Origin of the sequence: Arthrobacter sp. M4, from assembly GCF_020251205.1 — a bacterium.
Taxonomy (GTDB): domain Bacteria; phylum Actinomycetota; class Actinomycetes; order Actinomycetales; family Micrococcaceae; genus Arthrobacter.
This window is the reverse complement of sequence record NZ_JAIWYX010000024.1, coordinates 1-45512: the sequence shown is the minus strand read 5'-3', so window position 1 is coordinate 45512 and position 45512 is coordinate 1. Positions and strand designations below refer to the sequence as shown.

The window sequence follows — 45512 nt, the reverse complement described above, 5'->3', positions numbered from 1 at the left end:
TTCCCCGGCTGCACCCGACGCGCCAGCACCTGCGAACCAGACCACACCATCGAATGGCAGGACGGCGGGACAACAGATCCAGCCAACCTCGCCCTGCTCTGCCGCAAACACCACGCGCTCAAATCCATCGGCGCGTGGAGCTACAGGCATGCGCCCCCAACCGGCCACCTCAGCTGGACCTCACCCCTCGGCCGCAAACACACCACAGAACCAGCCAGCTTCAGCATGCCCGCCGATCCGCCCGCGCTACTCCTCCAAAACTACGAGCCACAACCCAAACCACCCCCGTTCTAAGATCGGAAGCATGGCCGAGACACCAGACCTAAAATCCGTTGCCGGAACCTGGCAGCACATGGTGGACAGCAACCAGGAACTGTTGCTCCGAAAGTCAGGGCATGACTTGGCGTGGTGGGTGGAACGTGCCCGCGCTGCCGGTGTCCGGAATGATGCGGAGCTGCGCCGATGGATGAGCGAGGAGCACGGCATCAGCGGCTATGCGCGGTTCGCGGTTGCCTGGGAATTGTTCGGCTACCCGGACTTTATGCTGCACGATGCGGACGAACTGATGGATGGCCAGTACCAACAGCACCCTCAACTGCGGCCCATTGCCGACGCGGTGCTGGCCTGGGCCTCGGAAACCGAGGGTGTGCATATCCAGCTTCGCAAGGGCTACGTCTCCCTGCATGCTCCACGTCGTAAGTTCGCCCAGGTGACGCGGACCAACAACACAACTGTCGACGTCGCCCTCCGTTTGGATGCGCCCGCTGCCGGGCGGCTGGAGGCCGTCAAGGTTCGTGAGGGCGATTTCTTCGACCGGCGAGTCCGACTGCAGTCGCTGGACGGCGTCGACGACGAGTTGCTGGGATATCTCGCCCAGGCGCTGGAGCAGAACTCGTAAAGAAGTGGTGACGCCCCCTCGCCGGAACGAGGGGGCGCCACCACTTCAATCGGATTTGAGGCTAGGCTTCCTCAAACTCGACGGCAGCAACAATCTCCTTGGTCTCCGGGCGGAGCATGTAGGCCTCGTCGTCGTCTTCCACCATGATGTAGTCGCCGTGGTCCGTGGCGAAGTGCCAGGCCAGGACGGTTTCCCCGTTGTGCTCGTAGTTCGGGTCACCCATGGTGATCTTCTGGAGCTCGAAGCCGGCAACTTTACACAGCTCCCGGATGATCACTTCGAACTCCGGCGCGTTCTCGAGTTCCTCCGCCTCGGCCTCGGCGCGGCGCTCTTCAAGGTTGGGGATCTTGGCCACACGCTCGGCGATGTGTGCCTGGAGGTCCTCTTCCTCAAGGGTCAGCAGTTCGGGCTGGCTGCGGAGCCACGCGCCGTTGAGGGCGATGATGTCCTCCGTCTCCAGGAGTGACTCGAATTCACCATCCAGTTCGTCCAGCTTCAAAACGCCCTCGCTGGCTTCCTCAGATTCGTCCAGTTCTCCGTCCAGGTAGGCCTCGGCGTCGTCCTCGGAGAGTTCATCGAAGGCTGCGCATGTGCGGTTGAACAGCTCAAGGTGTGCCTTGGCGCCCATCTCCGCCAGTCCTGCCCGGACGTAGGCATCCACTTCCTCGCGTTCAGGCGCGGTGAACACGTACTGGGCGAAACCGCCGGACAGGGCCTGCGTCAGGTAGAAATCGACGTAGTAGCTGGCCAGGGCGTTGGGAGCGATCTCCTCATCATTGAGGAGTTCCTGGTACATCCTGTTCACGACATCCACGTTGGCATCCACAACGTCTTCGTTGCCACCCTGCAGGCTGCGGGCCGTCAGAACCACGGGGTACTCGGTGCTGGTCATGCGATTTCCTCACTGCTGGAAGCGGTACTGCTCCGGACACCTTCAACGTACGCGTGGGAGCGTCCCCACGAGCTGAGGACAAGGTGAACGTCAGGCGAAGTTTGGAGGCCATTTGAGGCTGACTACTATGGATCAGATAGCCTCCTGCCGAAAGTAGCCAAACCATGCCTTCCCACCCAGACGACTGGGAACTGGCAATACTCACCCCTGCCATCAACGACCGCTCACTCGCCGCCGGGCTGGCGTACGCCATGGGCGGGCGCGTCAGCGGGATCTCCTTCGACGGCGGAACCGGCCTCATGATCGGGAAGGTCCGAGGCAGCGCCCAAACTCCGTATTCGACGTCGGCCAAGCTGGTGCGCAAGGCCGGTCGCTGGAGCTGCACGCTGGGGATCTGCAGCTGCCCCGTGCGCAAGGACTGCAAGCACGTCGCCGCACTCCTCTTCGCGGCCGAAGACCACCCATCCGTGAGGGCAAAGTTGTTGTCGGCTGACCCAACTGCAACTGCTACGCAGGGCACTGCCGCCAAAGCCATGGAGGCGCCGGAGTGGGAACTTGCCTTGAACCGGCTCATCGGCACACCAAAGCGGCAAGCACTGGCAGAGGGACGCGGAGTCCCGCTGGCCCTCCAGTTCGAGGTTGTGGAACCTACGCCAAACTTCTCCTATAGCGCGCGCCGGGACCCCCACTCCAACGTCCGGCAGCTCAGGGTCCGGCCGGTGATGATGGGCGCCAAGGGGAAATGGATCAAGGGCGACGTTTCCTGGACCACCTTGAACTACCTCGCCTATCGACGCGAATGCAACGAGGCCCACATCGAGTGGATGCGCGAGTTCCTGGCAGCCCACTCCTCGCCTGACCTCCGCAGCTACACAGGCGGCGGAATGTGGCTGGTCCTCAACGATTTCGCGGGCAAGAACCTGTGGTCCATGCTGCGCCAAGCGTCCGACGTCGGTGTCGCCCTGGTCCACACGAGCGGTACTGAAGCCGTGCGGCTCTCGGTCCAGCCCGCCGTCGTCGGCCTCACCATTGCGCGCCCGGGCGGCACGTCCGACGACGCCACGCAAGGCAGGGCGCTCGACGGCGGCCTGGAGGTGGCGCCGTCGGTGACGGTCGGCGGGGAGCCGGTGGATCCCTCGTCGATGGGGCTGATCGGCAAGCCTGCCAGCGGAGTCTTTTATGTTGGCGCGGCACCGGAACAGCTTCCGGGAGTGTCGGGCCCTGAGACAGTCATCACGCTGGCGCCGTTGGAAGGCGAACAGGGTGAGGAGCTTCTCGCGTTTGTCAGCAACGGGCGAATCCTAAGCATTCCCGCCCAGGATGAGTCGCGTTTCCTGACCTCCTTCTACCCCAAGCTGCGCCAACAGACCGAGGTGAAGGCCGCCGACAAGACGGTCCAGCTGCCGGAATTGGCGGTGCCCAAGCTGTCGCTCCTCGCCAACTACGGCACTGACCATCGGGTTCGGCTGCATTGGGAGTGGCACTATGCGGCCGGAACATTGGTCACTGCGCAACCGCTGTGGCGCCACCCGGAGGACCGAGGGTACCGCGACGATGCCGAGGAAGCCCGGATCCTGGAGCAGGTGGGCCGGCCGTGGGACGTGGTGCCAGCCTTGGGCGAGTCTTCTTCCGGCGGCTGGGGCACGCCCCGGCTGGCTGCGGCCGCTGAACTGGGCGGCCTGGATACCCTCGCATTCACTGAGGAGGTGCTGCCCCGGCTTCGCGAGCTTGAGGACGTCCTGGTGGAAACCACCGGTGACATTGCTGACTATCGCGAGGCGGAGGAGGCTCCCGTTGTGTCGATTTCGACGACGCCGACGGACAGCCGCGACTGGTTCGACCTGGGGATTGTCATCACCTTGGAGGGGGAGCCTGTTTCCTTTGCGGCCATGTTCTCAGCGCTCGCGGCTGGCCAGACGCGCATGCTGCTTCCCAGCGGGGCGCACTTCTCGCTGGACCTTCCTGAGCTGCATCAACTCCGCTCTCTGATTGACGAGGCCCGGGCTTTGCAGGACCACCCGAGCAAGGACGGCACGCTGCAGATCAGTCGCTTCCAAGCTGGGCTGTGGGACGAACTTGCCCAGCTTGGCGTTGTGGACCAGCAGGCCGCGGCGTGGCGGGATTCCGTGGGCGGCCTCCTCGCAGACGACCTGACCGGGCTCCCCTTGCCTTCGACTCTGAATGCCCAGCTGCGGCCCTACCAGATGGAAGGGTTCAACTGGCTGGGCTTCCTGTACCGCCACGGCTTGGGTGGCGTCTTGGCAGACGACATGGGCCTTGGCAAAACCGTCCAGACCCTGGCGTTGGCGTGCGCGGCGAAGGAACTGGCTGCGAAGGAACCGGCACCTTTCCTGGTGGTCGCCCCAACCAGCGTCGTGGGGAACTGGGCAGCCGAAGCGGCCCGTTTCGCGCCCGGGCTGGACGTCCGGACTGTTTCTGAGACTTTTGCGAAAAGCGGTACTGATCCTGTTGAGGTTTTGGCGGCGGCCGACGTCGTTATTACCTCGTACGCCTTGTTCCGCATCGATTATGAGTCCTACGCGGCGCTGAACTGGTCCGCACTGGTGTTGGACGAGGCGCAGTTCGTGAAGAACCACCAGTCCAAGGCTTACCAGTGCGCGCGAAAGCTGCAGGCCCCGTTCAAGCTGGCCATCACGGGCACGCCGCTGGAGAACAACCTCATGGAGTTCTGGGCTTTGACGTCCATCGTGGCGCCAGGCCTGTTCTCCAGCCCAAACAGATTCGCCGAGTTCTACCAAAAGCCCGTGGAGAAGAACGGCGACGCTGGACGGCTGGCCAGGCTCCGCCGTCGAGTCCGTCCGCTCATGATGCGGCGCACCAAGGAGCAGGTCATCAAGGACCTGCCACCCAAGCAGGAGCAGGTGCTGGAGGTGGTACTCAACCCACGCCATCAAAAGGTGTACCAGACGCATCTCCAGCGCGAGCGGCAAAAGATCCTTGGCTTGATCGACGACGTCAACAAGAACCGCTTCACGATCTTCCGGTCCCTGACGCACCTGCGGCAGCTGAGCCTGGATCCATCGCTGGTGGACGAGTCGCTGTCCGGAATCCGATCCAGCAAGCTTGACGTCCTGTTCGAGCAATTGGAGGACATCATCAGCGAGGGGCATCGGGCACTGATCTTCAGCCAGTTCACCGGGTTTTTGGGCAAGGTGCGGGAGCGGCTGGACGAAGAGGGAACCGAGTACTGCTACCTCGACGGCGCCACCCGCAACCGTGCCGAGGTGGTGGACGAGTTCAAGAACGGCTCCGCGCCGCTGTTCCTTATCAGCCTGAAGGCCGGTGGCTTCGGGCTGAACCTGACCGAAGCCGACTACGTGTTCCTGCTGGACCCATGGTGGAACCCCGCTACCGAAGCCCAGGCGGTAGACCGGACGCACCGGATAGGGCAGGCACGCAACGTGATGGTCTATCGGTTGGTGGCCAAGGACACCATCGAGGAGAAGGTCATGGCGCTCAAGGCGAAGAAGTCGCGGCTGTTCGCCGACGTCATGGAAGGCGACGCCATGGCCGGCGGGGCGCTGACGGCAGAGGATCTGGCGGGGTTGTTCGCGGAGTAGCTGAGATTGAATAGGACTCGCTGGCTCACGTACCTAGTAGCGAAAGCCTCAGTTGGGCGCCGTTCCGCGTTTGTGGCCCGTGTACCTTAGGCGTTCCACATTGCGGGCACGCTTTCGCGTTGTGGCGATCAGCGCGCAGACCAACATGACCCCGAGACCCGCAGCTGAAGCCGGAGAAACTGCACCGTGCAGCAACCAAACAAATACCGGAAACTCACCGGTAGATGGCCTAGGCACCGTTGCATGGCCATTCGTCGCCGAGAAGACCATGAGGACGGGCATCGTGATAACTGCGCTCCACAGTGGTACTGCAGAGCCTTTGGGGTCGCGTGCCGAGAATTTGTCCAGACCTCACGGCCTAATCTCAGGCCGCCACACCACGACAGCTTGGGAGCGGGGGCGGGGGCGCTGGCCCGGTGCAAGGCTTACGACATCGCCGGCGGCACCGGCGGCGAAGATTCGGGCATCGAGCGGTGATCGCCGTCGGGACAATTCATCAGTCAGCTCGCTGACACGCTGCTGCAGGGCCGCCACTTGGTTCTCAAGCTCCAGGATCCTTTTGATGCCCTCGAGCGACACACCAGATTGCGACAGCCGCTGCACTTCACGGAGCATATCGACGTCGTGCTGCGAATAGCGACGCGATTTGCCGGGTGCACGGCTGGGTTTGACGATGCCCAGCCGGTCATACTGCCGCAGCGTCTGCGGATGCATGTCCGCCAGCTCGGCGGCAACCGAGATCACGAAGATCGGCTGGTATGCATCGAAGACCATTGATTGTTCCTTTAGAGCCGGGCTTTGGATGCCAGATCGTGGCGCGGATCCGCATCCTTTGTGGCGGCGGCGAACGCCTTGACGGCCTCTTCGGCCTCTTTGTTGAGATTCTGCGGGACCGCGACATCCACCGTCACCAGTAGGTCACCGGTTGCCTTCGCCGTCTTGACGCCACGGCCTTTGACCCGCAGGGTCCTTCCCGACGGGGTGCCGGCGGGCACGCGGAGGCGAACATTGTCGCCGTCGAGCGTTGGCACCTGGATTTCGGCACCCAGCGCGGCCTCCGCGAAGGAGATCGGCACGTGTATGCGGATGTTGTCACCATCGCGGTGGAAAAAATCATGGGGTTTGACGTTCACGGTGATGATCAGGTCGCCGTTACCCGCTGGCCCGGCATTGCCCTTGCCACGTTGGCGGACCTTCTGTCCGTCCTTGATGCCTGCAGGGATTTTCACGTCGATGACGTGGCCGTTGCTTTCACGCAGGCTGACTGTGGTGCCCCGAATGGAACCGGCGAAGGAAATAGTGGTGGTTGCCGTCCGGTCGCTGCCCTTTTCCGGGGCGCGCTGGTAAGTCGGGCCAGCGCCAAAGCCGCCGCCGAACAGGTCGGCAAACTCCGGCGGGATTCCGCCGGCGCGGCCACCGCCGAAGCCCGGCTGCCTGGCTCCGCCGAAGAGACCGCCAAAGAGGTCCTCGAAGCCGCCATTGCCCGGACCGCCTGCGCCGCCAGGGGCAAATCGGGCACCGCCCATGGCCCGGATGGCGTCGTACTGTTGACGCTCCTCAGGGTCGGACAGCACGGAGTAGGCCTCAGAGATGTCCTTGAACTTCTTCTCGGCCGCTGCGTCTCCCGGGTTCTGGTCCGGGTGATACTGCCGGGCGAGCTTGCGATAAGCCTTTTTGACGTCGGCATCGGACGCGTCCTTGGCGATACCAAGGATCGCGTAAAAGTCCTTTTCAACCCAGTCTTGGCTGGCCAAGGGCGTTCCTTTCAAAATCGAAGCGCCGAGATGGCAGTTCGCGGCAATGTTCCAAAGCAATACTGCCGTTAACTGCCATCTCGGCGTGGGAGGTTGTTACGCAGGTACCGCGACGATGACCTGGGCTGCGCGAAGGACACGGTCCTTGGCGCGGTAGCCGGAGCGGAGGACCTGGCTGACCGTATCAACCTCGATGTCCTCGCCGGGCTGCTGGATGAGCGCTTCGTGGACGGTGGGGTCGAATTCGACACCCGTCTCGTCGATGCGTTCCAGCCCGTAGGTCTTCAGCGCGTTCTCCAGCTTGGCTGCGATCGCGGCAAACGGGCCGTCCTCGAGGTCACCATGCTGGCGTGCAGCGTCGATGTCGTCCAGGACCGTGAGCAGGGAGTTCAGCACGCCGACGACGGCCATCTCCCCTGCCACTGCCCGGTCGCGCTCCACGCGCTTGCGGTAGTTGACGTACTCGGCCTGCAGGCGGAGCAGATCGTTGCGGAGCTCCGCAGCCTCCGATGTCGCGGCTCCCTGGGCCACGGATTCCGCGGCGGGAACCTCAACACCGTTGAGGATCTCCTCTGCCTGGGACAGGGCATCGCCTTCAGCCTCTGCTCCAGCAGCAGGCTGCTCAGGGGCCGTGTGCCGGGCCGCACCCGTCTCCGGGTCTAACTTGCGCTTGTCCCGGATGACCGGCTTCTGCCCGTTGTCATCGTCCCGCCGGGCATCCGAGTGATCAGATTCGTTGCCGTGGTGGGGCATGATTACTTCTTCTTCTCGTCGTTGTCTTCGTCGATGATCTCGGCGTCGACGATGTCCTCGTCAGCCGCGCCCGTGCCGGTACCCGGGTTGCTCGAAGCACCTGCGGGGGCACCCTGAGCTTCGGAAGCCTGGGCGTAGATGGCCTCGCCGAGCTTGGTCTGGGACTGCTGCAGCTTCTCGAAGGCGGACTTCACAGCGGCGTCGTCAGTACCTTCCAGGGCCTTCTTGAGGGCGTCGACGTCGGCCTTGACCTCGGTCTTGACCTCTTCCGGCAGCTTCTCGTCGTTCTCGGCGATCAGCTTGGCCACGGAGTAGGCCAGCTGCTCGGCAGAGTTACGGGTGTCCGTAGCTTCGCGGCGGGCCTTGTCCTCGGCAGCGTGCTCTTCGGCCTCGCGAACCATGCGGTCAATGTCCTCCTTGGACAGCGCGGTGCCGCCCGTGATGGTCATGGACTGCTCCTTGCCGGTGCCCTTGTCCTTGGCGGACACGTGGACGATGCCGTTGGCGTCAATGTCGAAGGTGACCTCGATCTGCGGCACACCACGCGGAGCCGGGGCGATGCCGGTCAGCTCGAAGGTACCCAGCGGCTTGTTGTCGCGGGTGAACTCGCGCTCACCCTGGAAGACCTGGATAGCCACGGACGGCTGGTTGTCGTCCGCCGTGGTGAAGGTCTCCGACCGCTTGGTGGGGATTGCCGTATTGCGCTCGATCAGGTGGGTCATCACGCCACCCTTGGTCTCGATACCCAGGGACAGCGGCGTAACGTCGATCAGCAGGACGTCCTTGCGCTCACCCTTGAGGACACCGGCCTGAAGGGCGGCACCAACGGCCACAACCTCGTCCGGGTTCACGCCCTTGTTGGGCTCCTTGCCGCCAGTGAGTTGCTTGACCAGGTCAGAGACAGCCGGCATGCGGGTGGAACCACCAACTAGGACAACGTGGTTGATGTCTGCAACCTTGATGCCGGCCTCGGCGATGACGTCGTGGAACGGCTTCTTGGTGCGGTCCAGCAGGTCGCTGGTGAGGTCCTGGAACTTGGCACGGGTCAGCTGCTCATCCAGGTGGACCGGACCGTCGGGGGTGACGGAGAGGTACTGCAGGGAGATGTTGGTGCTGGTGGAGGAGGAAAGTTCCTTCTTGGCCTGCTCTGCAGCCTCGCGGAGGCGCTGGAGGGCGATCTTGTCCTTGGACAGGTCGATGCCCTTGATCTTCAGCTGGCTCAGCAGGTGCTCAACAACGCGCTGGTCCCAGTCGTCACCGCCGAGGCGGTTGTCACCGGCGGTGGCGCGGACCTGGATGGTGGAGAATCCGTCCTCGTCCTTGCCGACTTCCAGCAGGGATACGTCGAAGGTACCGCCACCGAGGTCGAAGACCAGGATGAGTTCGTCTTCCTTGCCCTTGTCCAGGCCGTAGGCCAGGGCCGCGGCGGTGGGCTCGTTGATGATGCGGAGCACGTTCAGGCCGGCGATCTCGCCGGCTTCCTTGGTGGCCTGGCGCTCAGCGTCGTTGAAGTACGCCGGAACGGTGATCACAGCGTCGGTGACCTTCTCGCCCAAGTAGCTCTCGGCGTCGTTCTTCAACTTCATCAGGATGCGCGCGGAGATTTCCTGCGGCGTGTACTTCTTGTCGTCAATTGCCTTGGTCCAGTCGGTGCCCATGTGGCGCTTGACCGAAGCAATGGTGCGGTCAATGTTGTTGACGGCCTGGCGCTTGGCGATTTCGCCGACCAGGACCTCGCCCGTCTTGGAGAACGCGACGACGGACGGAGTGGTCCGGCCACCCTCAGCGTTGGCGATAACGGTGGGCTCGCCACCTTCCAGCACGGAGACCACCGAGTTGGTGGTTCCGAGGTCAATACCTACTGCACGGGTCATGAGTGTCTACTTCCTTTCAATGGCTGCCTGCCTACAGGCTGAGCTTCACCCGACTCAATCTGTGGTCAGTTGAGTCGAGGGCACTCAACCATCGACTAGTTGAGCGATCTGCACTCAACTTTACCCATGGCGCTCTGAAAGTCAATCCAAAGTTGAGTCAAGTACGCTCAACTTCGCTGAGAGCCTAACTTCAGCCTCATCCAGAGGGAGCGGCTTATAGACCCAGGCCACCAGCACAACGGAAATGATCATCAGCAGGAACCAGGCCACCAACTTGTCCGGGGACACCATGTGCCAGCCATCCAGTTGGCTGGGGTAAAGCCACGCTCGCGACCACGTGCCAATGTTCTCCGCGAACCAAATGAACAGGGCAACCAACAGGAACGCCACAAGCAAGGGCATACGGAAACGGCTACGGAAGACCCTGAAATGCATTACGCAACGCCCAAACAAAACTGCGACTGTGGCAAGCAGGACCCAGCGGAAATCCCAGACGAAATGGTGCCCGAAAAAATTCGCATAAATGGCCGCGGCCACCAAAGCAGTCAGCCAGCGCCGTGGATATCTTGTGAAGCGCAGGTCGAACAGGCGGTACACGCGCACCATGTAGGAGCCCACCGCCGCATACATAAAGCCGCTGAATAGCGGCACTCCCCCGATTCGCAGGAACCCGTCGGCCTCATAAGCCCAGCTGCCGACGTCGGTTTTGAACAGTTCCATAACTGTCCCGACAATGTGAAACAACACGATGACCCGCAATTCGCGGAACGTCTCCAAACGACAAGCCACCATCAGGACCTGGATGACCACGGCGGCGACCGTCAGGAAATCGTTCCTGGCCAGTCCGACGTCGGACGTGTACCAAAGGCGCGCCGCGAAAATGACGGCCAGAAGAACCGCCCCAAATACGCAGGCCCAGGCCTGTTTAAGGCCAAAGACCACAACTCGGTGACACGCGCCCGCAGTCCGCCAGCGGGCGCATTGTCCAAGAACCGGTGCGCCCGCTCTTCGATGAAACGTTCGACGGCGGTGGCGTTACGCATGTGCCTGCCGCACCTGCGCAGGCTTCACCCGGTCAAGGCAGTAGTTCTTGGGCCAGTGGCGGATCCCTTGGGGAAGTCGGGGATAGACGACTGAAAGGAAACGCAAGGTGCGGTCGAAGCGACGCTGATGGCGGGCGCTCCACCGCAGGCCGAATTGTTCCCTGAGCGCGGCGGGCAGGAATCCGGCCGTGAGGAACCGCGCCAGCGGCATAACAAGGCGCAGCCAGGCACCCGCTGAGCGCGGGTGGAGCAACTGGTGCGCCACCCTCACGGCGTCCGCCCCAGGCCGGAGTTGTTGCACGGCGGAGTCCCAGTAGTCATGGAAAGCTGCGCGATCCTGGGGCCACAGGTCCGGCGGGAGCTGAAGGGTTGTGCCGATCCGCGCATAGTCACGGTAGACGCGGTCCGCCGCGGCCTCACTCAACGGGCCATGGACCGCCTCATGAATGGTTACCGCTGTGTCGTACAGCGTGGCGACCACCCACAGCTGGGACTGCGGGTCAAAGGCGCTGTACCCCGGGGAGCCGGCGTCAGCCCGCCGTCGTACTGGCGCGTGGGCGCGGTTGACCGAGCGCCGCACAGTGGCCAACTGTTCCTCGGTGCCGTACACAACGGCGTAGACGTAGCCCAGCGTGTTCACTAGGCGATCGAGCGGGCGCTCGGCAAAGTTGCTGTGTGCTGCGACGCCCCTCCCCACCTCCGGATTCGCGATCTGGAGCAGGATGGCTCGCCCGGCCCCGGCAAGGAGGACGCTCTCCGCGCCGATATCTGCGAGGCCATGAACCATGGGGACACTTTACCGGGCGCCCTGGTCTTGGAGACCCGTAGTGGCCGCAAGGACGGCCAGGTGACGGTCGAACAACTCTTCCGGCGCCGTGAACGTATCCGGACCATAGTGGCCGAACACCTCGAAGCTGACCGCGCCGAACAGCGAGGTCCAGGCCAGCACCCCCTGGGCGATGAGTTCTTCCGGCGCAGCCAGTCCCAGGTCGTCCCGGATTGCCGAAAGGTCGCGTTTCAGCTTCGGTGAAACCCCGACGGCGGCAAGTGGCACCGGGGCAATCGCACCCGCACGATGGGCGGCGTCGAGGATCCCGGCAAGGCGATAGATCACCCTGGTGCCAGGCACCGTGGTGCGTTCCGCGGGCGCCCGATAGCCCGGCACCGGACTGCCAAAAAGCAGGGCGTAGCTGGCGGTGTCCTTCAGGGCCCAATCGCGAACCGCCCTGCCCAGCGCCATGAATTGGCCATGAAAGTCGTCCTGCGGAACACCATTCACGGCGGCATCCACCGCATCACCCAATTCGCCGTAGGCGTCCACGAGCAGCAGTGTCAGCAGTTCGTCCCGGCTGGCGACGTAGCGGTACACAGCGGACGAGACCAAGCCAAGGTCCCGCGCCACCGCACGTAGCGACAGCCCCGCCGCACCCTCTGACGCCAAGTGGCGGCGGCCGATTCTGACGATGTCTGCCTCAGTCTGTACCCTTGCCCTCGCCCGCGGAGAAAGTGCGGTTCTTTCGGATGCCATGCCTTCAGCATGCCACAAACGAGAGCACAGCAAACAAAAGAGAGCACTGCTCTTGACACGAGGACAACCCGAGGTCCAATCTTGATTCAGAGAGCACTGCTCTCTGAATGTGTCATTGGAAACCCCATCACCACTCATTAGGGCCCAGGAAGCGAGCACCCCATGTCCCTCTACGTCGTAACCGGAGCCGGACCCGTCGGCTGGACCATCACCGAAATCCTGGCCAGCCAAGGCCACAACGTCCGCATCCTCACGCGCACTGGCTCCGGCCCGGACCACCCGCTGGTGGAACGCCGTCCAGTGGACGTCTCCAACCCGGCAAGCCTAAGCCGGGAATTCCAAGGCGCCAGCGCGGTCTTCCACTGCATCCACGGTTCCTCCTACACGGCCAAGGCGTGGGCCGCCGAACTGCCCGTCGCCGAAGCGGCGGTGATGGACGCCGCCCAAGCCGCGGGCGCCGTCGTCGTTTTTCCCGAAAGCATGTACTCCTACAGCGGGCCGGAGCGCCCGATCGCAGAAAACAGCCCCCGCGAGGCGTCAGGCGGCAAGCGCGGCGTCCGGACGCAGCTGCTGCGTGCCCGCGCGGCGCATTCGGCGGACACTGTGAGCGTTGTGGCCGGGGACTTTTTTGGACCCCGCGTCCTGATGGCGCATGCCGGCGACCGTATGGTCCCGTTGGTACTGCAGGGCAAGACAGTGCAGGTGATCGGCAGCGCCGACCAGCCGCACTCCTTCACCTACCTGCCGGACCTTGCCGCCGCGATGGTTACCGCCGCGCAGGACAAGGGCCTGTGGAATTCCATCCTCCACGCGCCGACGCTTCCGCCCATGACGCTGCGCCAATTGGCCTCAGCGTTCGCCGCGGCAGCCGGGCTTGGCATGCCCAAAGTCTCCGTGGTCCCGGGCTGGCTCCTGCGCATCGTAGGTGTGTTCTCCGGAGATATGCGGGAGCTCGTTGAAACGCTCTACCAGTTCGAGCGCCCGTTTGTGCTCGACTCCGCCGCCAGCCAGAGGCGGCTCGGCCTCGCACCGACGCCGCTCGCTGACGCGGCTTCAGCTACCGTCGCGTGGTGGCAGCAGAAGGAGAGGACGACGGCGGCGGGCTGAGTTTTCGAGCAACGTAGAATACGGATTTATGGCAACTTGGCTCATCACTGGCTGCTCCACCGGACTTGGCCGCGCCCTCGCAACAGCGGTCTTGGAGCGGGGTGAGAACGTCGTAGTCACTGCCCGCTCGGCCGACAGCGTGGGCGAACTGGCCGCGAAGTACCCGGACACCGCCCTGGCCCTGGCGCTCGACGTCACTAACCCCGCCCAAGTGACTGCCGCCGTCGAGCAGGCTGAGGAGCGCTTCGGCGCTGTTGACGTGCTGGTCAACAACGCCGGCTACGGCTACCGGGCGGCGGTCGAGGAAGGCGAAGACGAGCAAATCCAGAAGCTCTTTGCCACCAATGTGTTCGGCGCGGTGGCGATGATTAAAGCCGTCCTCCCGGGAATGCGCGCCCGCCGCTCAGGCACCATTGTGAACATCTCTTCAATGGGTGTCCGCCTAGCACCGCCGGGTTCCGGCTACTACACGGCAACCAAGGCTGCACTGGAAGGCATCACCGGCTCGCTCCGCAAGGAAGTGGCTCCGCTTGGCATCAAAGCCATGGCCATTGAGCCGGGCGCTTTCCGGACCGACTTTGCCGGCCGCTCCATTTCACAGTCCGCCGTGCCCATCCCGGACTATGCCGAGACGGCCGGCAAGCGCCGCAAGGAGCACGACACGCTGGACGGGAACCAGCCGGGCGATCCTGCCAAGGCGGCCCACGTTATTATCGAGGCTGTCAATTCGCCCAATACCCCGGGCCTGCTGATGATAGGTCCCGACGCGCTCAGTGCTGTCCGCGCAGCTCACGACGCCGAACGCAGTGACATCGAGGCTTGGGAGTCCTTGAGCGCGGGAACGGACATCAACTGACATTCCTCCTAGAAACCGAAATGATCAATCGACTGGATAAATCTCCGGAAATGAGTGACTCCCGGGCGGCGCGGGAGTAATCTAAAGCTGCTGTGCTGTCCTTCACCTTGCAGACTGGGGTGTAACCGTGGGAATAGTGCGATCGTCGATGACCGAGCTGCTCGGGTTGCTGTCTGACGCCGCAGCTCCGGAGAGGGTTCGATTCGACGACGGCTCCGTTCAGGAGGGCCAACCGGAACCTGACGCTCCCATCACCGTGTACGCCGTGGGGCTGGACCGCGTGGGCCGCTCCCGCCGGGCCGGCCCCGTCCTGGACCTCGAACTGCGTGTGGCCGTTGAATGCCACGGCCCCAAGCAGTTGGACAACATGGAGAAACTCCTGCTGGCGATGGAACGCAGCCAGTACACGGTCATTACAAAGGACGAATTGCAGCCCGGCGAGTACGAATCGGCAATCCGCCACGGGCTGGGTTTCCTCATCCGCGTCCCGGTGGCGCTGGCGCTCGAGGAGCCTACGGGCCCCCAGGTCCTGGAGCCACTGATCGCCCACATGGACGTTGCCCGCCGCATCCAAGGCCGGCTCGTCGATGCCCACAACAAAGGCATCCCCGACGCTTTCATCCGTGCCCACTCTTCAGCCACCTCGGTCATGAGCGATGCGACCGGTCATTTCGAGGTACTGGCCTCGGCTGACGAGCTCCAGCATTTTGCCGTGGCAGTTCACGGCAAGGAACGCGAGGTATCGGCCAGCACTAGCAGCCTGCCGGTCATCATCCGGTGGGAATGAAAGGGAGCGCACCATGGCGAACTATCTGGCGCCAGGCGTGTATGTACAGGAAGTGCCCAGCGGTGTCCGGTCCATCGGGCAGGTCAGCACCAGCATCGCCGGCTTTGTAGGAACATCGCCGGACGCGGAAGCCCACAAAGATGAGGTCCGGGTCCTGGACAACTGGACGCAGTTCGTGGACCAGTACGTGGGGAAGGCCAGCGAGGGCACGGCCCTTTCCAACGCGGTGTTCGGCTTTTTCAGTAACGGAGGCAGCCGCTGCTACGTGGTGAACGTGGGCGCCAATGGGAGCCTCACGGGCACTGCGGCAAAGCCCACGGGACTGACTTTGTTCGAGGCGATCGACGATATCTCAATGGTTGCGGCTCCCGGATTCGTGACGGCCGATGATTATGCCGCCATCCAAGCCCACGTGGAACACCCGCTGCGGCAGGACCGCCTGGGCATCCTGGACACCCCTGAAGTGGTGGACGACGTCGGCGCGCTCACCCGCGCGGCGACCTCCGGCATTCCTGCTGGAGACAAAACGGACAAGACAGACAAAGGGACCGGGGAGGATGCATTGGGGGCTCCCCAGTCTCCGGGAGGCTACACGGCGCTTTACTTTCCGTGGATAGTGATGACGGACCCCGTCTCCGGCAAGAAGGTGACCCAGCCGCCGTCGGGCCATATTGCGGGGGTTTGGGCACGGGTGGACGCCAATCGCGGCGTCCATAAAGCACCAGCCAACGAGCCCATCGCCGGTGCCACGGACCTGGTGCGGCGGGTCAGCCGGGGCGAGCAGGAAGTCCTGAACCCGGCAGGCGTCAACTGCATCCGGTATTTCCCTGGTGAAGGCATCCGCATCTGGGGTGCCAGGACCAAGGCGCCTGAAGCCAGCGAATACCGTTACATCAATGTGCGCCGACTGACCAACATGATCAAGGAATCGGTGGCTGACGGCACGCGCTGGGTGGTCTTCGAACCCAACGACCACACGCTCTGGCGCTCCATCCGACGCGACATCGGAGCCTTCCTGACAAACGTCTGGCGGGACGGTGCCCTGCTGGGGACCACTCCTCAACAGGCGTTCTTCGTCAAGTGCGACGAGGAAACCAACCCACCCGAGGTCCGCGACGCCGGGCAGGTGGTCACGTTGATCGGCATCGCTCCCGTGAAGCCAGCCGAATTTGTTGTCTTCAAGCTCATGCAATCCGCGGACGCCACCGAGACAGAAAGCGCAGGTGCCTGAGATGACCACGCAGCCAAACACTCCGGCCGCGCAGCCGGGCAACGTGGTGGACCCCTACCGCGCGTACAACTTCAAGCTGGTCATCCAGGGCGTGGTCCAGGGGCACTTCACCAACGTGGATGGCCTGGGGTTAAAAATCGGCCGTATCCTCTACCGCGCGGGCGGAGAAAACAGCACGGTACGCGTCATCCCCGGGCAGGTCGAATACACCCCGGTCACGCTCCGCTACGGCCTGACGGATTCCACGGAAATGTTGCAATGGCTATTCAAAGCCGTGGATGGCCGCGTGGAACGCCGCAATGTTTCCATTGCCATGCTGAACGACTCCGGTTCAGCAGAAGTCCGCCGCTGGAACCTGCTGGGGGCCTGGCCGTGCGACTGGTTCGGAGCCCCATTGGACGCCCTGGGCAAGGACCTCGCCATCGAGTCACTCAGCATCGCCTACGACCGGCTGGAACTCGATGATGCCCGCGCACCGGCTTCGTAACCGGACGGCACAATGGCTGCGGGGCCTCGCGGACCGACTGGCGCCCCGCGGCGCGGACGGCGCGGCATTGGGCACCGCGCAAGAGCCGGTCTCCGGTCCAGCGGAACGTTCGACGCCGACCCGCACCTTTGATGTGTCCGGCGCTCCCGAGCACTGGGTCGCCCTGCTGCGGGATGCTGGGCTGATCCGCGACCCGGGGCAGGTCCGGGACGCCGGGCAGCCCGACCCCGGGCAGGTCCGGGACGCCGGGCAGCCCGACCCCGGGCAGGTCCGGGACGCGGGGCAGCCCCACCCCGGCATGCCCGCAGATCCTGGGGCCCGAACCCCGGCGTTGCCACCGACGGCCACCGCAGCCCGCGGCACTGCAGCCCGCGGCACTGCGGGCAACGGCACTGAAGGCAACGGACCTGCCCGAGCACGCGCTGTATCCCGCAACCGGCAAGCCGGGACAAGCAGTTCCTTGGGGACAAGCAGTTCTTTAGAGACAGGCAATTCCCTAGCGACAGGCCCGTTTGCCTCACTTCGCCTAGGGGCCCGAGGCCGGGTCAGGGGCGGAGTAGCCTCGGCTGAAGCTGCCACGACGGCAGCCATCGCCCAGCCGAGCTCATCGGAAATGCCCCGGCTTCGCTTACGGCCGCGGGATGCGCCTAGCGGGACCGGGACGTCCCTGCCCGAGACGGCTAATTCGGCGACGGCCTGGCATTCTTCAGGCGGCCTTACCCCCCTTCCACTCGGCTTCGTGTCGGGCCACATCGCCACGCCACTGGAACAATCCCCGGCACCACAGAACCAGCAAGAAGCCGCCGTCGCCGAAGCAATGCCCAGCTCCACAGGTGAACCAGACAAGTATGTCCTTGAAGTGTCGGTTCCTGCCCCGCATCTGCGGGCTGGGCTGCACGCGACCCGCCGCACACAACACGTTGCTACGGCCCGCCCACAGCACGTTGCTACGGCCCGCGCGCCAGGCAACCAAGCGGCGCCTCGCCAGGCCGCCGTCGTCGAATCCTCGGCCTGGACCGAAGGGGTCCAGACCGAAGGGTCCCAGACCGAAGGCGACGGCCACCCCACCCAAGACGGAACTCCGGCTCCCGACGCACCCCTCCCCAGTCCTTGGCCCGAGCTCGCAACCCGCCCGACCGTTCGCCAGATGGCAATCAGCCCTCCGCAACTGGAGTCGGCGTTGGCCCGCGCTGCCCGGTTGAACAACGAGCAATTGGCGGTGTGAGGTGGAGCGAGTCGCCTTCCTGATCGAGGACACGGGTGAGCATCTGGGTTGCTTGCTCAACCCGGAAACTGTGGTGATGTCCCGCACTGCGGGCGTGGAGCCGAGGCGTTCGGCGGGCGGCAAGCTCACGGGCACAGGCTTGGCAGACGATCCCCTGCTATTCACCGGCGGCGGCCACACGGAACTTCGGCTGGACCTGCTTTTCGATGTGGACCTCGCTCCCACGCAGTTGAACGTCCAGGATGTCCGGCAGATGACCCGGCCCATCTGGGCGCTCGCCGAGAACTCGGCGGAGGTGGAACGACAACGCAGGCCACCGTCCGTGCGCTTCGTCTGGGGGCGGGCCTGGAACGTCCCGGGGGTTGTCACCGAGGTAGCCGAGCGCTTCGATCGCTTCGCCTCTGATGGCTCACCGCTACGCTCCTGGATGCGGCTGGTGTTCGTTCGCGTGGGCCAAAGCGCGGATGAGGAAGGTGGCGAGAATTACGAGCTGGCACAGCGGCTGCCACCAGTAGATCTGACGGCCCCGCCGGTGGACACGCTGACGGTTCACGGCGACGGCAGCACGGACCGCTCGCTAGCGGGACCGGAGGGCGTCGAACCGCTTCCGGATGTCCCACCCGGCGAGCTCGGCAGGCTGTCGATGGAGGCATTCGGCACTCCGCTGCTATGGAAACTCCTCCTCGAGTACAACAACATCGACGATCCCGCCCACTTCACCGGCCCGCTGGCCGTGCCACCCCTGGGTGAGGCGCCATGAGGCAGCAGGCATCATGAGGCAGCTTCAGGGACTCCCCGAACTCGTCGTGACGCTGGGACGGCGGCGTTTGAGCACCGCGGAGACGGCGGCGATCGTGTCCGTGCAGGTCGTCTCGGTGCTGGCCCGCCCCACGCAATGTCTACTCACCTGGCGGCCGGGCCCCGGCGGTTCCGTGGACCCGTCACCCGGCGACGCCCTCCGCGTGGAGTTGGGCGGGCGTCGTACTCCGTTGTTCACCGGAGAGGTCACCGTGGTTGAGCAGAGCTACGGCGCCGATCTGTCGAGGGAAATCCGCGTCCGCGCCTACGATGCACTTCACCGGCTCCGGAAAAGGCAGGCCACCAGGCTGCACGCTGATACCGATCTGGCCGGGCTGGCCAAGACCCTGTGCGAAGGGACTGGGCTTACGGTCACGGGCGATGGTCCCCGCCTAGGCCCGGTGTACCAGTGCGCCCGCACGGACCTGAGCGTGCTGGTTGAGCACAGTGCACGCGTTGGCCTGTATCCGGTGGTGGATGGCGACGCGCTCCGTCTCACCGGTTTGGCTGGCGATGGCGAGCCGTTGGACCTGGAGTTGGGTAGCAGCCTGCACTCTGCCGAGGTTGAGCTCAGCCAGGAACCCGCCTTCGCATCCGCCGAGACCCAGGGTTGGCGGGCGGAGGATGCCTCCGTCCACGAAGGGTCTGCCTCTAGCAGCGAAGCCAAATCCGAGGTTTCCGCAGATCCTGTGCTCTCCAGCACCGGCGCTGGCGGAGCTTTGCTCCGTGGCAACGAAGCCTTGGACAGCACTGAACTGGCCCGGAAGTTGGCCCAGGCCGAGTTGGACGTGCGCGCCGCCGGCCAAGTGACCGCCGTCTTTGTGGCCGACGGCGATCCCCGGCTGCGTGCTGGCTGCCGGGTCCGGGTCCGCGGACTGGCCACCCCCTTGGAAGGTACCTACACAGTCACGTCCGCCACTCACCGCATGGACGGCACGGGTTACGAAACGACGCTCACCACGCGGCCGCCGTCGGGCATCCCGGATCGGCAGCCGGATGTTTTTACGCTCGGCGTGGTGTCAGACGTCGACGACCCGGAAGGGCGCGGCCGCGCGAAAGTCCGGCTTCCTGCGTACGCGCCGCTGGAAAGCGGCTGGGCGCCAGTGGTAGCTGCCGGCGCCGGCCAGGACAAAGGCTTGGTGGTTCCGCCCGCACCTGGCGACTCGGTCCTGGTGCTGCTGCCGGCGTCGGACCCTGCCCAGGCCATCGTGATCGGCGGCCTGTACGGCGCCACGCAGTTGCCGGACAGCCGCGTAAACACTGCCCGGGACAGCCGCTACACGTTCCGCACCGCCGATGGCCAGCAGTTAATGTTCGACGGCGGCGCGCGCACCATCAGCTTCACCGACGGGCACGGCTCCAGTGTGGAACTGGGCCCGGAAAGGCTCCGGATCACGGCCGCCACGGACCTGCTCCTCGAGGCACCCGGGAAAGCGATGCGGATCCGGGCCAAGACCGTGGACTTCGAGGAGGGATGACATGCCGGCCAACGGGCTCAAGATCCTCGTGAAGGAAGCCATCCTGCGCTGCGGCCATGACGGCAAAGTGGAAAATGTCCCCTCCCAGGAATGGGTGCGGATTGGTGGCTCACCCGTTTTGGTGGAACCAGATCCACAGGGCCGCGACATCTCCATGTGCCCCAACGTGGGACTGAATATCAAACCGTGCAACAAGACCCTTCCGGTACTGCGTGGGTATTCGGAGTTTGTGCGTATAGGTGGCAAGCCCGTGTGCCTGGACACCGTGGAGGGCTACACCGACGGCACCCCGCCTGGCGCCGTCAAATACACCGTTCGCAGGCCGGGCCAGACCTTCACGGGAGCGGCATCATGAGCGCTCCCAGATATCGTTCTGTTGCGTTCATACACCCGGACTTCGACGCTTCTGCCGGACTTCCAGGACTTCGTGTTACTCCGGCGGGCCGACTTGCAGAGGTCACCGACGCCGCCTCCGTCCGGCAGGCCCTCCTCCTGCTGTTGAGCACCCGTCCCGGCGAGCGCGTCAACCGGCCAAACTACGGCTGCCACCTGTTCCGGCTGGCCTTCGCCCCCGCTGACGACACCACCGCGGGGCTCGCCATCCATTACGTGGCCAGGGCGGTGGAGCAGTGGGAGCCGCGGATAACGGTACTGGCATTGGATGCTTTTCGCCCGGAGGACGACCCCTCGCTGCTTGAGGTCAGGCTTCGGTACCGGGTCAAGACCACTCAGCGGGAAGACCAGTTGGCCATCACGCTGCCCGTCGCTTCCGGAGGTGCTGCATGAGCATTCCAGTCCCCAACCTGGACGACCGCAGCTTCGCGGACCTCGTGGCAGGCGCCCGCGAACGGATCCAGCAGATCGCACCGGATTGGACCGACCTGTCCGTCCACGACCCAGGCATCACCATCGTCGAAGCGTTCGCCTACCTGACGGACACTCTCCTATACCGCCTCAACCGTGTCCCAGACAAGCTCTACGCCGTGTACCTGAACCTGCTGGGAACCAGCCTGTACCCTCCCAGTACGGCGGAAACGATGCTCGAGTTCACCCGTTCCGCCCCCGGCGGGCAGGAGATTCGTATCCCGCGCGGCACCCAGGTCAGTTGCCCGCCCGGCGTGCCCGGCACACCGCAGCCTGTTTTCACAACGACGACGGCGGCCGTCCTCCCTGCCGGGCAGGACAGTGTGCTGGTCCCCGCCGCGGACGTGGCTTTGTATGACGCAATCCCCATCGGCACGGGAACAGGCAGGCCGGGGCAGTCCTTTGTGATCCCCAACGCCCCGATCGTCTCCGGCGCAGGCCTGTCCATCGCGGTCGAAGTTCCCGCCGGAACCTCGCTCAGCAGCGGCGAGGCGGTGCTTGTGGAGGGAAAGCCCTTCCGTTATTGCCAGGAGGTTGAGGCATTCGCTGACGCGCGCCCCGGGGAGATGCCGGTTCGGATCGACCGGAGTGCCGGCGTCGCAATGTTCGCTTGGTGGGACGACAGCAACGCCAGTGCCGGGCTCCCGGTACCGGGACCGGGAGCCCAAGTGCGTGCGTGGTACCGGAGCGGCGGTGGCCAGCGGGGCAATGTGGGAGCGGGAACGCTAACAGTCCTACGCACGCCAGTCGCCGGTGTCCGGGTAAGCAATCCGGAACCGGCCACGGGCGGGAGGGATGGCGAATCGCTGGACAATGCGCTGAGGAGGGCGCCGCAGGATTTCCATGCCCGGGACCGGGCCGTGACAGCACGGGATTACGAGGTTCTGGCCATGCGCCACGGGGGCGTCGCCAGGGCTCGAGCCTTCACGCGGCGTGATCTGTGGGCGTTTGCGCAACCCGGAGAGGTTGAAATTGTGCTGGTGCCTTTTGTGCCCAACCAGGGCACGGTGCGTGCCGCCGACCTACAAGCCCTGGAACGCGACGCTGTCCGCACCGAGGTGGAGGACTACCTCCGCCGCCGCTCCACCGTTGGAGCCGAACCAGTGGTGCGCTGGGGCCTCTATAAGCAGGTGTTAGTGGACGCCAGGGTGGTGGTCCGCCCGGATGAGGACGCCGAGGCGGTGCGGTCGCGGATTGTGGGCAGGCTCTCGGCGGCCATCAGTCCGCTGGCGTCCAGTGCGGCAGGTTATGGCTCCGGATTTGGCAAGCCGCTGCGGGTTTCCAATCTTTATAGGGCCATGGAGGAAGCCGAACCGGGAGTCCAGTACGTGGATCGGGTGCGCCTGGAAGTGGACCAGGTGCCGGATTCGGATGCCTTGGGGCTGGTGCAGGCTGAAGGCCAGGACAATACGTGGTTCGTGGCGCAAGGCGGAACACTCTTCCGCACCACCAACGCAGGCGACGGCTGGGAGGCGTGCGCGGAGTTTTCCGAGCAAACGGTCCGGTCCATCGCACCCTTCAGGTCGCCGGCGGCCGGACGCCAGGGCCCGGAACAGCACCCCGGGATGGTCGCCGTGACCACTGTGGCAGGCACGGGCTCGAAGATCTACATCAGCGAAGACCTTGGCGAGTCGTGGAACAAGGCCGCGGAACTCGGTTTCATCGTTGCCGATCTGTGCTGGGTGGACCGCCAGGGCTCGCCGGTCTTGTTGCTGGCCGGCGAGCGCGGACTCTATGAGCTGGTCACCGGCCCGGGCGCCATTCCCGTCCAGAACGTGGTGGACCAGGGCCAGCCGGACCGCGGGTTCTACGCCGTCGACGCCTTTGTGGACGTTCGCGGCCGCACGGGAGTCGTGGTGGCCGCCGAAGCGTCGGCCGGCGTCTGGCTCTCCCCCGACGCCGGTACGGCCGGCAGCTTCCAGCAGGTCCGGGCGGCCGGGGAAGAGATCCGCTGCATGACCATCCAGTACGACGGCGCGTCAAGCTATATCTGGCTCGGCCGCGCGGTGCCAGAGGGCACCGGGACGGGCTGCCTGCGCCTCAAGATCGACGAACTGGCCAGGACCCAGTTCGATGCCCTGATGAATTCTTGGGAGCAATTCAACGCGGGGTGGACCGGGGGAACGTGTTGGGGTGTGCACGTTATGGGCAACTCGGCGTATGCCGCAACCCAAAGCGGTGGCGTGCTCCGTCTGCAGCTGGGCCAAGCGTCGGCGCAGTGGAGTGTTCCGGACGTGAACTGCGGTTTGCCGCTCCGGGACCGGACCCGCTTTGATCCCGTCCGGGCGGTGTCCGGCCAGCTCCTTCCCGATGGCACGCCCTTGGTTTTGGCGGCGGGCCCGAAGGGCATCTACCGCAGCAGCGACGACACAGCGAGTTGGTCCAGTTGTACTCGTCGGGTGGTGGACGATGTTGTGACCCTCCCGGATACCTGGCTTTTCTGTTCGGGAGACCACCGGATCGAGGTGGTCCATGGCCATGCCTGATTCACTCCCTTCCGCGGTTGCCAGGCTCGACCCCGCTAATTCGCAGCTCTTCAAGGTACTCCCCGAGGTCTTCCAAGTTGCCGCGCAAAGCAGCACTCCCCTGCAGGCATTGCTCGCTGTGGCCGAGGACCTGCAGCAGCCAGTGCGGGACACGCTTGACCACCTCCACACCGTTCCTGACCCTGGCCGCACGCCAACCTCGCTGGTCCCGTTCCTGTCCCGCTGGGTGGACCTGGACTGGCTCACCTTGGCTGGCCCGGACGCGACCGGCGCCGCGACGGCGGGAGTTCCGCTGGATCGGCAGCGGGACCTGATTGCCTGCGCCGCCAATCTCTCCGCCCGCCGAGGGACAGTGGGCGGCCTCACGCGGTTCCTGCACCTCGCCACAGGGGTGCCGGGCTTTGCGGTCGACGCCGTTCCCGGCACTTTCCACATTGTGGTCCGGGTTCCTCCTGCAGCCGCAGATCAGCTGGAGCTCATCCGAAGGATCGTCAAGGGCATAAAGCCTGCCCACGTGACGGACACCGTTGAAGTGGCCGGCGACGACAGGCCAGCCACATGAACCAGGAGAACCGGCGGCCCATCATCATCGCGATTGTCTGTGCGGTGATCGCCATTGCCGTCCTGGTGTTTGGCGTCAGTTGCGGCGGCGGCAACAACGCAGCCGCAAAGGACTGGCAGGGCTTCTTCTCCGGCGCTGGCAAAGGCGGGCGGATCACCGTGGCGGACCTCGCTGTGAATGGGGGCTCGTGCTCGGCCAGCGCCGCGCAGTTGGTGGTTGCCGGATCCTGCACATTTGGCATCAAGGAGTTCGGCGGGCTGTTCAATTTTGGGCCTCCTACCAAGCGCGCGCGTCTGCGCCCGCTACAGCCGGTGACGGTTTCACTGCTCGTGGAGGGCACCAAGACGCAGCAGGACGCGACGGTCGGGGACTCCGTGGACCTAACGTTCGGCACCTCCGGCGGCCAGTTCACCGTAGTGTGCCGAACTGTTGGAAATTGTGTGATTCAGCTGTTGGACGCAGGAGGATGACATGACCACCATCACCATGACCATCAGTTCGCCTGAGGTCCAGCTCAAGGACGGCAAGGGCTCCCTGACTGCCTCGGTGACCAACGGCGGAGCCGCTTCGGAGCGAGTGGTCCTGGGCGCGTTTCCGGCGGACGGCGCCACGCCGCCGTCGAAACCGTACGCCACCATCCCCAATCCGCTGCGCACCATCGCCGCGGGCCTCACCGAACAGTACGTGGTCAACTTCGACGCAACCGGTGCGCCGGAAGGCAAGCACAGCGTGAAGCTGATCGCCTATTCAGCGGACGGCGCGCCGGAAGACTATGCCGACCAAGCCCACATCGTTACGTTGGTGATGCCCAAGCCCGCTGAACCGCCCAAGCCCACGCCCGGTTTCCCCTGGCTGTGGGTCATCATTGGCGGCGTCGCGCTACTCGCGGTGATCGGCGTCGTCGTTTGGTTCCTGTTGAAGGACGTGACGGTGCCGAACGTCGTCGGGAAACCACAGGCCGAAGCGGTCCAGCAACTGAAGGATGCCGGCTTCGCCGTCACCACCAGCGAAACCGAGAACGCCGCCACCACGGGAACAGTGGTCAAACAAACCCCCGACGGCGACAAGTCGGCCGGGCGGGGATCAACCGTAGCGCTGGAGATCGCCACGCCCGTGCGCACCTCGGTGCCGGACGTCCTGGGCATGAGCATCGAAAACGCGCGCGCGGCCTTCACTACTGCGAAGATCAAGCTCGACTTCACGCAGGGCTCGGCATGCCAGACAACGCCCGGGTTCTTCCAGCGATGCATCGTCACCGGCGTGAACCCGGACGTCGGAACCCGGGTAAACCTCAATGCCCTGGTGCTGGTGCGGACTGAACTCCGGTCCAACGTCTTCGACGGGCCTGTGACGAACGTCTGCAAGCTCAATCCGGGAGTCTGCGTCCTGAATCCGTAGGGGTGGCATACTCAGCCAACGCATCCCGTGACAATATTGAGCATGCGTCCGATGCAACACTCCAGCAAACTACAGAACGTCCGGTACGAACTCCGGGGACCGATCCTCCAGGCGGCCAAGACCATGGAGGCCGAGGGGCACCGCATCCTCAAGATGAATCTCGGAGATACCGCGCCGTTTGGGCTGGAGGCGCCGGAATCCGTGGTGGTGGATATGATCCACCATTTGCGGGGAGCCCAGGGGTACAGCGATTCCAAAGGAATCTTCACTGCCCGGACCGCGATCTCGCAGTACTACCAGACCAAAGGCCTCATGACCATCGGCGTCGAGGACATCTTTATAGGCAACGGTGTCAGCGAGCTCATCTCCATGACGCTGCAGGCCTTCATGGAGAACGGCGACGAGGTCCTCATCCCAGCGCCGGACTACCCCCTGTGGACTGCCACTGTCACCCTGACCGGCGGCAAGCCCGTGCATTACCTCTGCGACGAGTCCCAGCAGTGGTGGCCGGACATGGCAGATGTCGAAGCCAAGATCACCAAACGCACTAAGGCGATTGTGATCATCAACCCCAACAACCCCACGGGTGCCGTGTACCCGCGGCACATCCTGGAGCACTTCGCCCAACTCGCTCGCAAACACAACCTGGTGCTGTTCTCGGACGAGATCTACGAAAAGATCCGCTACGAGGACGCCCAGCACATCCACACCGCTTCCGTGGCCGACGACGTGCCCGTCCTGACCTTTAGTGGCCTGTCCAAGGCGTATCGCATGCCCGGCTACCGGGCCGGATGGGTGGCGATCACGGGTCCCCGGGCGGCGACGGCCGAATACCGCGAGTCGCTGGAACTTCTGGCTTCGCTCCGGCTCTGTGCAAACGTCCCCGCGCAGCACGCCATCCAGACGTGCCTTGGCGGCTACCAGAGCATCGAAGAACTGATCCGGCCGGGCGGTCGGCTACGGGAGCAGCGGGACCTGGCCTGGAAGCTGCTCACCGGGATCCCCGGTGTCTCCTGCGTCAAGGCCGCGGGGGCAATGTACCTCTTCCCACGCCTGGACCCTGAGATCTACCCGATCACCAGCGACGAGCGCTTCGTTATGGACCTGCTTCAGGAACAGAAAATCCTCATCTCCCATGGCACGGCGTTCAATTGGCCTTTCCCCGACCACTTCCGCTTTGTCATCCTGCCCGCGGTTGAAGACATCGAGGAGGCCGTCCGGCGGATCGCGACCTTCCTGGCCGGCTACCGCCACCGCGCGGCCATGCCGGCTGCCCATGCCCGCGCCAAGGCACGGCGGTAGGGTCCTAGTCCCCCACCGACCCGCTGACGCGCAGGGCATTGATGATTGCCGGGATCGATGCGATCAACATGATCAGCGCCCAGATCAGGGCGACCACAACAGTGACCAGCGCCCAGAACTGATCGCCGATAGACACCAACGGTCCCGGCAGGAAGCCGTGGATGAGGCCTAGCACCAACTGAAGAATCACGGATAGGGCCAGCAGCAGTACCAGGCCTGTGACCTTGAGGAATTTAGGCTGGCTGATGACCAGCAGCACGCCAAAGACGATCTTCAGAAGCAGGAGAAGCGCTAAAATCGCGGCAGCCTGGCTGGTGGGAAAGCTGCCCCACAAAGCCAGGTAAGCGAGGGCCCCAAAAGGGACAGCCACAAACAGCCCGATCATCAGGAAGAGCTTGGCGAGGGCCAGCAGGGCTGTGACGAACGCAGCCAGGACCCAGAGGAACGTGACAACCAGCGTGACGATGCCCTGGATCCTGCCGTAGAGCCGAAGCTCCAGGATGAGGCTGAGGCCCAGCATCACCACGGTGAAAAGGAGGAGTCCGTCCAGGAACGCCAGAAACCCGATCCCCGCCCCCGGCGGCTGGTTATCCGCCTTCTGCGTTTTGAGGAAAACGTCAGTTGGGACGCCAAGGTTGCTGGCCTCGCCGGCTGATACAGGTTCGACGGCGGCACTCCCTAACAGGAGCGACATGCCGATTTCAGCCAATACAACGAGCAGGAAAACGACAACAGCGGCCACGAAGAATGGCCGACGCAGACTGTCCGGGGACGGCCCCTCACGAAGCCCGCGCGACCACGCCTCAGCACCCAACCATGCGGCGGCCATGGACCAATTGTGGCCACGGGACGGGGTGCGGGCAAGGGATGGCTAGTGCGTACCCGGGAACGGCGCCGGGGAAGCCTGGTCCAGTGAAGAACTTCAGCGTCCATGGCAAAAGCTTAGGAAAAACCGGCTGGAAGGGGCTTTCAATTTCTCCACTAGCGGTAGCGTTTCCCTATGAATGCGCAGAAGCCCGATGACGTTTACACCCACGGCCACCACGAGTCCGTTGTGCGAGCCCATGCTTCCCGGACTGCGGAGAATTCAGCGGCATTTGTGATCCCGCACCTCACGGCGGGGACGTCAGTGCTTGACGTGGGCTGCGGTCCGGGCAGCATCACCTGCGACTTCGCCAACCTCGTTGCTCCGGCCGAGGTCATCGGGCTGGACCGTTCGGCGGACATTGTGGCCCAGGCATCGGACCTCGCCAAGGAACGCGGCGTGAAAAACGTGGATTTCCAAACGGGCAACATCTACGACCTCGAGTTCGCGGACGAAACGTTCGACTTGGTCCACGCCCACCAGGTCCTGCAGCACTTGACGGACCCGGTAGCCGCACTGCGGGAAATGCGCCGGGTGGCCAAGCCCGGCGCCATCGTGGCCGTCCGCGACGCCGACTTCCACGGCATGAGCTGGTACCCGGAAGTCCCGGAACTCGACGAATGGATGGACCTGTACCAGCGCATCGCCCGGAAGAACGGCGCCGAGCCTGACGCTGGCCGGCGGCTGGTGTCCTGGGCACAACAGGCGGGTTTTACCGACGTCGCGCCTTCCAGCAGCAACTGGCTGTACGCCACAGGTCAGCAGCGCCGCTGGCAAGCCCGCGTGTGGGGTGACCGCGTCCTGCATTCCGCCTTCGCGGAACAGGCCTTGGACTACGGCTTGGCGACCCAGGAAGAACTTGAGCGGATCTCCGCAGGATGGCATCGTTGGGGATCCACCGACGACGGCTGGTTCCTCATCCCGAACGGCGAGGTGATCGCCCGGGCATAAATTTTCTCCGGAAATTTCCGGAAGGCATGTAGAAATCCGGACAACAGCTCCGACCCAATAGTGAAGGCACCCACAAGGGAGCCCCTTCCCAAGGAGTTCGAGATGAAATACATGATCATGATGTTCGGATCGGCCGAGGAAATGATGGCCACTGCGGATCCGGAATGGGTTAAGGAAATGATCGGTTTCATGATCCAAATCGATAAGGACCTGCGCGACTCCGGTGAAATGGTGTTCAATGCCGGGCTTGCAGATCCCAGCACGTCCAAGTTGGTGAAACAAACAGACAACGGCGTGATCACCACGGACGGCCCGTTTGCCGAGTCCAAGGAATCCCTGATCGGTTATTGGGTGGTGGACGTGGCCAGCGAGGAGCGCGCCGTCGAGATCTGCTCAAGCATCGTCAAGTACTCTCGCGTCGTGGAACTCCGTCCCGTCCAGGACGCCCCGCCGGAGGTCTAGCGTTTGGCAGCGCCGGACCATGCCGTCGTCGAGGACCTGCTGCGCAATCTCGCGCCGCGGGTCCTCGGCATGCTGGTGCGGCGCTACGGTCAGTTCGACGACTGCGAGGACGCAGTCCAGGAGGCATTGCTCGAGGCCAGCAGGCAGTGGCCGTCCGGCCTGCCGGATAATCCCAAGGCGTGGCTGGCCGCCGTCGCATCCCGCCGGCTGGTAGACCAGTGGCGCAGCGAGTCCGCCCGCCACGCGCGGGAACTTCGGGCCGCGGCGCTTGATTCAGCGGAAGGCGACGACGGCGGCATCGGCCGCGCGGAAGACCTCGCCGACGAGAGCGGTGTGGGGAACGACGACACTCTCAAGCTGCTGTTCCTGTGTTGCCATCCGGCTCTGTCTGCGCCGTCGCAGCTGGCGCTGACGCTCCGGGCTGTTGGCGGACTCACGACGGCGGAAATCGCCAGTGCTTTCCTGGTCCCCGAAGCCACGATGGGACAGCGCATCAGCCGGGCCAAGCACGCGATCCGCCGCGCTGGCGGCCGATTTGAAACTCCCGGACCGGACGAGCGGGAGGCGCGCCTCGCCGTCGTTCTCCACGTTCTCTACTTGATCTTCAACGAGGGCTATGCCGCAAGCTCTGGCCCGTCGCTGCAGCGGGCGGACCTGACCACGGAGGCGATCCGTCTCGCCCGCCTGCTACATCGCCTGGTGCCCGAGGAGCCAGAGTCTTCGGCTCTGCTAGCGCTTATGCTGCTCACCGACGCACGCAAGCCGGCACGGGAACGCCCGGACGGGACACTCGTGCCCTTGGACGAACAGGACCGTTCGCTCTGGAACACCGCGTATGTCCTGGAGGGCACCCAGCTGCTGTCAGCAACGTTGGGCCACGCACGGCCGGGACCATACCAATTGCAGGCCGCGATCGCTGCCGTCCATGATGAGGCAGCAACCGCTGAAGCAACGGACTGGCCGCAGATTGCCGCCCTCTACACCGTTTTGGAGGCTGTGGCGCCGAGCCCAGTCGTCTCGCTTAACAAGGCGGTGGCCGTGGCGATGGTGGACGGCCCCGAGGCCGGGCTGGCCCTGCTGGACGGGCTTGATGAGGGACTCACCGAGACGCACCGACTCGACGCCGTCAAGGCGCACCTGCTGGAAAAGTCCGGCGATCTCATACGCGCAAGGGGGCATTACCTGGCGGCAGCCCGGAAAACCAAGAGCCTGCCGGAGCAACGGTACCTGCTATTTAGGGCGTCGCGGCTGGGGAAGTTGTCCACATAGCGCTGCACTCGCGGCCTGTGATGAGAGTCTCCGATCCTATGGCCCGCTCGCCACATTCTGGTAGTCCTCAGCACATAGGCTTGTCTGATGCAGTTTTCCCTATGGCTCGCCCTCATCGGGGCCGGTGCACTCATCAGTTTTACGCCCGGTGCCGGGGCGATTTTCACCATGAGCACGTCCCTGAACAACGGGTTTCGGCGGACGCTATGGGGAATCATGGGTCTGCAGACGGCGTTGATCGTTCAAATCATCATCGTGGCCTTGGGCGTTGGCGTGCTCGTGGCCAGTTCGCCCGTGATTTTTAACACTATTCGCTACGCTGGCGCCGCGTACTTGGTGTATCTGGGCATCCGACAGTTCCTGCACCGCCCAGACCTGGACAAGGAAAAGATCGACGCGCGCCGCAACGAGCCCGCGCTTTCCATGTACCAACGCGGCATCTGGGTGAACCTGCTCAACCCCAAGGCCATCGTGTTCTTCCTGGCCTTCACGCCGCAGTTCATCCGCCCCGACGAGCCGCTGCTCAGCCAGTACCTGGTGTTCGGCGCCACGGTGGTGGTCATCGACATCATGGTGATGTGGTTCTTCTTCGCCTTGGCGGCACGCTCCTTCCAGCGCTTCACCCATAACGAGCATGGGCAAAAGATCCTCAACCGGGCGTTCGGCAGCCTGTTTGTGCTGGTGGGTGTCCTGCTGGCAGTTATCCACTAGGAGGATCAGAAGAAGTACCCGACGATCGTCGAAAGATAGGCGACCAACAGCAAGGTGCCGGCGGCAAAAACCGTGTGGTACGGCCAGCCGAGGCGTCGGAAGTGGTGTTGGCCGTCCTGCTTGCGCCCTTCGTCCTCTTTGTGCCGCAGGGCCCTGACTGGCGGCAACTGCGTCCGGTGGATGGCCACAGCGACGAACTGAAGGACGGCGGCCGAGAAGGACAGCACAGGCACACCGCGGAACGCCGTTGCGAAAGGCAGCAGGGCCTCCAGCACACAAGCCGCCAGGTTTCCGGTCAGCTGCAGTTGCTCAATGAACTGCCGGGTCCCTGAACTTCGGACCCCGGAACTCCGAGCCCCGGAACCTTCCGCGCCGGCGAACCTGAGCCGCCCCGCTATGGCCAGCGACGCGCCAACAACGGCTACTGCCACAATGATGAGGAATCTTTCCAGCATCGGCACCATCGCTTCCTGCCGGTACGGCTGCACACTCTCTGGGGTCTTCGATTATCCCAGCGTCGCCCTGATTTCCCAACGCCAGGAGTCGATGGGAAACCTCCCACGGCAGCTTTGCCGGGAGTACGCTCACAGCATGACCGCTGCTGTCAGCATCTCCGGATTGGTCAAGACCTTCGGTTCCTTCCGGGCCCTGGACGGCCTGGACCTCGATGTCCAGGAGGGTGAGGTCCACGGCTTCCTCGGTCCCAACGGCGCGGGAAAGTCGACCACCCTGCGCATCCTGCTGGGACTCCTGCGGGCCAACTCCGGCACGGTGAAACTCCTGGGCGGCGACCCCTGGCGCGACCTTGTGGCCCTGCACCGCCGCGTGGCATACGTTCCGGGCGACGTCAGTATCTGGCCCGGACTCACCGGCGGAGAAGCGATCGACCTGCTCGGCCGGCTTCGCGGAGGCCAAGACACCAAGCGCCGTGACCGCCTGTTGGAGACGTTCGAACTTGATCCCACCAAGCGTGGCCACACCTACTCGAAGGGCAATCGCCAAAAAGTCGCCATTGTGGCAGCGCTTTCCTCCAACGCTGAACTGCTGATACTGGACGAGCCCACCGCTGGCCTGGACCCGCTCATGGAAGCCACATTCCGCGAAGAAATCCGGCACGAGCGTGCCCAGGGCCGGAGCGTTCTGCTTTCCAGCCACATCCTTGCCGAAGTTGAAGCCCTCTCTGACCGAATCAGCATCATCCGCAAGGGCAAGGTGGTGGAAACCGGCAGCCTCGAACAGATGCGTGGCCACGCCCGCACCAACGTTGCCGCCACGCTTGCCGACGACGACGCGCAACTCACCGAACTGCCTGGAGTGGCCGACCTTCTGGTCCAGGGTCGCCGAGTCCACTTCAGCATCGACGCAGAGGGGCTCGCCGCAGCGATGAGCGCCCTTGCCCGGCACGGTGTCACTGCCCTCACAGTCACCCCGCCAAGCCTCGAAGACCTCTTTCTGCAGCATTACGGCGAGCGCATCGAACCGCAAGAGGACGACGGCGGCAGGCCGGCGTCGTCGGGCGCTGCCCGTTTGGCTGTCGGCCGTCGACGGGCCGCACAGGACCGGGGCGCGCAATGAACGGCCAGCTCACCGGCACCGGCGCACTGCTGCGACACGCGCTAAGGCTCGACCGTTGGAAGCTGCTGCCGTGGCTCCTCATCATCGGCATCTTCCCCATGGCATCATTCGCTGCCTACCCTTCGGTGTTTCCCACCCAGCGGGAAGCCGTGGTCCTTCAACTGTCCCTCGGCACTAATCCCGCGTTTTCGCTGCTTTTTGGACCGGCCACGAACCTCACCACGGCCATCGGCTTTGTCACGTGGCGTGTCCAGATGTTCGGCATGTTCTTCGCAGCCCTTATGGCGGTATTCGCCGTGACCCGCCATACTCGGACCGCCGAGGACTCGGGCCAAGCCGAGTTGCTGGACTCCGGCGTGGTGGGCCGGCACGCAAGGCTCGCGTCCGCCGTCGTACTGGCCTGGCTGGCGTCCGCCGCTGTGGGGCTGGTGGTCGGTGGATCATTGACACTGGCAGGTGCCCCGGCGGCTTCGGCCTTCGCATTGGGATCGGTGATGGGCGGCCTTGGCTTCGCTTTTGCCGGCGTGTCCGCCGTAACCGCCCAACTCGGCTCGGTGGGCCGAACCGCGAACACGCTTGCCGCCGTCGTGCTGGGCCTTTGCTACCTCTTCCGCGGACTCGGTGACACCCTCAAGGACGGTGAGTGGTTGTTATGGACCAGCCCGATGGGCTGGGCGGAACAAATCCGGCCGTCGTCGCACAACGACTACTGGCCGCTGGCGCTGCTGCTCGGCTTCGGCCTGGTGACCGCGGCGATCGGCGGCTGGCTTTCCACGAGGAGGGACTTTGGCCTCGGCATTATTCCGGGCCGCGCCGGTCCGGCACACAGCAGGCTTGGCATCTGGGGCCTCACCGCCCGGCTGAACCGGGGGCCTTTCTGGACATGGGGAATCACCTTCGCATTTCTCGGATCGATCTACGGCCTGGTGACCACCACCATGTCCTCGGTGTTCGCCGACAACCCCTTTGTTAAGCAGATGCTGGCCTTCCGTATCACCTCGGAGGAACAGCTGGTTTTGGCGTTTGTCCAGGTCCTTCTGCTTGTGCTTGCATTCGTTGGCGGGGTCTGCGGCATCCAACTCGCGCTCCGCTTCTACGCGGAGGAGGACGAAAGGCGTTCCGAATGGGTGTTGTCCGGAGCGCTGTCACGGCTAGACCACATCGCGCCCACGGTCTTCCTGGCGCTCACCGTCCCGGGAATTGGCATGGCACTAGGCTCCGTCGCGCTGGCAGCGACGTCCACCGCCACCGGATCTGCGGCGAAACCCATCGACGTTATCCTGCAGGGGCTGGCCGAAATTCCATCCCTGTGGTTGGCAGCCGCCGTGGCGATCGCGGCTGTTGGCATCGCGCCACATCTGCGGGCCATTGCCTGGCTGGTGCTGGTCTATTGGTTGTTGATGACGCTGTTTGGTCCCATCCTGAAGGCACCGGATTGGATGCTGAACACCAGCCCATTCCATGCGGTTCCCCAGGTCACGGCCCCAAACCCGGACTTTGCGCCATTGTGGATCACCGCCGCCATTGCAGTGGCCCTGGTGGCGGCGGGCCTTGTGGGGTATCGGCGCCGGGATCTTGTGTGTACGTGAAGGCGGCCTTTGTATCCAAGTGGTTACAGTTTTACCCACACCGTGACGACTCATCTAGCCATTCGGCGTTGCATCAACCATGCTTGCTGCATGAGTTCCGTCAGCCCCTACCGGATCATCACGGTCTGCACCGGCAACATTTGCCGCTCCCCCATGGCCGAGTTCATGCTACGGGAGGCGTTGTCGGCTGAGGGACTCGACAGCAAGGTCATTGTGGATTCTGCCGGCACTACAGCTTATGAGGTGGGCCGGCCCATCGACCCGCGGGCTGCCCGCATCCTCACCTCTCACCTGATCAAGTCCGGAACGCACGTGGCGCGCGAGTGGAAGCACTCATGGTTCGCTGAACGGGACCTCATCCTCGCGCTGGACGTGGATCATTACGGTTGGCTGCGGGAGGCCGCCCCGGACCTCGTGTCACGTTCCAAGGTGCGCATGTTCCGCAGTTTCGATCCTGATGCCACGGGCAAACACGCACTGGATCAAGGTATTGAGGACCCTTGGTACGGCGGACACGCCGACTTCGAGAACGCCTGGTCGCTCATCCACGCCGCAATTCCGGGAATCGTGGAGCACGTAATGGCGGAGTTGGCCTCGCGGCAGCTCGGAGAGCAGCAGGTACGCTCTATTCCATGACCCCAGCACCCGTGATCATTGCCGTCGACGGACGATCAGGTGCAGGGAAAACCACCCTGGCCATCGAACTCGCAACCCGTTTGCGCGCCCATCACAAGGTCTCCCTGTTCCATTTGGAGGACATCTACCCCGGCTGGAATGGCCTTTTTGCGGGCATCGACAGGTACGTCGCCACCGTGCTCGGCCCCCTTCGCAATGGGGAGCGCGCCGAATGGGTCAGTTGGGACTGGGCACGCCATTACGACGGCGACACCCGGATCACGCAGCCCGCGGAAATTGTGATTGTGGAAGGCGTGGGGGCCGCTTCCCAGGCCGCCCGGCCTTTGGTGGACGCCGTGATCTGGGTTGAATCGTCGGAAGGCGACCGGCGGCGTCGCGCGCTGGACCGGGACGGCGGCACTTATGAGCCGTACTGGCAGACGTGGGCGGACCAGGAACGCGAGTGGCTGGCGCAGGACCCAGTGCGCCAGCACGCCGACGTCGTGGTCAGCAACGCCGCCGACGGTACCGCACCCAGCGATGTCCTCCAGGCCCTGACCTACCTCCCTGCCCTGGCGCCAGTGATGGCGCCCGAGGTATCCGCGCGCCGCGGCCTGCGGCTGCACAGCGTACGTATCGAGGCCTTGCCCGACGCGGCCACCCTCTTCGACTCCTTGTACGGAGAATCCACCAACGCCGTGTGGCTGGACTCGTCCAACGCGGACGTGTATCACCGGTATGGCAGGGAGGCCGGCCACGGCACCGAAAACGCCAGCGTTGCCGTTGCCGCTGAGCGGTGCCGGTTCAGCATCCTGGCCGACGACGGCGGCGCCTTTGGCCAGTCCGTCCAGCATGCCTCGGGAATGTCCCGAGTGACTGTCGGCTGCGCTACAGTGACGCTTTCCGGGCCATTCTTCCGCTGGCTGGACCGTGTGTGGGGCTTGCGGACACTCCGCGCGCCGGATGGCTACGAGTCTTCCTTCCTCCTGGGTTGGCTCGGCTACCTCGGGTACGAGCTCAAGCGCGAGACGGGCGGCAGCGACGTGGTCTCCCCCACTCCGGACGCCGCACTTCTTTTCGCGGGACGGGCGGTGGTCATTGACCACGCCGAGCGCTGCGCCTGGCTGCTGGCGCTCGATGCGCCGGACACTGGCGATTGGCTCGAGGCTGCCCGCGAGGCTGTCCGGGCCGCCGTCGTTCCTTCTCAGGCAGCTGCGCAGCCAGCGCCAAGTGCGGTTCCGCATTTCAGCGCCCGCGACACTGAACCGGGCTACAAGGCAAAAGTGGCCGCCGCACAACAGGAGATTTCCGAGGGGAACACCTACGAGGTGTGCCTCACCACCACACTCACTGCCGACGATCCCGGGCTGGACCCGTGGGCAACCTACCTCGCGTTGCGGAAGCGGAACCCGGCTCCGTTCGCCAGTTACCTGAAGTTCGGTGGCCTCACCGTCGCGAGCACCTCACCGGAGCGTTTCCTTCGGATAGAGTCCGGCGGCGGCATGCGCGCCGAGCCGATCAAGGGCACCCGGCGCCGTGATCGGGACCCGTTCCGCGATGTGGAGCTGCGGGCCGACCTGGAGTCTTCGCTCAAGGACCGCGCGGAGAACATCATGATCGTGGACCTGCTCCGCAACGACCTCAGTCACTTCGCGGTTCCCGGTTCAGTCACCGTGAGCCGCTTGTGTGCGATCGAAAGTTACGCCACAGTCCACCAAATGGTCAGCACGATTGATGCGCAGCTCCAGCCGGGCGCCCCCCGGGCCGAGGCCGTAGCGGCGGCGTTCCCGGCGGGGTCCATGACTGGAGCTCCGAAGATCAGCACCATGGACATCCTCGATCGTTTGGAGGGCGGTCCGCGTGGAGTTTATTCAGGTGCCATTGGCTACTTTTCGCTGAATGCCGCCACGGACCTCGCCGTGGTGATCCGCACCTTAGTGATGAACGACGACGGCGAGCGGCCGCCGTCGTTGTCCCTTGGCGTCGGCGGGGCGGTCACCTCAGACTCCGAGGTGCAGGCCGAATACGACGAGATCCGCACGAAGGCGCACGGTGTGTTGTCGACGCTGGGGGCGGAGTTCCCTTAGGCGTCAGCCTCGGCAACAGCACGCTGGATTCCCGGATCGTTCCGCGTTAGGAAGAAGTAGATGGTGGCTGACAGGATCGCTCCGACGAACCAGGAGTAAGGGCCAAGCCCTGCGCCGCCGGGCAGGATGGTCTGCAGGCCGGGTATCAGGGCGATCATTCCGGCCACCACCGCCGCTGGGATCAACGCCGCAAGTGCTTTTGGATTCCAGCCGTGGCGGTAGTAGTAGTGTCCCTGTTCGTCCTCGTGGTAGAGGTCGGAAATCTTGAAGCGCTGGCGGCGTAGCCGGAAGAAATCAGTGAAGATCACGCCAAACAATGGTCCCAGCAAGGCGCCGAGTCCACCCAGGAAGTAGGTGATGACGACGGGGCTGTTGAAGAGGTTCCACGGCAGGATCACTATGGCCAGGATGGCGCTGATGAGTCCGCCGCGGCGGAAATTGATTCGGTGGGGCGCCACATTGGCAAGATCGTAGGAAGCCGACACGAAGTTGGCCACCACGTTGATGCCGATGGTCGCCACCACGAAGGTGACGGCCGCGATGCCCGTGATCCATGGATCGTTGATAGCCCTCACGATGTTCACGGGGTCCGTGATGACCTGGAACATCTCTTGCCCCCGGTATTCGCGCTCTGTGAAGTAGGAGGCCGCACCGGCTGTAACCACCACCGTGACCAGGGCGAAGGCGATGAAATTCACGGGCAGGCCCCAGAAGTTGCCGCGCAGGATGGTCTTGCGGTCGGGCGCGAAGCGGGAGAAGTCGCAGAAATTGAGCAGCAGGGCCGCGAAGTAAGTGATTGTCAAGGCGATGGCGGAGAAGAACTGGCTTACTGCAGCAGGGCCCTCCAAGGGAGCCACCCCAGGAATCGACAGGCTGAAACGGTCACCGGCCTGCACCACGATGTAGATGGCCAGCGCGAACATCGCCACCCAAATGGCAGGCCCGGCCCAATCCTGGAATCGGCGTACAGTCTCCATGCCGCGGCGGATCACCAGCAGCTGGACTGCCCACAGCACCAGGAATGCTGCCCAGCCGATCGGCGTCAGGCCCAGGAACTCCGGATTCTTCGCGGGATCGTCGAGCTCGGCGAGGCTAGGCCAAATAGAGAACAGGAGCACCAAGACTGCCTCCGAAGCCAGCCAGGTCTGGATTCCATACCAGGCAATGGCGATCACGGCACGGATCAGGGCCGCAAGGTTCGCTCCGAACAGGCCGAAGGACATTCGCGCGAGGACGGGATACGGCACGCCTGTCTTTTGCCCGGCCGTGCCCGCGAAGTTCATCAGGAAATAGACCGCGGTGATTCCTACAACCAGCGCCAGGAAGACTTGCCAACCGACCAATCCGGTGATGAACAAACCGGCGGCGAAGGTATAGCCGGCGATGCTGTGGACGTCGCACATCCAAAGCGCGAAAAGGCTCCGGACGTTCCATCTCCGTTCGCGCGCAGGTGCCAGATCTTCATTCCAGAGCCGGTCGCTGACCGTTCTGCCCTCGGACACGATGCGTAGCCGCTCCGGGTGGACTTCCACGCCGCCGAGCGGTGCCGCAGGAATTTCGTCTTTCAGGCCCATGGCACGCCTCCAAACGAGCGCTTTTGGCGAATACCGCCAGGAAATTCACTATGGCACTGGTGACCTACGCCCGCAATGGAATGATGGCCCCGCGCAGGGAGGTTATTGCAGGGTGGCGGTGAGACGGGCGACGTTGTCCACGTATTTCGCGGCAACTGGGCGATGTAGCCAGTCCTGAAGCGTGAGCTCCCGGGACGACTCGCGGTAACTGGATTCGACGGCTCGCATGGCTCCAACCATCTCGGCACCCAAAAGCATCACGGAGACCTCCATGTTCAGCGAGAAGGAGCGCATGTCCATGTTGCTGGAGCCGAGGACGGCCACTTCGTCGTCAATGGTGAAGTGCTTGGCGTGGAGGACGTAGGGCGCCTCATAGAGATAGATCCGGACGCCGGCCTCCAGCAGCGCTTCATAGTATGAGCGCTGGGCATGGTGCACCAGGAACTGGTCGCCCTTCTCGGATACGAACAGTTCCACGTCCACGCCGCGCTGGGCCGCCGTCGTAATCGCGTAGAGAAGGGAATCGTCCGGCACGAAGTAGGGGCTGCAAACTGAGATGCGATGCTGCGCCGAGTAGATCAGCGTGTTGAAGAGCCGGAGGTTGTTCTCCGTGACGAAACCGGGACCGCTCGGCACCACTTGGGCTGTAACCCTGCCTTGCCTAGGGCCGGAGGGCACGTACAGCTGGTGTTCCAGTGATTCGTCCGTCTCGCTAAGCCAGTCGGTGGCGAAAACGACGTTGAGCGTCGCAACCACCGGGCCTTCCAGCCTCGCCATCAGCTCAACCCAGCTTCGGCCCGCCTTGCGATGCCGCGGGTTGTTGTAAAAGGGCTCTATCAGGTTCTGTGAGCCTGTGAAGGCGACTTCGCCGTCGATGACCAGGATTTTCCGGTGATTCCGTAGATCGGGGCGGCGCCACTGGCCGTGGATCGGCAGCAGCGGGAGCATCCGCTTCCACTGGATTTTGCCGGACTTGAGGCGGTGGACCAGCTTGCGATATCCCCGGATGCGAAGCGTGCCAATGTGGTCGTAGAGCAGCCGCACCTCAACGCCGCGCTCGGCTGCCGCCTCGAGTTCGCGGATGAGTTCGTCCGTGACATGGTCGCTGCTCATGATGTAGAACTCGGCGTTGACGTAATGCCTGGCACCGCGGATGGACTCGGTCATGGCTTTGATGGATTCGTTGTACCCCGGGATGAGATCAACCGTGTTTCCGTCGACCATGGGAAGGGACCCTAGCCGCTGGTTGAGCTCACTGGCCGATTTCACCCACTCAGGACCGGAATAGTTGCTGAGTACCGTGGCCAGGCCTTCCGTTCCGGCGCGGACTCGGTCGTTGATCTGTTGCTGTTGTTCGCGGCGTCGCCGGGAAAGGCGAAAGTTGCCGAAGAGAAGGAAAAGCACCAGGCCAACGGATGGCACAAAGAAGATACCCAGGAGCCAGGCCATGGCCGTGGTTGGTCGTCGATTTCCCGGAATGACGCCAACTGCCACTATGCGGATCACGAAGTCCATCACACCCAGCACAAAGACAAGCCAGGTCGGCAGCGTGCCCACTAGCGGGAACGGCCACAGCACAGATCAAACCCCCATTCGACCGGCCCGGCAGGTCCGGCCGGGCGCATGAGGACAGCCTATCCCGCACACTAAGCTGGAAGCATGACCTCTGCCGTTGCCTCCTCAGTCTTGGTGTTCCTGGATCCCGCCTATCCCGATGGCCGCATCGCGGACGCCAGCAAGCCCCAGCTCATGGCGACGGACCTGGGCGCGACCCGCGGAGACGGCGTGTTCGAGTCACTGCTCGCCGTCGGCGGCCACGTTCGGAAGCTGCAGGCTCACCTGAACCGATTGGGCACCTCGGCCCGCGCCTTGGCGTTGACTATCCCCGAACAGGAGCAGTGGCGCCGCGCGGTTGCTACCGCCGTCGAGACCTACCGCGAAACCCACCCCGCCGCTAACCCGGCCGACGACGAAGTGGTGGTGAAACTCCTGGTGACACGCGGCGTCGAAGGCTCCGCCACCCCCACCTGCTGGGTCCAGGCTTCACCCTCTCCGGCTGGCAGCCGGCGCCAGCGGGAGACCGGCGTCGACGTCATTTTGCTGGACCGCGGCTACGACTCCGAGGTCGGCGAGAGGGCTCCGTGGCTGTTGCTCGGAGCCAAAACGCTGTCCTATGCGGTCAACATGGCTGCACTCCGCTACGCCCACTCACAAGGTGCCGACGACGTCATTTTCACCTCCTCCGACGGCAGGGTCCTGGAGGGTCCCACCTCAACCGTCCTGCTCGCCCATGTGGAAAAGTCCGACGACGGCAGTACCGTTAAGCGCCTCATTACGCCTCAGCTTGATAGCGGCATCCTGCCCGGCACCTCCCAGGGTGCGCTGTTCGCAGCGGCGAAGAAGGCTGGTTGGGACCTCGGTTACGGTCCGCTGGTGCCGGAGGATCTGTTCGACGCCGACGCAGTGTGGTTGATTTCCTCGATTCGCCTCATAGCGCCGGTGAACCACATCGACGGCAAGGAAATCGGCGAGCCTGCCCTCCGCAAGCAACTGACTGCTGAGCTGAACGAGCTATTCGCCGGTATCGAATAGCGCGTCATCTTGCGACGCAAATCCCCATAGAAGGAATTTCACAGCACTTTCATAGGTGACCACCGTACGGTTCGTCCGTGAACACGAAAACCGTCATCATCAACAGTGCCCTCGGTGTCGTTCTCGCGTCGCTTACCGTCGGCACGGTTGCCACGATCACAGGAGCATTTGGGGCGCCGGACCGGGCCGCATCAGCTGTCCGTACCGTGGCCGTCAGCAAAGGATCCGTGGTGGCTGTCGCCACCGCAAACGGCAATGTCTCCGCTGCCAGCACCACGGTTGTCAACGCGCAGAACTGCTCGGGACCAATCACCGCCGTTTCTGTAGCCCTCGGCCAATCGGTGGCCGCTGGCCAGGCACTGGTGACCATTGACCCAACGAATGCCCAGAATGCCCTGACAGCGGCAACGGCCCAGCTCGATGCGGCAACGGCCCAGGCCAATCAGCAGCAGGTAACGGCTTCGAACCAAGTCACGGCGGCCAGCCAAGGCGTTGCCAACGCCCAGCAGACGGCAGATCTGGATGCGGCCCAACAAGCAGCCGGCCTCACTGCGGCCCAAAAGGCGGTGGACACGGACACTGCCTCGGTGACCACTGCCCAGAACAACGTCAATGCAGCTCCGTCGAACAACCAGTACCAGGCTGCCCTGACATCCGCGCAGGCACAACTCGCCAAAGATCAACAAGTCCTGACCCAGGCCCAGAACAACCAAGCCTCGCAGCAGCTCAAGGACAAGCAGCAGCTGGCCAGTGCCCAAAACCAACTTGTGGCCGCCCAGAACTCGGCGGCGACGGTCAGCTCAAGCAACGTGACCAGCGCGCAACTCGCTGTCGATACGGCCACAAAGAACCTGGCGTCGTGCACGCTCAGTGCCCCGGTGGCAGGAACTGTTACTGCCGTCAACGCCGTCGTGGGCGGCAACTCCGGGTCATCGTCATCGGCGTCGTCAACTGGCTCTTCCGGATCCAGCGGCGGCAGCGGCGGTGCCGCCGCGACATCCGCGTCGTCGTCGAGCTCGTCCACCGGATTGGTGACCATCAGCGACACCAAGAGCCTCCAAGTCGTGGCGAATTTCGCCGAGGCGGACATTGCGTCCATGAAGGTCGGCGACACCGCCGAATTCAGCTTCCCTGCACTTAAGCAGGATTCCTCCGCGAGCCCAGTGACCGGCAAGGTGATTGCCATCGCCCAGAACGCGACTACCAACAACAACGTTGTCAGCTATCCGGTGACGGTTTCCATCGCAAACCCACCGGCAGCGCTGCGCCTCGGGCAAAGCGCAAACCTTTCAGTAACAACCGCGACGGCGGACGGCGCACTGTTGGTGCCCACCCTGGCGGTGACTACAACGGGCAATCGCCAAACCGTGACGGTAGTCCGCAATGGGCAGGCTTCAATAGTCGCTGTCACGACCGGGATCAGCGCCAACGGAAGGAGCCAGGTTCTAAGTGGGCTCAGCGAAGGTGACCAGATCGAGCTCCCTGCCGTCTCATCGACAGCTGACAACAGCACCACCACGACCGGCGGGCAAGGGACCAACAGGGGTGGTTTCGGCGGGACAGGTGGTTTCGGCGGGACGGGTGGTTTCGGCGGGGGCACCGGTGGCGCGGGTGGCGGCCGTGGCTAGCTCCAACATCCCCGTCATTTCGCTGCGCGGCGTAAGCAAGATCTACGGACAAGGTGAGGCACGGGTAACGGCCCTCGACGGTGTGAGCATCCACATCAGGCGCGGAGAATTCGTCGCAATTGTTGGCGCTTCGGGATCCGGGAAGTCCACCATGATGAACATCGTCGGTTGCCTGGACGCGCCAACCCACGGTGAGTTCAAGCTGGACGGGATGGATGTCTCCTCCATGGACGAATACCAACTGGCGCAGATCCGCAACCGCAAGATCGGTTTTGTCTTCCAAAACTTCAACCTCATCCCCCGGACCAAAGCCGTAGACAACGTAGCGATGCCGCTGGCTTATGCCAAAGTCGGGCGCGTCGAACGGAAGCAGCGGGCACTGGCGGCGCTGGACGCCGTCGGGCTTTCTGCGCGAGCCGGCCACAAACCTTCGCAACTGTCGGGCGGCCAGCAACAGCGGGTGGCAATCGCGCGTGCCCTTGTCACCGATCCGGTGATGCTGCTGGCCGACGAACCCACAGGAGCCCTGGACTCCCACTCATCGGCGGAGATCCTGGACCTGTTTAGCGCCCTCCACGCCCGCGGCCGAACCATTGTGATGATCACGCATGAATTGGACGTTGCCGCCCGGGCGAGCCGGACGGTGCGTATGCAGGACGGTCGCATCATCTCAGACACAGCCCGCGCTGCGGCCTTATCCGGAGGTGCCGTGTGAACCTGATTGAGTCGGCCCGGTTTGCCATGAGGGGCGTCACGGCGAACAAGCTCCGCTCGCTCCTCACGACGCTCGGGATACTCATCGGCATCGCCGCGGTCATCATCCTGCTTGCCGTCGGGGCAGGAACCAGCAACAGCATCAAGGACCAAATCGGCAAGCTCGGCACCAATGTCCTGACGGTTAGCCGTTCGACGGCGGTGGGCGGCCGTACTGGCGCAGTCGCCGGCCAGCAGGTGGCTGGAAACCGCTCGCGCAACACCAACCTGACAAGCGCCGATGAGCAGAGCCTGACCGATGCCGTTCTGGCGCCTGACGTTGCACAAACGGCGCCGGTTGTCACCGCGCAAGCCGTTACAGCGACCTTCAGCGGTGCAAGCCATGCGGTGGCATCGTTCGTTGGCAGCACTCCGGCGTACTTCTCCATTACCAATAACACTGCGGAAGTTGGACAACTGTTCTCCAGTGCGCAGGAGTCATCTGCAACGGCAGTCATAGGCCGCACCGTCGCAACCGACCTTTTCGGGAACAACTCAGGCTCCGCCGTGGGCCAGACCATCGCACTAAATGGCCAGAACTTCGTGGTCTCGGGTGTTCTGGCGGCAAAGGGGGCCACTGGCCTCAACGACCCCGACGACGTCGTGATAGTTCCGCTGGGTGCCGCCCAGGACAAGTTCACTGGCTATGCCCCCAGCCTGAACTCGATAGCGGTGCAGGCTAAGTCGGCAGACGTCATGAATCAGGCGCAGAACGAGATCCAGATGATTCTGGACGCACGCCACAATGTCACGGCTGCAACGCGGGACTATCAAGTGCGCAACCAGGCCCAGGTTCTCACGACCGCGACGTCCACAACCCAGACCCTAACGATCCTCTTGGGAGCTGTTGCGGCTATTTCCCTGCTGGTTGGTGGGATCGGAGTCATGAACATCATGCTGGTGACTGTTACCGAACGGACTCGGGAAATCGGCATTAGGAAGGCAATTGGTGCTTCACGCGGGAACATCGTGAGCCAGTTCCTGGTCGAGTCGCTGATTATCTCCATTATCGGCGGCGTCATGGGAATTCTTGTGGGCTATGTGGTTAGCAGCTTCCCCATCATGGGCGTGGTGCCGGACGTCCAACCTTGGACCGTGTGGCTGAGTTTCACTGTTTCCGCGGTCATCGGCCTGGTGTTCGGTATCTACCCCGCCAACAAGGCCGCGAAGCTCCGCCCAATCGATGCCCTCCGCTATGAATAGACCAAGAAAGTCGAGGACGACCGCCATGAACTCCGAACACGCCGAAACAGACGGGACCGTACCGATCGAGGTAGGCCTGGCTTGGCACCCTGAGGAGACTACTCCCACGTCCGCTGACGAGGAACCCTTCATTCCGAAGGAACGCTACCGGCCAGCAAAATCAACCAAGATCTTGGCCTGCGCTGTCTTAGTGATGGCCGGATTATTTGGCGGTGCACTCGTTCAGAAAGCCCTGGCACCTGGTCAGGCCGGAAACCGTGGCAACTTCAGCCAGCTTCGGACAGGCGGCCAAGGCAACGGAGCGGACACCACGAACGGCCAAGGAGCCACGGGCACCCCCACGCGCGGTGCCCGTGGGACCCAGAACAGCGGATTCGGGGCGGGAACAGGAGGAACAGCGGGCGGCGGCACCGCTACCGGCGGAGCGGCGGGCGGCGGAGCCGGAGGCGGCGGAACGGCCGGCGGCGGCGCAGCTACCCCGCCTTCCGGTCCTTGAGCAGGTTCTCCAACCCGATCGACGGAACTCTAGGCTCCCGCAACCACCAAGCGGGCCTCCCACCGGGAGCGCGCCCGCCGGTGGCGAAGCCAAAAACGATCCTTCCAACATGCTCATCGCTCCGCGCTTATTCCCCCGCGAACCGGACCTCCCAACAGGGAGCGCCTCCGGTGGCGGGCTAAAAATGTCAGTGCCTCCTCGTAGGGTGAAGGTACTTCGGGAAGGGGGGTGGTTTGGA

The 45512-nt window shown here is 64.1% G+C and carries 42 protein-coding genes and 1 pseudogene; 31 read left to right on the top strand and 12 right to left on the bottom strand.

Annotated elements, in window-relative coordinates:
* A partial coding sequence (locus tag LD110_RS21875; protein ID WP_225502048.1) for an HNH endonuclease signature motif containing protein occupies positions 1-294 on the top strand: 294 nt, incomplete at its 5' end.
* 10 nt (positions 295-304) lie between these two features.
* Complete coding sequence (locus LD110_RS21870) at positions 305-898, top strand: DUF5655 domain-containing protein (protein ID WP_225502047.1); 594 nt, start codon at positions 305-307, stop codon at positions 896-898.
* A gap of 61 nt (positions 899-959) precedes the next feature.
* Here LD110_RS21870 and LD110_RS21865 read toward each other — a convergent pair whose 3' ends face one another.
* Positions 960-1790, bottom strand: coding sequence for a hypothetical protein (locus LD110_RS21865; protein ID WP_225502046.1), 831 nt, complete (start codon positions 1788-1790; stop codon positions 960-962).
* 164 nt (positions 1791-1954) lie between these two features.
* Here LD110_RS21865 and LD110_RS21860 point away from each other — a divergent pair, with 164 nt between their 5' ends.
* Positions 1955-5371: a DEAD/DEAH box helicase gene (locus LD110_RS21860; protein ID WP_225502045.1), complete on the top strand. Its 3417-nt coding sequence runs from the start codon at positions 1955-1957 to the stop codon at positions 5369-5371.
* Positions 5372-5722: 351 nt separating this feature from the next.
* Here LD110_RS21860 and LD110_RS21855 read toward each other — a convergent pair whose 3' ends face one another.
* From LD110_RS21855 to LD110_RS21825, 7 genes and pseudogenes are all read right to left on the bottom strand, one after another.
* Positions 5723-6145 carry a heat shock protein transcriptional repressor HspR gene (locus tag LD110_RS21855; RefSeq protein ID WP_225502044.1) on the bottom strand — a complete coding sequence of 141 codons (423 nt, stop codon included), beginning with the start codon at positions 6143-6145 and terminating at the stop codon, positions 5723-5725.
* An 11-nt stretch (positions 6146-6156) separates the two neighbouring features.
* On the bottom strand, positions 6157-7125 hold the full coding sequence (locus LD110_RS21850; RefSeq protein ID WP_225502043.1) for a DnaJ C-terminal domain-containing protein: 969 nt from the start codon (positions 7123-7125) through the stop codon (positions 6157-6159).
* Between the two features lie 96 nt (positions 7126-7221).
* Positions 7222-7878: a nucleotide exchange factor GrpE gene (locus tag LD110_RS21845; protein WP_225502042.1), complete on the bottom strand. Its 657-nt coding sequence runs from the start codon at positions 7876-7878 to the stop codon at positions 7222-7224.
* 2 nt (positions 7879-7880) lie between these two features.
* A complete protein-coding gene (gene dnaK, locus LD110_RS21840; protein ID WP_225502041.1) occupies positions 7881-9752 on the bottom strand; it encodes a molecular chaperone DnaK in 1872 nt (623 codons plus the stop codon).
* Positions 9753-9893: 141 nt separating this feature from the next.
* A pseudogene (locus LD110_RS21835) lies at positions 9894-10795 on the bottom strand (DUF817 domain-containing protein).
* Entirely contained in the window at positions 10788-11582 is a 795-nt protein-coding gene (locus LD110_RS21830) for an oxygenase MpaB family protein (RefSeq protein WP_225502040.1), read from the bottom strand. Before LD110_RS21830 ends, LD110_RS21835 begins: the two are co-directional and overlap by 8 nt.
* Positions 11583-11591: 9 nt before the next feature.
* Positions 11592-12323, bottom strand: a complete 732-nt coding sequence (locus tag LD110_RS21825; protein WP_225502039.1) for a TetR/AcrR family transcriptional regulator — start codon at positions 12321-12323, stop codon at positions 11592-11594.
* A gap of 162 nt (positions 12324-12485) precedes the next feature.
* Between LD110_RS21825 and LD110_RS21820 the strand changes: the two genes are divergently transcribed.
* The 15 genes from LD110_RS21820 to LD110_RS21750 all read left to right on the top strand — a co-directional run bounded on the left by LD110_RS21820 (position 12486) and on the right by LD110_RS21750 (position 26904).
* On the top strand, positions 12486-13430 hold the full coding sequence (locus LD110_RS21820; protein ID WP_225502038.1) for an NAD-dependent epimerase/dehydratase family protein: 945 nt from the start codon (positions 12486-12488) through the stop codon (positions 13428-13430).
* A 28-nt stretch (positions 13431-13458) separates the two neighbouring features.
* A complete protein-coding gene (locus LD110_RS21815; RefSeq protein WP_225502037.1) occupies positions 13459-14286 on the top strand; it encodes an oxidoreductase in 828 nt (275 codons plus the stop codon).
* Between the two features lie 148 nt (positions 14287-14434).
* Positions 14435-15073 (top strand): hypothetical protein, encoded by a 639-nt coding sequence (locus tag LD110_RS21810; RefSeq protein ID WP_225502036.1) that lies wholly within the window; start codon positions 14435-14437, stop codon positions 15071-15073.
* 13 nt (positions 15074-15086) lie between these two features.
* Complete coding sequence (locus LD110_RS21805) at positions 15087-16304, top strand: phage tail sheath subtilisin-like domain-containing protein (protein WP_225502035.1); 1218 nt, start codon at positions 15087-15089, stop codon at positions 16302-16304.
* 1 nt (position 16305) lies between these two features.
* Positions 16306-16791, top strand: coding sequence for a phage tail protein (locus LD110_RS21800; protein ID WP_225502034.1), 486 nt, complete (start codon positions 16306-16308; stop codon positions 16789-16791).
* Positions 16766-18016, top strand: a complete 1251-nt coding sequence (locus LD110_RS21795; RefSeq protein ID WP_225502033.1) for a hypothetical protein — start codon at positions 16766-16768, stop codon at positions 18014-18016. Before LD110_RS21800 ends, LD110_RS21795 begins: the two co-directional genes overlap by 26 nt.
* Position 18017: 1 nt before the next feature.
* Positions 18018-18776: a hypothetical protein gene (locus LD110_RS21790; RefSeq protein WP_225502032.1), complete on the top strand. Its 759-nt coding sequence runs from the start codon at positions 18018-18020 to the stop codon at positions 18774-18776.
* Positions 18777-18789: 13 nt separating this feature from the next.
* Entirely contained in the window at positions 18790-20292 is a 1503-nt protein-coding gene (locus tag LD110_RS21785; RefSeq protein WP_225502031.1) for a phage baseplate assembly protein V, read from the top strand.
* A 1-nt stretch (position 20293) separates the two neighbouring features.
* Complete coding sequence (locus LD110_RS21780; RefSeq protein WP_225502030.1) at positions 20294-20647, top strand: hypothetical protein; 354 nt, start codon at positions 20294-20296, stop codon at positions 20645-20647.
* A complete protein-coding gene (locus tag LD110_RS21775; protein ID WP_225502029.1) occupies positions 20644-21078 on the top strand; it encodes a GPW/gp25 family protein in 435 nt (144 codons plus the stop codon). The genes LD110_RS21780 and LD110_RS21775 overlap by 4 nt, the downstream gene beginning before the upstream one ends.
* On the top strand, positions 21075-23642 hold the full coding sequence (locus LD110_RS21770; protein ID WP_225502028.1) for a baseplate J/gp47 family protein: 2568 nt from the start codon (positions 21075-21077) through the stop codon (positions 23640-23642). The genes LD110_RS21775 and LD110_RS21770 overlap by 4 nt, the downstream gene beginning before the upstream one ends.
* Positions 23635-24204 carry a phage tail protein gene (locus tag LD110_RS21765; RefSeq protein WP_225502027.1) on the top strand — a complete coding sequence of 190 codons (570 nt, stop codon included), beginning with the start codon at positions 23635-23637 and terminating at the stop codon, positions 24202-24204. The genes LD110_RS21770 and LD110_RS21765 overlap by 8 nt, the downstream gene beginning before the upstream one ends.
* Positions 24201-24674, top strand: coding sequence for a hypothetical protein (locus tag LD110_RS21760; protein WP_225502026.1), 474 nt, complete (start codon positions 24201-24203; stop codon positions 24672-24674). The genes LD110_RS21765 and LD110_RS21760 overlap by 4 nt, the downstream gene beginning before the upstream one ends.
* A 1-nt stretch (position 24675) precedes the next feature.
* Positions 24676-25602 (top strand): PASTA domain-containing protein, encoded by a 927-nt coding sequence (locus tag LD110_RS21755; RefSeq protein ID WP_225502025.1) that lies wholly within the window; start codon positions 24676-24678, stop codon positions 25600-25602.
* A gap of 42 nt (positions 25603-25644) precedes the next feature.
* Positions 25645-26904, top strand: coding sequence for a pyridoxal phosphate-dependent aminotransferase (locus LD110_RS21750; RefSeq protein ID WP_225502024.1), 1260 nt, complete (start codon positions 25645-25647; stop codon positions 26902-26904).
* Positions 26905-26908: 4 nt separating this feature from the next.
* Here LD110_RS21750 and LD110_RS21745 read toward each other — a convergent pair whose 3' ends face one another.
* Positions 26909-27733 carry a hypothetical protein gene (locus tag LD110_RS21745; protein WP_225502023.1) on the bottom strand — a complete coding sequence of 275 codons (825 nt, stop codon included), beginning with the start codon at positions 27731-27733 and terminating at the stop codon, positions 26909-26911.
* A gap of 171 nt (positions 27734-27904) precedes the next feature.
* On the opposite strand from LD110_RS21745, the gene LD110_RS21740 reads away from it, so the two are divergent.
* The 4 genes from LD110_RS21740 to LD110_RS21725 all read left to right on the top strand — a co-directional run bounded on the left by LD110_RS21740 (position 27905) and on the right by LD110_RS21725 (position 31162).
* On the top strand, positions 27905-28720 hold the full coding sequence (locus tag LD110_RS21740) for a methyltransferase domain-containing protein (protein WP_225502022.1): 816 nt from the start codon (positions 27905-27907) through the stop codon (positions 28718-28720).
* A 102-nt stretch (positions 28721-28822) separates the two neighbouring features.
* A complete protein-coding gene (locus tag LD110_RS21735; RefSeq protein ID WP_225502021.1) occupies positions 28823-29182 on the top strand; it encodes a YciI family protein in 360 nt (119 codons plus the stop codon).
* A 69-nt stretch (positions 29183-29251) separates the two neighbouring features.
* The gene (locus LD110_RS21730; RefSeq protein WP_374200380.1) at positions 29252-30451 is read left to right on the top strand and encodes an RNA polymerase sigma factor; all 1200 of its coding nucleotides are present in this window, start codon (positions 29252-29254) and stop codon (positions 30449-30451) included.
* 87 nt (positions 30452-30538) lie between these two features.
* Positions 30539-31162 (top strand): LysE family transporter, encoded by a 624-nt coding sequence (locus LD110_RS21725; protein ID WP_225502019.1) that lies wholly within the window; start codon positions 30539-30541, stop codon positions 31160-31162.
* A 5-nt stretch (positions 31163-31167) separates the two neighbouring features.
* Here the strand turns inward: LD110_RS21725 and LD110_RS21720 are convergent, their stop codons facing one another.
* Positions 31168-31617 carry a hypothetical protein gene (locus LD110_RS21720; protein WP_225502018.1) on the bottom strand — a complete coding sequence of 150 codons (450 nt, stop codon included), beginning with the start codon at positions 31615-31617 and terminating at the stop codon, positions 31168-31170.
* A 136-nt stretch (positions 31618-31753) separates the two neighbouring features.
* On the opposite strand from LD110_RS21720, the gene LD110_RS21715 reads away from it, so the two are divergent.
* From LD110_RS21715 to pabB, 4 genes are all read left to right on the top strand, one after another.
* Positions 31754-32737, top strand: a complete 984-nt coding sequence (locus LD110_RS21715; RefSeq protein ID WP_225502017.1) for an ABC transporter ATP-binding protein — start codon at positions 31754-31756, stop codon at positions 32735-32737.
* Positions 32734-34326, top strand: a complete 1593-nt coding sequence (locus LD110_RS21710; RefSeq protein WP_225502016.1) for an ABC transporter permease — start codon at positions 32734-32736, stop codon at positions 34324-34326. Before LD110_RS21715 ends, LD110_RS21710 begins: the two co-directional genes overlap by 4 nt.
* 90 nt (positions 34327-34416) lie before the next feature.
* Positions 34417-34962: a low molecular weight protein-tyrosine-phosphatase gene (locus tag LD110_RS21705; protein ID WP_225502015.1), complete on the top strand. Its 546-nt coding sequence runs from the start codon at positions 34417-34419 to the stop codon at positions 34960-34962.
* Entirely contained in the window at positions 34959-37028 is a 2070-nt protein-coding gene (gene pabB / locus LD110_RS21700; RefSeq protein WP_225502014.1) for an aminodeoxychorismate synthase component I, read from the top strand. Before LD110_RS21705 ends, pabB begins: the two co-directional genes overlap by 4 nt.
* Here pabB and LD110_RS21695 read toward each other — a convergent pair.
* A complete protein-coding gene (locus LD110_RS21695; protein ID WP_225502013.1) occupies positions 37025-38602 on the bottom strand; it encodes an NCS1 family nucleobase:cation symporter-1 in 1578 nt (525 codons plus the stop codon). The two genes, pabB and LD110_RS21695, sit on opposite strands and share 4 nt — an antisense overlap.
* A 102-nt stretch (positions 38603-38704) precedes the next feature.
* On the bottom strand, positions 38705-40180 hold the full coding sequence (gene cls / locus LD110_RS21690) for a cardiolipin synthase (protein WP_225502012.1): 1476 nt from the start codon (positions 40178-40180) through the stop codon (positions 38705-38707).
* Positions 40181-40261: 81 nt separating this feature from the next.
* Here cls and LD110_RS21685 point away from each other — a divergent pair, with 81 nt between their 5' ends.
* The 5 genes from LD110_RS21685 to LD110_RS21665 all read left to right on the top strand — a co-directional run bounded on the left by LD110_RS21685 (position 40262) and on the right by LD110_RS21665 (position 45274).
* Positions 40262-41194, top strand: coding sequence for an aminodeoxychorismate lyase (locus tag LD110_RS21685; RefSeq protein WP_225502011.1), 933 nt, complete (start codon positions 40262-40264; stop codon positions 41192-41194).
* 77 nt (positions 41195-41271) lie between these two features.
* Positions 41272-42822, top strand: coding sequence for an efflux RND transporter periplasmic adaptor subunit (locus LD110_RS23985; RefSeq protein ID WP_225502010.1), 1551 nt, complete (start codon positions 41272-41274; stop codon positions 42820-42822).
* Complete coding sequence (locus LD110_RS21675; protein WP_225502009.1) at positions 42815-43537, top strand: ABC transporter ATP-binding protein; 723 nt, start codon at positions 42815-42817, stop codon at positions 43535-43537. The genes LD110_RS23985 and LD110_RS21675 overlap by 8 nt, the downstream gene beginning before the upstream one ends.
* A complete protein-coding gene (locus tag LD110_RS21670; RefSeq protein WP_225502008.1) occupies positions 43534-44778 on the top strand; it encodes an ABC transporter permease in 1245 nt (414 codons plus the stop codon). The genes LD110_RS21675 and LD110_RS21670 overlap by 4 nt, the downstream gene beginning before the upstream one ends.
* A gap of 25 nt (positions 44779-44803) precedes the next feature.
* A complete protein-coding gene (locus LD110_RS21665; protein ID WP_225502007.1) occupies positions 44804-45274 on the top strand; it encodes a hypothetical protein in 471 nt (156 codons plus the stop codon).
* The last annotated feature ends 238 nt before the right edge of the window (positions 45275-45512 follow it).

Bases quoted from the DNA above. Each gene is read 5' to 3' on its own strand.
- LD110_RS21785 (WP_225502031.1), top strand. From the start codon at position 18,790: ATGAGGCAGCTTCAGGGACTCCCCGAACTCGTCGTGACGCTGGGACGG.
- LD110_RS21765 (WP_225502027.1), top strand. From the start codon at position 23,635: ATGCCTGATTCACTCCCTTCCGCGGTTGCCAGGCTCGACCCCGCTAAT.
- LD110_RS21805 (WP_225502035.1), top strand. From the start codon at position 15,087: ATGGCGAACTATCTGGCGCCAGGCGTGTATGTACAGGAAGTGCCCAGC.
- LD110_RS21715 (WP_225502017.1), top strand. From the start codon at position 31,754: ATGACCGCTGCTGTCAGCATCTCCGGATTGGTCAAGACCTTCGGTTCC.
- LD110_RS21745 (WP_225502023.1), bottom strand. From the start codon at position 27,733: ATGGCCGCCGCATGGTTGGGTGCTGAGGCGTGGTCGCGCGGGCTTCGT.
- pabB (WP_225502014.1), top strand. From the start codon at position 34,959: ATGACCCCAGCACCCGTGATCATTGCCGTCGACGGACGATCAGGTGCA.
- LD110_RS21780 (WP_225502030.1), top strand. From the start codon at position 20,294: ATGCCGGCCAACGGGCTCAAGATCCTCGTGAAGGAAGCCATCCTGCGC.
- LD110_RS21730 (WP_374200380.1), top strand. From the start codon at position 29,252: ATGCTGGTGCGGCGCTACGGTCAGTTCGACGACTGCGAGGACGCAGTC.
- LD110_RS21810 (WP_225502036.1), top strand. From the start codon at position 14,435: ATGACCGAGCTGCTCGGGTTGCTGTCTGACGCCGCAGCTCCGGAGAGG.
- LD110_RS21685 (WP_225502011.1), top strand. From the start codon at position 40,262: ATGACCTCTGCCGTTGCCTCCTCAGTCTTGGTGTTCCTGGATCCCGCC.
- LD110_RS21695 (WP_225502013.1), bottom strand. From the start codon at position 38,602: ATGGGCCTGAAAGACGAAATTCCTGCGGCACCGCTCGGCGGCGTGGAA.
- LD110_RS21770 (WP_225502028.1), top strand. From the start codon at position 21,075: ATGAGCATTCCAGTCCCCAACCTGGACGACCGCAGCTTCGCGGACCTC.
- LD110_RS21735 (WP_225502021.1), top strand. From the start codon at position 28,823: ATGAAATACATGATCATGATGTTCGGATCGGCCGAGGAAATGATGGCC.
- LD110_RS21795 (WP_225502033.1), top strand. From the start codon at position 16,766: ATGATGCCCGCGCACCGGCTTCGTAACCGGACGGCACAATGGCTGCGG.
- LD110_RS21665 (WP_225502007.1), top strand. From the start codon at position 44,804: ATGAACTCCGAACACGCCGAAACAGACGGGACCGTACCGATCGAGGTA.
- dnaK (WP_225502041.1), bottom strand. From the start codon at position 9,752: ATGACCCGTGCAGTAGGTATTGACCTCGGAACCACCAACTCGGTGGTC.
- LD110_RS21870 (WP_225502047.1), top strand. From the start codon at position 305: ATGGCCGAGACACCAGACCTAAAATCCGTTGCCGGAACCTGGCAGCAC.
- LD110_RS21825 (WP_225502039.1), bottom strand. From the start codon at position 12,323: ATGGCATCCGAAAGAACCGCACTTTCTCCGCGGGCGAGGGCAAGGGTA.
- LD110_RS21725 (WP_225502019.1), top strand. From the start codon at position 30,539: ATGCAGTTTTCCCTATGGCTCGCCCTCATCGGGGCCGGTGCACTCATC.
- LD110_RS21820 (WP_225502038.1), top strand. From the start codon at position 12,486: ATGTCCCTCTACGTCGTAACCGGAGCCGGACCCGTCGGCTGGACCATC.
- LD110_RS21760 (WP_225502026.1), top strand. From the start codon at position 24,201: ATGAACCAGGAGAACCGGCGGCCCATCATCATCGCGATTGTCTGTGCG.
- LD110_RS21720 (WP_225502018.1), bottom strand. From the start codon at position 31,617: ATGCTGGAAAGATTCCTCATCATTGTGGCAGTAGCCGTTGTTGGCGCG.
- LD110_RS21865 (WP_225502046.1), bottom strand. From the start codon at position 1,790: ATGACCAGCACCGAGTACCCCGTGGTTCTGACGGCCCGCAGCCTGCAG.
- LD110_RS21815 (WP_225502037.1), top strand. From the start codon at position 13,459: ATGGCAACTTGGCTCATCACTGGCTGCTCCACCGGACTTGGCCGCGCC.
- LD110_RS21830 (WP_225502040.1), bottom strand. From the start codon at position 11,582: ATGGTTCATGGCCTCGCAGATATCGGCGCGGAGAGCGTCCTCCTTGCC.
- LD110_RS21750 (WP_225502024.1), top strand. From the start codon at position 25,645: ATGCGTCCGATGCAACACTCCAGCAAACTACAGAACGTCCGGTACGAA.
- LD110_RS21855 (WP_225502044.1), bottom strand. From the start codon at position 6,145: ATGGTCTTCGATGCATACCAGCCGATCTTCGTGATCTCGGTTGCCGCC.
- LD110_RS21800 (WP_225502034.1), top strand. From the start codon at position 16,306: ATGACCACGCAGCCAAACACTCCGGCCGCGCAGCCGGGCAACGTGGTG.
- LD110_RS21845 (WP_225502042.1), bottom strand. From the start codon at position 7,878: ATGCCCCACCACGGCAACGAATCTGATCACTCGGATGCCCGGCGGGAC.
- LD110_RS21860 (WP_225502045.1), top strand. From the start codon at position 1,955: ATGCCTTCCCACCCAGACGACTGGGAACTGGCAATACTCACCCCTGCC.
- LD110_RS21705 (WP_225502015.1), top strand. From the start codon at position 34,417: ATGAGTTCCGTCAGCCCCTACCGGATCATCACGGTCTGCACCGGCAAC.
- LD110_RS21755 (WP_225502025.1), top strand. From the start codon at position 24,676: ATGACCACCATCACCATGACCATCAGTTCGCCTGAGGTCCAGCTCAAG.
- LD110_RS21775 (WP_225502029.1), top strand. From the start codon at position 20,644: ATGAGCGCTCCCAGATATCGTTCTGTTGCGTTCATACACCCGGACTTC.
- LD110_RS21740 (WP_225502022.1), top strand. From the start codon at position 27,905: ATGAATGCGCAGAAGCCCGATGACGTTTACACCCACGGCCACCACGAG.
- LD110_RS21710 (WP_225502016.1), top strand. From the start codon at position 32,734: ATGAACGGCCAGCTCACCGGCACCGGCGCACTGCTGCGACACGCGCTA.